Consider the following 57,292-nt stretch of genomic DNA (forward strand, 5'->3'; position numbering starts at 1 on the left):
ATTTTAGTGCCGATACCGGGTATCGATTGGATTAAATCATATTCAAGTAACTCTTCAGCCAGGGTCTCTATCGATTTATTAAGGTCTGCTAGATGATCCTGGTATTGAAGAAGCAATTTGATGAGCAACTGCATGGAGATCAAATGACTTGGAAAAGCCGTCTCTTTAAAGGGATTTCGCCTTGCTGCTTCTACTAAGATTTGAGCGTGCTCCGAACACCATAAGACAGATCTACCGCGTCCTGTAAGGCGCCCTATTGTTGCTGTAATCTCTTCCACAGTCATACCCAGGACTTCTTTAGACGTTGGATGTAAGGCTAGAAATCGAAGCGAAACTTTCGAATAGAGGTCACCGAACACGCCATGGTATTCAGGAAAAACCTGATCTAGAATAGCCTGGAACTGCAGCTTCGCTTGAACATACATACCCGTTAAAGATTCATGCTGACGAGTGAGATAGCGTAAATTCATGAGATGCTGACCTCGTTTTTTGATGGGTTCAAACTCTTCTTTATAGAACAGCGCCCCAAGTTGATAGGCATCAGCAGCATCCGTCTTGACCCGTCTCAAATTAGTTTTTTTTGCTTCATATGAGATTAACGGATTAATGACGATGTACAGATACTGGTGCTCATCAAGAAACTGAACAACAGGGCTATGATAATGTCCTGTTGCCTCCATTACAATGCAAGGGCTCATCCCTGCAGCAGATTCCACTGCTCTAACATAATTAAGAAAAGACGATAATCCTTCTAGATCATGATTAAATCTAAAGATCTTCCCGTGAGGTACTCCACGGTCTAAAAAAGCTTGTGCATGGCTCTCTCCCTTGGACACATCCAAACCAATGACTGGATTCATGACATCACTCCTGTAGTATTTTCACCGGTAACCCCTAACCTTCTTGTCTTCCACACTATCGCATGTGATACGGGATCAACGTCCCAACCAGCCTAACCATGGTTGAACAAGTAGGGGGGATGAACAGAATAGCTCTCGGGATCCAAGTCCCACGGGCAGAAACGTTCGATCCCCGGCTACCGCTATCTTACGACCACACAAAAATGAGGTCCACCAGAAAGATCTGGTGACCTCATAATACGAACGGGCAGAATAGTTCAACTATAAGGCTGCTATCATGGTAGCCTTATTTATATTTTTTTATTATTGAGGATTGACGAAGCATGATTACAAATGTAGTATTACATTAACGATTACACATGTAGTCTAATTGGGAAGGATGCATATTCATGAAGGAGATACCTAAAATATCCGATGCGGAATGGGAAGTAATGAAGGTTTTATGGGCTAACTCTCCGATTTCTGCAAACGATGTGATTCAAGTATTGGAAGTAAATAAAGATTGGAATCCCAAGACGGTAAGAACGTTGATCACAAGACTGGTTGAAAAGAATGCTCTCGGTTACACCCAGCAAGGCAGAATCTATCTATACTATCCTCTGGTCAATGAAGATGAATGCATGAGATACGAAACGCAGTCATTCATTAAGCGAATTTACGGTGGGGCATTGAAGCCGATGCTAGTGAACTTCCTCAACGATGAGAAATTGACCCAAGAGGATATAGACGAACTGAAAAGAATTCTGGAGAAGAGAAAGGATTCGGCCAAATGATGTCACTGCTTACCGACTTGTTTATATGGATCATCACGACTTCAGCGATGGCTTGTGTACTGGTTCTCTTCATTTTCATTGCAAAAATTCTTTTGAAAGACAAATTGAAACCGAGCTGGAGTTATTTGTTGTGGACTCTTCTGATTCTTCGATTAATGTTGCCGTGGACACCAGAAAGCTCGTTCAGTGTGTTCAACATTTTACCAATAGAAAAGCAGGAATCGACCAATGATAGAGGTCATACTTTTGAGCCAAACGAACCTGCAGTAGCAAATAGTTTAGTAACAGCTGTGCAACCAACCGACTCTGCTCTACATAACGATAACGAAAGCGACTCCCTAGTAAACAAGTCTGAAGAATTTCCGAAATCGATATCAACTTTGCAAATCCTGTCTCTAGTATGGTTGATCGGCGTCGTAACACTGCTAGGCTTTATTCTCGTGGCCAACATACGGTTGGCGGCTAAATTAAATAGAGAGCCGAGCATCGAAGATCAGACGATTAGAGCTGTCTTTGAACAATGCAAAAATGAATTGAAGCTCAAGCGATACATCGTTTTAGTCGAAACGAACCATGTTTCAAGCCCGACCTTGTTTGGTGCGATCAAACCAAAGATATTGCTCCCAAGATCCGTCATGAATGCCTTGAATGTAAGCCAGCTCCGGCACGTGTTCTTGCACGAAATGTCACACATCAAACGAAATGATATCGCCATGAATTGGCTGATGAATGTTCTCCTGACGTTGCACTGGTTCAACCCTTTGCTCTGGTACGCTTACCGTAAAATGCGGGATGACCAGGAAATCGCCTGTGATTCGTTAGCATTAACTCGCATCAACCCGGAGGAGACGAAGGACTATGCCTTAACGATAATTAGATTGTTGGAAAGCTTTTCGAACCCGATCAGGCTGGCAGGAGCGGCGAGTATTTCCAGCAACAAAAAAGAGCTCAAGAGGAGAGTTGTTATGATAGCTTCATTTAGTATGAACACCAAGAAATGGTCTCTGTTGGGCCTAATGGTTATGCTGTTGATTAGCGGTTGTGCGTTGACGGACGCCAAATCAAACGATAATCCAAGAGAAGTTAAGCCTTCAGTGGTTAATCCTGATTTTCCGGTTCCGAATGATGCTGAGCTAACTAAGGGAGAAGCGAAAAACCCAAATATAAAGAGCTATGCAAAATATATTTGGAACGAAGCTGATGAAATTAAGAGTATTCCCGACCATTTTCTTAGAGAAATAGAAGCCTCTGGATGGAATGAAAAGAAAACAGAGCAAATGGGCGCAATGCGTGTATTTGAGAAGAATGGGACCATTATATGGGTAACAACACACAATGGATTCATTACTTTGTCAGAACTTAAGAAAGTAACGAATGCCGAATCAAATGATAACCAGCAAGGGTCAGATACAAAACCGAATGAGATGTTATCAGCCAAAGAACAAGAGGTTTATAACAACTTTCAAAAAGACTTAAATGAGCAGCATTTAAATGGATTAGAACCCATTAGTATAGCCAAGTTATACGTTCAAGCAAAATTGGACAATAAATACGATGTCGAATATGCCTTATATACGGATAGAGAAGGGTTTGTGCAATGGACCAAAGAAGATGACGAAAAAATTCCGGATTCAGATCGAGGGACAGAAGAACAAGTCCTCAGTACATTTAAAAATATCGAATCAGGTGAATTTGTACAAACAAGCGACTTTGAAGGATATATTGAGTATCAGTCTAACTCGGGAAGCAAGTCTAACTTTCAAATGATTAAGGACGATGATGGAATATGGAATGTTTCATTTCAACCCATTCAATAAATTCATTAGGGAATATGGAAAATGATTCGTTACGCTAACGGGACACAATACCGCAATAACCTTTAAGAAAAGGCAGCCATCAATAATGACTAAGTATTACTGTTGTCCCAATTTTTTGTGTGGTGTAATATGGAAATATCCTTTTAGAAAGCGAGTGATTATCATGAGAACCATTAAATCCGTTGGAAAAACAGTTATTTTTGAGGCACGGAAGGGTTAATTGCTTTAACTAATCCCTTCCGTACAAATCCAAAAACGGAGGGAAAGTATACATGTCTTTTAGTGAATATGGTGAACTATGCACGGAGGTCTATGACCTAACCAAGAAAATTGGGCAATCATTTAGCGGAGATATTGAATACTATCAAGAAAGACTTAAACATTGCGAGGGACGAGTTTTAGAAGCAATGGTTGGTTCTGGACGTGTCATCATTCCACTTCTTAAATCGGGTCTTCTTGTCGATGGAGTAGACTACTCTTCTGAGATGTTAAATTCATGCAGACAACGTTGTGAAGTTCATGGTTTAAAAACCAATTTGTATCAAGCTGACTTAAAAGAACTTGCATTGCCTAGCAAATACGAAGCAATCATTATTCCTGGTGGTTCATTTTTATTAATAGAACAACGGTCTGAAGCGATAGAAGTCTTAAAACGGCTTTACGATCATCTAGAAATAGGTGGGCGACTTATGCTAGACCTACATTTACCTAGCAATAATTACAACAGTTCAGATAGTGGAATCTGGGGAGGTTCAGCAACATATCACTTACCAAATGGTGACATTATCACTATGGAAGGTAAGTGTGTCGAAGCTGATTTATTCTTTAACCAATACAGAGTTGACTATTTAAAGTATGAAAAGTGGCGTAATGGCAAACTAATTCAAACCGAATTACAACGTTTTGCAAAGCGGTGGTATGGAGTGGAAGAGTTTAAGTTCATTCTAGAAAGTATCGGTTTTACCGATGTGACAGTATCTGCGGATTTTGAGTTCGGGAAGTTACCCACCAATGGAAAACAACAATTCGTTTATGAAGCTACAAGATCATAATTAAATTACAAGCCAACAAAACCACTCCATTGTCGGGAGTGGCTTTGTCTTATATATTGATGTATATTTTGTGGTCAAATTTAACTTTGTGCTTATACATTGCGGAGAACCGTACCATAAGTAGGGCGAAATTATAGAGACGGCTAATTTATCCACTGGATAAGGGGTTATTACTCTTAATTGGTGGTTTTTTTCGTACGATAAATAAACGACTGGGGATTTCTAATAAGTTGGAAATTACTATTGACATTTGGTCTATAAGTTATAGACTGTAGATATATATGGTCTATAACTTATAGACCGAGGAGTGGTAAAATGAAAGGATACAAACTTACAGAGAGTGAAATAAAGTTTACCGATCTAATTTGGCAAAACGAACCGATTGGTTCTGGTGATCTTGTGAAACTATGTGAAAAAGAAATGAATTGGAAAAAGTCTACAACCTATACCGTGCTGAAAAAATTGTGTGAAAAAGGTTTTTTTCAAAATGAAAATTCAGTAATTTCATCTTTGATTACAAAGGATGAATATTACGCAAATCAAAGCGTACGGTTCGTTGAAGATACCTATGGAGGGTCATTGCCCAAATTTTTAACAGCGTTTATGGGAGGAAGAAAATTAAGTAACCGCCAAGCGGAGGAGCTGAAAAAACTGATTGATGAGCACAACGAGGTGTAATCATGAGCGAACTATTTGTGTCAGTTTTAAATATGAGCCTCACAGCAAGCTATGTCATTCTTGTTGTGATATTAATCAGGCTACTACTTAAAAAAGCCCCGAAGGTCATCTCTTATGCCTTATGGGGTGTGGTAGCTTTCCGACTTGTCGTTCCATTCACATTTGAGAGTGTATTTAGTCTGTTGCCAAGGAATAGGGATAGCAATCCGATCCCTCCAATCCCTCAAGGTAGTATACATCAACAAAGTCCACAGATTAATAGTGGGTTAGAGGTGGTCGATTCATTTGTAAGCGGGACACTACCGGCACCGACTGTTGGGAATAGTGTAGATCCTTTGCAGATTTATATACAGTTCGGTTCATATATTTGGGCTTTGGGTATGTTGGTATTGCTTATTTATAGCCTTGTATCTGTATTACTCTTGAAGAAACAGCTTAAAAACGCACAATTCATAGAGCAGAATATCTACGAAGCTGAGAATTTGAAAACACCGTTCGTGCTTGGCTTGATACGACCAAAGATTTATTTGCCTGTTGGACTTCATGCTAAGGAGCGCAGCTACATCCTGCTACACGAACAGACTCACATTAAACGATATGATCATATCATTAAGCTAGCAGCCTTCTTGGTATTGTCCGTGCACTGGTTTAATCCTCTTGTATGGGTAGCATTCATATTAATGAGTAGGGATATGGAATTTTCCTGTGATGAACGTGTACTGAACAAGATGAATTCTGATATTGATATAAAAAAATCTTACGCGTCTTCATTATTATCGCTTGCTACTGATAGACATATTTTGAATGGAAGTCCGCTTGCTTTTGGTGAGGGAAATGTAAAAGGGAGGATTAAAAACGTGTTAAATTATAGAAAGCCAAGGTTCTGGGTACTTGTTTTCTCAATTGTCATTATGATAGCAGTTGGGATTGGATTGATAGCAAATCCTAAAATTAAGGGGATAGATGAATTAGAACAAATTACTGGCTCAAAGAATATACCATCAGGTGAAGAAGTTTCTTTTGAACTACCGGAGAAATCAGCAGCAGAAATATTAAGTGACCTAGTAAATCAACAATTTTCAATTAAAGGAAATCAAATTAGCGATGATGATCAAGAAACCGTTGTAACATTTGGAAAAGCTTTTTTAAATTTATATACCGGAGCTATTGCAGAACAAAAAGCAGTATCATTTAAAAACTACATATCTAATGAGAATCTTCTTAAATTTACAAATAAAATGTTGGAATTAGAACAAAGAAGGGAATTAAACGGAGGATCTGGTGTGATTTTCGGTTTAGAAAATGAATTTAAGAAAGCAGAGCTCAAGAGACATGATGGAAATGTCTACTACGTAAGTTTACCTTTTTCGAACCAAGGGTCAGCAAGGACCCTCAAGATGTTAGTTCAGGCTGAAAACAAGGCATTAAAAATAGTTGATTTGTACTTTGGAAACAAAGATGGTGTAGATACGATTGTAACAGGACATCCCGCTGATAGAAAACTTCATGATCCAAAACTGTGGGATGACCAAGTATGGGTTGATGGTGTTTCTGAAAAGCTTGAAAAATTTGAATCTGAACTGAACTCTTGAGCATTCAGAAATATGAGGTTGACTTATTATTTAAGGGCGAAGTCCTCCTGCAAAACGGAAGACTTCGCCCTTTGAGTGTTACGGTGAACCGTATCATAGGTAGAAGTACGGATCATTAAACGGGACACGATAGCTGAATATCATACATTGTCGAGCAGGCTGCCTAAGCCTGCTTATTTTATTGAAATAAAGGGCAGTTTAACGCAACCATTACTTTGAATTTAAAGGAAATTGGGGTTTATTGGAGAAAAGTTTTTTAAAAAAAGCGGTCGATAAAGGATGGGAAATATATTATGGACACAGCAGTTATAGAGGCAGTTACTATTCATCCAATTCACAAGCATGCCTTCACTGTATCTGAACACCCAGAGGGACAATTACATCATATTGGAGATGCATTAGGTTGCGATTGTGTAATTGAGAAATTTGAAGACGGATGGATGAGAAAGCATAAAAATGACGGAAAGAATAATGAAGACTGGTACGGGTGGGACGCTGAAGTTCTTGCCCCATTTGATAGTATAGTTGAAGCAATATATATTAACCCAAACACTAATAACCCAGGGTGCTATATTCAATCTAGAGCAAGTAGTATAAGGTTTTTAAGGAATGATGGTGTGAGGGTAGTGTATGCCCATATTAAGGATACAAATGTGTCGGAAGGTGATTTTATAAAGGCAGGGGATGTAGTCGCTAGAGTGGGGAACAACGGCTATTCTAGACATCCTCACATTCATATAGGAGCCTGGAAAGGCAATACACCTCTTCAAATAAGATTTGATTTAAGGGAAATGGGGAATCACCTTAAACAACTAACTGATGAGGGGTATTATCTTTAGAATAGAAGCAGATTTGATTCAACTAACGGGACACGATAGATATCAAGCTGCCATCACGAACGGTAATCTGTTCAGCTAACGGGCAGGATAGTAAAATTATCTCCATAAATTGGAGAGCATGAGGCAGTAACTCAGTATGAGTATTTGCGTCTAATTCAACGTAGTATCGCATCACGATTTAACTCAAAGGGTGAACTGACGTGGCAAAACAAAACAGAATCATTATACGGTTTCTAATCGCACTTTCCGTCGCTGGGATTGGAATTGCAGTATGGGAAAACTATGAATTACGGATGGCGCATAATAGTGAAAAAAAACATGTTACTCAAATGGCACTTCGCGGAGCTTACTTTATATCCACGATTCAACAACAAATTGATACCTTTAATAAAGAAAACAGTTGGGATGACGTGAAGACTAGGGATTCATTCCTCATTTGGCTTGCCTACGCAAACGAGAGTCTGGTAGGTGCGAACTGGTCATTTAGTCATTTTCCTTCACAAGTTTCGTTTCAGGATAGTACGAATATGAATGATATCTCCCTATGGTATTCCGATTGGTGGGGTGACGCGGTGAATATTCTCGGAAAACCTGGACCATTAACAAGGGAAGATAAAGCACGCATATCCCAACTGAGCAACATCGTATCGAAAGTAGACAATTTTTATGTTTCGCTTAATAATAACGATTGGGATGGGATTTCGGCTCAATTTGCTGAATTGCATACAGAATGGGAAAAAGTGAAAGAAAAACAATAACAATAACTCCATTAAGCTAACTGGGAACGATAGCTCAATAAAGACATTTGAAGGCAGCTGGTATTTGAGCAGCTGCCTTTTCTTAACTAACGGGCAGATTACGTTAACAAAAGAAATAAAACCGGCACAAATGATGTGCCAGTTTACCAATATTGCCAATCGAAGATAGCGAAAATACATCCCTAAAAATTCCATATATACATAATGTTATATAAAAAAATTCAGTATAAGTCTATAACTTTTTTTTAATAAATTGTATGTTATTTAAGCGACCGCGGCGATTGCACTGTAAGTATGGCCAACAAGGAACGATAGTTCAAAATGCAAAGGAGTGACAATCTATGGATTATACTGAATGTTTTAAGGAAGTTGTACTGAAATATTCTTTTCTCGATCCTATCGTTGAATTTATCCGTCATAATGAAAACATTACTTACAAGGTAATGGAAAAGGGAACTGAAGATACTTACTTGTTACGAATGCATAAACCAATAACAAAAAACATGCAGGGTGTACAAAACAAACGTGAGGCGATTCAGTCGGAACTAGAATATTTGTTATCTTGGTCGTCTCATTCCGAATTACCTGTTCAAATCCCTGTTCCGAATCTAAACGGTGAACTCGTAACAAGCGTTGTCATTGAACGCGAAGAAGTGCATTGTTCAGTATTGAAATGGGTTTTCGGGGATACCATGTCCAAAAGAGATTTCACCAATAAGGAAATGGTTAGTACCTTGGGAAAGCGTATTGCAGATTTACATCAGTTTTCGCGGAATTTTAAGCAAGGTCCAAGTTTTATAAGACCCGAATATGGGCTCGTGTGGATAAATAACATGTTGACCAAATTGCAATCAGGCGAAGGAATGGGTGTGATCGCTACCGAGGAATTTCAAATTCTTCAAGAGGCTATTTTGCTAGTAAACGATCGGATGAAAGGATTGAGCAAAAGTTCCGAAACATGGGGATTCATCCATTCCGACATTCACTATAGCAACTTAATCCGTACATCAAAGGGAATTTCATTCATTGACTTCGGATTATCCGGGTTTGGATATTACGCAAAGGATGTCGCTTTGGCTGCCCTTTTTATAAAAAATGAATTACGGGATGATCTGCTTTCCGGCTACTCTAATATGATATCAGGAAAAATAGACATCGCACAGTTAGAGGACTTGATGTTTTTGAATATTTGCGAGTACTACGCATTTCTGATAAGCAGAGAAGAAAAGCATATGAGGATACGCGAACATGTACCAAGTCTGATTGAACTTTGTAAATCTTTACTTAAAGGTAGAATGGTTTTTTATCAAATCAATCAAGTAGGTTTATCAAATTAGAGAAGCCGACACCGTAGTTTAGTCAATTTCATATGTTGAAGGACTGATACGAAAAGGGGTGACAATTTTGAATAGAGCAGCGGCTAATAGTGGCGTTTCTATTATCACATGCACCAATCGCCCTCAATTTTTTGATAATATTTTAAAAAATTATAGAAATCAGCAATACAGAAATAAAGAACTAATCATCATTCTTAATAACGACAGCATGAATCTGGAACAATTTAGAGACAAAACTCGGACCTATGACAATGTCGCGGTATATAAGGTACCCGAAGAAATATCATTAGGGCAATGTTTAAACTGTGGAATCATCAAAACCAGATTCCCGTTAATCGCTAAGTTTGATGATGATGACTACTACTCGCCGTTTTACTTAAAGGAGCAGGTTAAAGCGCTCAGACGCACGAAAAGTGATGTTGTCGGAAAGCATGCTTGTCTTGTGTACCTAATGGTTACCAAGAAGCTGATTATCAGGTCGCCCGAGGAAAAAAATAAATATGTGGACTTTGTGCAGGGAGGTACGATTTTATTTAGAAGACGAGTGTTAAATAAGGTCCGCTTTTCGGATCGTTCCTTAGGAGAGGATGTTACCTTTTTGACGGATTGCAAGAACAAAGGTTACAAAACATACGCCACATCGCCTTTTAATTATGTATATATGCGCAGAAAAAACAAAAGAAGTCACACGTGGAGAGCTGGAGATGAATATTATTTGAACGGGAGTAAGGCAATAGCAGTAACTAGAAACTACCGTTTGATCGCAGATCGAGAGATGTAAAGTAATTGATCGCGGCGTTCCCAGGGTGATAAAAAAATCCAACACTTGAGGGTGGATTTTTTAAATTTAGGTCTTGATAACATTTACGCTCCTTTTCTTTTGGCCCAGATGCATTAAAGGCCGCCTCAGTTGTAGAAGCTGGGACGACCTTTGGTGTAATCACGGTATGATGAGTATTGCAGCTAAATTTTCAAGCTTACAACGAGTACGACGCCTAGAACAAGCACCATGAAGGCGGTCATCGTCGTTAAATATCCGGTTACTTTGACAGGCTGCCCATGGGCGGCCTTCAGTTTTTTCTTGACCTTGCTTCCGAGTATGCCGGTTATGATCAGGAACAGTAGCGCGATGGTGCCGCCGCCCATTTCCATAATACTCAGCCAAAGCGGCTTGCTGCCCGATCCCATGTTCAGTATAAGGTAGAGGCCGCTGCCGAGCACGAGTACAGCCCCGGGATGCGCCAGATAGCTGAAAACACTCACAGTCCTGCGTGCCAGCAAATTGGAATCCTGCGATAAACCAAGCTGCTTGCTGAGCATGCCGATCATCACGATGATGACAATCAGACCACCTACCCAGGCAAGCAATCCGGCAAAGTGTAAAAACAGCATAAATCCAAACATACGCTTTCCTCCTTATCGCCTTTTACTTTGGATAAACCGGAAGATTATTTTTATGGTCTGCGCTGCGCTTGCCGCCGCCGATGATCGTCAGAATGGCAGGAAGCATCATGCCCCGTACGAGGAACGTGTCGATCAGTATGCCCATAGCCATTAGGATACCGAACAGGAACAGCTCCTGCAGCGGCTGCGTAATTAATACACAGAAGGTGGCTGCCAGAATGATACCGGCTGAGGAGATGACGCCGCCTGTCAGCGATACGCCGCGTTTAACGGCTTCTTTCCATTCATATTTCTTCGCTTCTTCCCGGATGCGGGAAACCAGCATAATGTTGTAGTCCACGCCAAGTGCGATCAGGAAGACGAATGTATATACCGGAAGACGGTAGCTGACGGAATCATATCCCATAAACTCATGGAAGATGAGCCATCCAAGCCCCATGGTTCCCGCATAGGACAGGAGCATGGTCAGAATCATGGTTGCTGCCATTTTAATAGAACGTGCCTGGAATGTCAGCATGACGGAGATGAACAGCGTAATGAATATGAACAGAACAATCGTATCGCGCTGATTCATGATCCGAACGTCAAGCTGCTCGGCCGTTTGTCCGGCAAAATGCAGGGAGTACTGCTCCGGTGAGAATCCGCTATCCTTCAACAGGTTGCTGCTATCTCTGCGGAGCTGTGCAACTTTATCCAGAGCTACCGGATCATACGGGTTATCCTCGAGCGTGAGCTGAAGTTTGACGACCTGCCCCGATTCGGACAGCATCTTCTCAGGCAGTTGCACACCACCTGCTTGCTCCGGCGTTATAACCGGAGAGATGGAACTGATGCGCCCTTCGGATTTGAGCTTGTCGCTGAGGGAAGCCACCTGTTTGACGAATTTGTCATCGACATTGATAGGATGATCGGCCTTAAGCAGAACGGTTACCGGTGCAAGCTGACCAGGCGGAAATTGCTGCTCCAAAATTTCAAAGCCTTGTCTGGATGAAATATTTTCAGGGAACGACTTCATGAGGTTGAAGGAATACTTCATGCCAAACAGATTAACCGACGAAGCCAGCAGCAGTACCAGCAGAACTCCTGCGGTAAAGGCAGGCTTCCGGGTGACAAAGCTGCCGATTTTGTTCCAGGTACTTTCCTTCTTGGACTTGGCCTGATCTGGCCCCACTTTAGGAACAAACGGCCAGAAGGCTTTGCGGCCGAGGAGGGTGAACAACGCCGGAATGAGTGTGACCCCACCGATCAAGATGATGACCATTGCGATCGAAAAGACGGGCGCGAAATGGTTGTAAGGCTTGAAGATAGCGGTAAATAAGATGATCATCGCCATCAGGACGGTGCCGCCGCTGAACAGAATCGGCTCGGCTACATGAGTCAGAGCCTGCTTCATGGCCTCGTGCTTCTCCGTCTTACGCAGCTCCTCGCGGAAGCGGGCAATAATAAAGAGACAGTAATCGGTTAATACGGCGAAGAGTAGAATCATCATGATGGAAAGCGACTGCTTTTCCACGACAAACCAGCCGTATTTTCCGCCGAGTCCGATGATGTGGTCAACCACCATATACACCATGCCAGAGATGATAAGCGGCATGACGGCCAGCAGCGGCGAACGGTAAATCACGATGAGAATGACCAGGATCAGTACGATGGTAGCCAGCATCAGGACAAAGTCCGCATTTTTGAATAACGTCGTCGTGTCTGAAGCGATGCCGGCCGGACCCGTAATCTCCATCTGCAGGCTGCCGGTGTTCATATCTTTCACATGGTCACGGATCTGCTGCATCGTATCGTAGTTCTCGCTCGATTGCAGATCCTTTTGCAAGCTGACGTTCAGAATCATGGTTGTTTGATCCTCTGATAGCATTTTGTCCTGAACGTTTTTCGGAGGCTGGTGGAAAGGAAGAGCAGCGGATACATACTGCGGTTTATCTGCAGATGAGAGCCACTTGCTGATGTCGGAGATGACAGTCCGATCCGCATCCGAGATTTTGTTTGGGTCATGGAAAACGAGCAGGGCGGTCAGCCCGTCCTTGGTAGGGAAATGCTCATCCATGATTTGCTGCGCTACCGTTGATGGCGTGTCGTTATGTACGCTACCTTCGCCGCTGTTCACGGCGTATGGTTTGGAACTGGGGGCGGCCAGACTTAGTATAAGTATGATGACAATCCAGCTGATTAGTACGGTCCAAGCGCCTTTGCGACTGCTGACGAAATGAGTGAATGTATTCGCAAACTGTTTCAACATGGCTTTTAAGCCTCCTGTTTTTAGGTTCAAAGCCATTGTAGGAAAGTAATGTGAACGGAGGATGAACAAAAAATTACAAATATGGAGAAACGCCGTAAAACCTACACCATTCCAATAACATTTTCATAACAAAACACAATCCCATCTTTAAAAAAGACATGTCATTCCACATCCGTGCGAGTTAAAATGTGAGCGATTTCAATTTAAGAGAGGTGGGATTTTATTGATGGGTTCTATGAAAAGGCTTGGCCTCGGTTTTATGATCCTGCTGCTGATGCTTCCTGTGGTATCAAGCGGCAGGGAAAAAGCGTCTGCAGCCAGCGATCCAGCTGTCAACCTGGTACTTGGCAAAGCCACAAAGGCAAGCTCCGGCAAGGCCGATAACGCCGTGGACGGCGATGCCTCGACGGTATGGCAGCCGCTCGCTGCCGACCGTCAGGACGATATGAACGTCTGGATATCGGTGGATATGGGAGCGCAGGAAACCTTCAACAAGGTCATAATACATCTCAATCGCGCGGATAATCTGAAGGACTACCAAATTCTTTATTCGGATGACGGCAGCAGTTGGAATCAGGTATATAGCAAAAATAAGGATCTTACGGCAACGGAGGCAGCGATGTTCGAAAATGTGTCAGCAAGATACATCAAACTCAATCTGAATATGAGCAAGGACTTGAATGTGCAGCTCTCTGAGCTGGCGGTGTATAACAGTACGGAGAGCTCTGCTCCAGCCGGACTAAAGCGGATTTATTTTACGGATACAAGCGGGAAGGAATACTCGAATAACGCCGAAGTCAGGCTGAATAAAGGCAGTAAGGGAACGCTGGTGCTGAAGGGAGAGCTCGATTCGGGACAGGAAGTGGACCTGGCGCCCTATGCGAAAACCTTTATCGCCTCTACGCAGGATGTAAGCATCGACCCTTCGGGCACGTTTACCGCCAATCAAGTCGGTGCATCGCTTGTCCATGGTGTTGTACAGGCAGCCCAGGAGCTGAAGACTAATGATTTCTGGATCGTGGTCGATGATCCCGTTGCTTTTTTGGATGAAATCTATGTGATGAACTCCACACTGAGCCATTCGCATATGAAGGCGGAAATCGGCCAGTCGGCCATAATCGAACCGAAGGATGCCTATCCTTCCGTATCGACGGTCTCCAATGTGAACGGTACGCTCAGCGGTGAGCTGATTTACGACGGTTCCAAGGTGATTTGCAAGCTGGATCCCACAACGGTAAGCAAGGGAGAGGCTAAGCAGTGGACGCCCCAAGGCAAGGCCGATAAGGAAGGACGATATGAAATTCGCTTGAAAATGGAGCAGGAAGGCAAAACGCTGGTGTACGATTCGTTCTATTTTACCGTGTGGGCAAACAATAAAATTCCGAAGGACCAAAGTCAAATCGCATTTCTTGGCAAGGATGGCAAGCTGGTGTATGTGAGCGACTTCAGGGGGAATCAAATCCTGGATTTCTCGAACGTCGGCTATATGGGCGGCGGCGTGAAGCTGCCGGATGTTAAAGTAAAAGCGACAGTGAAGCCAGGAGATGGGGATGATACGGCCCGCATTCAGGTAGCCATCGATCAGGTCGCCGCAATGCCGGTTGGCGAGGATGGATTCCGGGGAGCGGTTCTGCTCAAAAAAGGAAAATACGAAGTTGGCGGTACGCTGAAAATTAATGCCAGCGGTATCGTTCTCCGGGGTGAGGGGCAGGACGAAAAAGGTACGCTGATCTATGGTACCGGGGCTAACCCGCGCAACTTGATCGAGATCGGGGAGAGCACGGGGCTCAGCATCGTCAACAGCTCGATGGAGACGATAACGGATCTGTACGTGCCGTCCGGTTCGCGCACTTTCCATGTAGATGATGCCAGCAGCTATCATGTGGGAGATACCATCGTCGTTCGCCGTATTGGCGATAAAAACTGGATTCATGAAATCGGTATGGATTACATTTATAACCGTCCGGGCGGCACTGTGACCCAGTGGGCGCCGTTTAACCTGGATTTTGACCGTGTCATTACGGCCATCGATGGCAACAGCATTACCGTTGATGCGCCGATTGCAAACGCGATTGAACGTAAATGGGGCGGAGGGCAAATTTTCAAATACACGGACAGTGCCCGAATCGAGCAGGTAGGCGTGGAAAATATGCGTGCCGACTCGGCCTTTGATCCAAGCGTCATGGACACGGTAATGGATAACGACAAGACTGACCCGTATTATGCAGATGAAAAGCATGCCGAGCGCTTAGTGGTTTTCAACAGCGTGAAGAACGGCTGGGTGCGTGATGTAACGGGTTATCATCTGTCCTATTCACTAGTGCAGATGAGCCGCAATTCCAAGTGGATTACGGTTCAGGACAGCAATATGTATGATATGGTCAGCATCATTACAGGCGGCCGTCGGTATGTCATACATCAAATGGGGCAGCTGAATTTCGTGCAGCGGATTTACACGGAGACCGCTCGGCATGCCTTTGTCGTGGACAGCCGCGTACAAGGGCCAAACGTCTTCTTGGATGGAAAGGCTGTCAAGAACTATAATACGAGCGAGCCGCATCACCGCTGGTCGGTCGGCGGATTATTCGATAACATCGACGCGCCGATCTCCATCCGCGACCGAGGCTGGCTGGGCAGCGGACACGGCTGGGCAGGGGCGAACTATGTATCCTGGAATACCGAGGATGAGATGACCTCGCAGCAGCCGCCAACCGCCCAGAATTATGCAATCGGGCATGCAGGACCGAAGGTGTCGGGACTTGTCCCGAGCGACTATGATCCACGACCACGAAATGACGGCTATTGGGAAAGTCTCGGCCAGCATGTGAAGGTGGAGAGTCTGTATAAGCAGCAGTTGCTGAATCGGCTGGGTCAAAAAGCACTCGACAATATCAAACGCTGAATCTGATTTCACCAAAAGCTATGGTCATGCCGCATGCCTTCATACGGCGGCCATAGCTTTTTAGATTGATAGGGGTCCCGAATCTGATTCAGGTCCGCGATAAAATACTACTTATTTGTTTTATATGGCAATTAGCATTCTTTACCCATGTAAATTCTACAATTCCATGTCAAAATCCGATAAAATATGCTATTCTGAAATAGCAGAAAGACACAACTTTCTTCCTATTAAAAAGCAGGTTCTTCTCAATCTCAGCTGCTTCCAATAGGAAGGATTGTGAAAATTATCATTTGTTTCGTCGGTAATATTCTAGTCTTATTCCGTGCGAATGCGATATTCCCGGAACGGGTATTTTAAGAGGAAAGGGGCATTGTGTCTAACATGCTCAAACAATTCAGAAAGGCATCACGGTTTGGCGTTGTGCCCGTTATGCTTATTCCGGTTGCGCTTGGCGCACTCGGGGCTTTTGTGTGGGACGGGGTATTCAACGTCTGGCTGTTCCTTATAACGTTGGTGGGGGCTGCAGCTGCCCATTTGTTCTCCAATATGATCAATGATCTGTGGGATTACAAAAGCGGGACAGATATAGCAGCCAAAGAAACCGTCGATGCGGTATCCACGAACTCCGGATTTTTGACTAATCAGATCTGGAGCGTCCGTAAATTTGCAGCCGTTACCTGGGGGCTTTTCGCTTTGGCAGCCGGTTGCGGCATCGTGCTTGCGATATTCTCCGGTATTTGGGCATTTGTATTTGGGGCTCTGGGTGGACTCATCGCTTACTTCTATGTGGCTCCTCCGCTGAAATTCGGCTACCGGGGAAAAGGGTACAGCGAAATAGCGATTTTGCTTTCCTTCGGCGTGCTTCCGGTGATGGGCGCGTATTATGTTCAAACCTCGCACCTGGATCTGAGAGCTCTGCTGCTGTCTCTGCCGATCGGCTTGCTGACCACACTGATATTGTTTAACCACCATTTCCTGCATTGGCAGGCTGACCGTCAAGCAGGTAAACGTACGCTGGTCGTCGTATGGGGCGAGCAAAGAGCGTTGACGTTCTCGAGATTTCTACTGCTGCTCGCTGCAGTAACGCTCATTATTAGCGCGATTGCCGGAGCGCTTCCGATATACGGATTAATTGCACTCCCTGCTATGTTTCCGTTGTATCAGGTATACGGTAAGCTGAAGTCGCACAACACTTCTCATGCTTATCTGCCTTTAATGGGCGCATCCGTTAAATCCACGCAGCTGAGCGGTATCATTATGATTGTTTGTTTATTCATTCAAGGACTGATCTGATATCATCCTTACATTCTATGGACCGGTACTGATCCATCAAAGAAAGGAAGTCTAAGGTAACATGGAACAACAAAAAGTCATCGGTGATTTTCATACCATCTTATCGGAAGGCGAAGTTTGGAAAGTAGGCGGATTTCCGCTTCCGGACGGCTCCTTCTGGGAATACCGCGAACCGAACGCGGTGGTGATTGTACGTAACGGCATTTTGTATGTACGGGCTCCGCTGAGCCGCCAAAATGATCAGATTCAAATTTTGGACAACGCCAAGCATATGTATTATTCCGTAGAAACGATCAAGGTGCCTGAGTCAGGTGAGGTCAGCTTTGAGCTGCAAATTCGTGCACGCACTCAAAATACGGTTCCGGGCGATCTGTATGACGGCTATGTTTCACTCAATTTGCTCGATTTTACAACCGGCGCGGCGCTCGACTTTTTTGCCGGAAACGATAAATACGCAAGCGTCTATGCCGTGCTTCCTTTCCCGGGTGTAGAAGTGCCGCCGTCCGATAAAACGCGTTACTTTTGCATCTTCAAAGAAGATACCAACTTCAAAGCCCGTGAATTCAATACGTACAAAATCACGTATGATCGCGGCAGCGACGAAGCGGTATTTTACCTGAACGGGGTGGAGATCCGCCGCGAAAAGAACGTCCCGATCAAATTCAATGAATTTACGATCGCGCTCGGCATCATGACTGAGAAGGATATTTCTCCGGAAGGCAGCGTGTCCATCCATGGCCAAACGGTGACCGCGGAATATTCGCCTGTAACAGTAACGATCAACGATCGTGCTGAAGGCAAGAAGAAGTCGAAGGACGAAGAGTAGAACCAAGTTTTAAAGAACTTGATTTAGAAATAACAAAGAACTCCAGGACCTTATGGTTCCTGGAGTTCTTTTGTTTCTGACTCATTGTATGTGAAAAGAGCGGGCTCTCGCACATATTTTATTTCTTCAAATCCTCGATCGAGCTGATGTCCACATAAGATGGAACGACCAGTCCGGTTTTCACGCCGGTCATGTTGGCTCCAAGATCATCGACCTTATCCTTGAATTTAGCCATATAATCGGCATGTGTCAGCGGCAGCCATGCGGCAGCGGTGGCATCCACGTCTCCATTGGCCACACCCGTCCACATCGGGCCTGCTTCGACCTGAAGAGCAGTCACCTTGTAACCGAGCTTATCCTGAAGCACATACTGAAGCAAGTTCGTGCTGGCGATCTCCGAATCCCAGGCTACGTAGCCGAGCTTCAGCGTTTTGCCGTCTACGGGCTTCAGATCCTTGGTCCATTCGTTCACGCGGTCCTCATGCTCGTCGGCCCATTTCTTGGCCGCTTCCTCAGGCTTGGCGCCTTCCTCGATCGCGGTCATGATCTCGCCCATTTCATCCGGTGTCCACTCGAAGCGGTCCAGGAAGGTATAAGCAGTTGGATCATCCTCTTTCAGGCCTTTGCGGGCAATGGTATGAATTTCCTCTGCATCGCCGTATACCTTTTTCGGATCATCGAGAAACTTAAGGTCATATTTGGAGAACATCCAGTGCGGTGTCCAGCCCGTGATGATAATCGGCTTTTTGTTCTTGATATCCTTGGCAAGCGTAGCCGTCATGGCGGCGCCGGAGCCTTCGATTAGCTTCCAGTCGGAGAGGCCGTATTCCTCGATGGCTTTGTTTGTCGCCTTCATGATGCCGGCACCAGGGTCGATCCCGATGATTTGGTATTTGACCTGCTTGCCGAAGGATTCCGTACTGGTGCCGTGATTCGTCTTATCATCCGCGCTGTTGTTTGTGTTGCAGGCAGAGAGCATCAATACACCGGCGAGTCCTAGCAGTGTCATCCATTTACCTTGTTTTTTCATCTTATCTTCTCCTTTGTTTACCGGATTTGAATAAGCATTGCGTAAAACGATCAAGTACAATGGCCAAAATAACCACAACCAGTCCGGCTTCGAAGCCTTTGCCGATCTGCAGTTGGGTCACTGCGCGGTATACCTCTGCGCCGATCCCCTGCGCGCCGATCATGGAAGCAATCACGACCATGGACAGCGACAGCATAATCGTCTGGTTCATGCCCGCCATCAGCGTCGGCAGAGCTAGCGGCAGCTGTACCTTGAAAAGCTTCTGGCCCGACGTGGAGCCGAAGGCATCCGCGGCTTCCGTCAGCTCGCTGGACACCTGCTGTATGCCGAGCAGCGTCAGGCGGATGGTTGGCGGTATCGCGAAGATCACCGAAGCAATGACACCCGGCACGACACCAAGGCTGAAGAAGGTTACGGCAGGCAGCAAATATACGAATGCCGGCATCGTCTGCATGAAATCAAGCAGCGGCGTAATGATCCGGGATGCACCCTTGCTGTACGCGCACCAGATACCAAGCGGAATGCCAAGCACAACGGAAATGAGGGCAGAGGTAATCACCAGGCTCAGCGTATCCATGGTCTGGGACCAGTAGCCCAGATTGTAGATCAACAGGAAGCCGATGACGGAGAACAGGGTCAGCGACAAGCGTCCGACCAGGAAGGCGAGAATGCCTAGAATTATAATGAAGAGAAAAGGATGAGGCAGCATGAGTAGCCAGGTAAAACCATTGACGATACCCTCAACAGCACCGGCGATCATATCGAAAAGATACGTTAAGTGATCCCCCATCCAGCTGACGAGCGTCTCAATCCATTCATCCAGTGGTATTTTCTGCATCCGGTATCACCTCCTTAGAGCTATTTTCTCCCGCAAGGGCTCCAAGTAGGGCTCCACGCACGATGACGCCAAGAAGGCGGTTCTGGTCGTCGACGACGGCCAGCGGAACTTTCGCAAGGCTGGTGATTTCGAACAATTCATTAATTACGACATCGGGAAGTACCCTCGGGCCGTCGACAATAAGAATGTCCTCGAGCGATCCTCCGCTGCGCATGGCTGCCGAAGCATCCTCCGCAGTGATGACACCGAGCAGGCGCTTGGTGCGGTCAACGACGAACAGGTTCGATATGCCGCGTTCACGCATCAATTCCAAGGCGACGCGTGGTCCGCGGTCCGCCATGATCGTTTCCGGACGGCGCATGACATGGGAAGCAGTCAGCACCTTTGAAAGGTCGACATCCTCCACGAAGCGTTCCACATAAGCGTTGGCGGGCTGCGTGAGAATTTCTTCAGGCGTTCCGACCTGCACAACAGTACCATCTTTCATCAGCGCGATGCGGTCGCCAATACGGAGCGCCTCATCGAGATCATGGGTGATGAAGATAATCGTCTTCTTCATCTTCTCCTGCAGATCTAGCAGCTCATCCTGCATATCCCGGCGGATCAGCGGATCCAGCGCGCTGAACGCTTCGTCCATGAGCAGGATTTCGGGATCGTTCGCGAGCGCCCGGGCCAGACCCACACGCTGCTGCATCCCGCCGCTCAGCTCATCGGGGCGTTTATCTTCCCAGCCCTTCAGACCAACCAGCTCGAGCGACTGCTTCGCCTTTTCGCGGCGCAACCGTTTTTCTTTCTTCTGTATTTCGAGGCCGTATTCCACATTTTCAAGAACGGTGCGATGCGGAAACAGCGCGAACTTCTGGAAAACCATGCTGATGGTCTTCCGGCGAACGTTCCGCAGCTGCTCTTTGTTCATTTTCATCAGATCTTTGCCGTGCACCAGGATTTCCCCGGAGGTAGGCTCGATCAGACGGTTCAGCATGCGTACGAGCGTCGACTTGCCGCTGCCGGACAATCCCATAATGACGAAAATTTCGCCCTCTTCAATATTAAGACTGACCCGATTCACACCGACCGTTACGGATTTTTCCTTTGCCACTTTTTCTTTGGTCCAACCTTGTTCCAGCAGCGGAACGCAGCTTTCCGCGTGCGGCCCGAACAATTTGCTTACCTTTTGAAGCTGTAAGATGGACAAATCAATTCCCCCTTAGAAGCCATTTCTAAATTAAATCTAATACGTATCTCTTATCTGTTATTGCTCTAAATGAATCATGTACCGGCGTATAAGCAACGTTTAACAGTAATAAACAAATAATATCGTACCAAACGTTTTAACAGTATGTAAAGAACGTACGGTAAAAACTGTATGAAATATTCATCCGGTTTCCTGCCCGATGCTCCCAAATCCGGCCTCTGAGGCTTCTTTACTTTTAAAAGTGGTTTTTCTACAATAGACCAAGAAGGTTGTTGCCTCTGGACTTTCGTCTGTAAACGATATGTGATCTGCGAAAGACTTGCGAGAGAATGGCCGAACATAAGGAGGCTGCAAGCATGGGCTTGGACCTGGGTAAAGTAGAACAGAACGCCGCGCTTCATAAAATGCGCAAGCGTGTCATAGAAACGATTGGACGAAATATGGACCTATACGGCATTTCCTTATCCACCGGACATCTTTACGGCCTGCTGTTTTTTGCGGACAAACCGATGACGCTTGATGAGATGGGTAGCGAAATGAAGATGAGCAAAACCAGCATGAGTACGGGCGTCCGAACGCTGCTGGACATGAAAATGGTGAACAAAGTCTGGGAGAAGGGTTCGCGTAAGGACCTGTATGAAGTGGAGTACGACTGGTACCAGACCTTCACCGACTTTTTCGACATCAAATGGAGGAAATCCGTGGAGAGCAATATCATGATTCTCCGTAAATCGATGGAAGAGATTGATAAGATGGAGAAAAAGTACGCGGATGACGCCGAGATGATGGACATGCTGCACCAGGATAAGGCCAAGATTCAGGATGCTTTTGCTTACTATCAGTGGCTGAATAGGCTGATCGACACGTTTGAAAATGGCGACATTTACAGGCTGGTGCCGAAGGAGCCGCCTGCCAAGGAATAACCGATAAGGACCGGGATGCGGTTGCATCTGCGGTCCTTTTTTTCAAGATATAAGAAAGTTTATAAATTTCAGCGAAGCTGAACCATTCTATAATCGCAAGAAAAACTACATCTAAAAGCGGTCTGAAACGTTTCCTGAAACCTTTATCCGCCGACTCGCGTCAGGAAGAGTAATAAAACCAGAGATAATGGGGGATATCCATGAAACCGTACCGATGGACAATCATGTTACTGTTGCTTGCCATGATTTTCGGCTGTTCGGATAGTCTGAAGCCTGGCAATGACGGGGCTCAGCCACCATCAACCGCCCAAACGGAGACGCCTGCGGGTACCGACTCTGCCGACCCCAAGGAGCCGTCTGCGATTGAGCCCGCCACCGAAGGCGCAGATGTCATTGACATGCACGGCATGGTGGAGAACCGCGAACTGCTGGATGCCTTTATCGGTCAATCGGAGGGTTCACAGCGTCTTATCCGGTATACGATTGAAGGCGATCCCATTTACCACGATTTGACGCATAAAGACGGACGGGTTGAACTTCGCTTGGATACAACCGAGGATAAATTCGGCCAAGGGCAAGTCAGAACGTATTCCTGCAGCAAACTGAATCGTGAAGAAACGGATACGTATATCAGCTATATACTGACAGGCTGCGACGGGGAGTCCAAGAACATGGAGCTGCTGCACATTTCTTTTGACGTAAGCAAGCAGGACCGTTTTGAATTTGTGCTAAAGTACGGGCCTTTTGGAACCCATGAGATCAATACTGTAGAGCAAAAGCTACTCAAAGATCTCGGAAACGGTCAGATGGTGGAGGTCAGCGATTATAGTCTGCCGGAACAGGACCGCCAAAAAATTTACAGGGAGCTCGTGCTTGCCGGCTATCTGAATGAGAAAAATCTCTCCTCCACCTGCAGCCTGCAGAATGGGAACAGCTACGATCTAAAGGTGTTTATTAATGGCGGAGAGCGCCATTTTCAGTGGAAATCATGCGATTCAGGTCCAGATGGCAAGCAGATGACTGCCGCAGCAAATGAAATGATTCGTATTGTGCAGGCGGGGACTGACCCTATAACGAATTAAGAAATTCGTAAGGAAGAAGAAAGAGAAACGATAGATTCATTTTATAAAATGTTGGCATGGATTTCTGGTTTTCTGCCGTCTAACGGAATAGAAGCCAAAATCCCCCAGGGGGCAGGGGGGAGGCTGGTTTACGAGAAGACCAAATATGGAATAGAAGGACGTGACCAACATTGAATATGTTAGCTTCCATTTCAAAAGCAAGTGCACAGTCGGTATGGATGGCCTGGGAATCGGTTTTTGATCAAATTACGAAACTGCGGAGCGCTTCCGTGAAGAAATATGGTATCTGTAAGCTTGTGATCCGGCGGCATCATGGAAAAAGCCTGGAGTGCCATGACGGACAATGGATTCATGCCAGAGATTGGGTAGGAGAGCTTCATCTGGATAACCGGCAGGTGCTGCAGCTCTCCAAGGAAGTAGGGGCAGACCGGGCCGCTCTGCTGACGGCCAGAATGCTGCGGAGATCGATGAAGCAGATCAGCGCTGCCATGGACACAGACCCTAAGCTTAGCCATGTCAAGGCACTAACCGGAATAACGCTGCTGCACCGCGGCATCATTCACGGACTTGGCTTTGAGCTGCATCCGCTGGAATCCAAAGGGTTTCGAATGTTCTCCACCTATTATTTACGGCTTTTGCTCCGGGTGCTGCATCCGGTAGGCCGGGAACGAACGAAGAAAAATGCTCCCAAACTGGTCCCTAAAATGCTGTTGATGAGCAGAGAGGCTCTGTTTGCACGCTATAGCAAGGATGAAGTGGCATGAGTATCTTGCTCAAGCTCATCGCAATGTCTGTTTTGATATATATGTTCATTCCCTTTGTCATCACGAGGATCTGGGGGGTCGGCGTCGCCGTTCAGGGCCGGACCAGCCGGCAGATCGCTTTGACCTTTGATGATGGACCCGATCCGCTGTACACGCCAAAACTGCTAGATTTGCTGAAGCAAAAAGGAATCAAGGCAACCTTCTTTGTGCTCGGCAGTAAGGCGGAGCGTTATCCGGAGCTCATCAAACGCATGTATCTGGAAGGGCATCAGATCGGTATACATAACCATACGCATCTTCCCAATTGGTTCATGAGTCCACGTCATATCCGGGATCGGCATGTTCACCGGACCGCAAGAATCATCGAAGCGATCACGGGGGAACGCCCGACGTTTTACCGCCCGCCCTGGGGGATCTTAAATATAGGCGATTTATTCACCCTGCGGAAAACTTACCGGATCGTGCTCTGGTCGGCGATGGGTCGGGATTGGGGGAAGGAACAAAAGAGCAAGCCGCTGAAGGAACGGATTATAAATCGGCTTGAGCCGGGAGCCATCATCGTGCTGCATGACAGCGGCGACACCTTCGGAGCTATGACTGACGCGCCGGGTCGGATGATCGCAAGCCTTGAAGAGGTGCTAGAGGATGCCCGAATCCAGGGATATGCATGCGTGCGGACGGATGAACTGCTGCAACAAGATGGTGCGCGCAGCGAGCTTTCGGATGGCCTTAAGGTGGGATGATACATATGTTTAACGAACCGTATCTACAGGAGTCGGTACGGCGGGCTCGTTGTCACGGCCCAGCCTGCGGCTTGCCGTTTCTTTGCGGCCGGTGGCAGGAACATGGTTTGTCGCTTTGGCGAGGCCGAATACCGGCATGTTGTTGTATACGGATTCGTAGTTTCCTTTCGGGATAATATAGGTTTCGTGAAAAATGCCCACCGTGCCGTCGGTACCAATTTTACGGTTAAAATCCCTCCAGGCCTTCAGATGCTTCTGACCTTTTCGCGCGTAATCCTCGAGCTGCTCAAAGGAATCCCAGTATTGAACGATGCAGACTCTACGGAATGAAAAGTACATATGACCTTCCTTAAAACCCAAATCGCGATTCATATACAGCTCCCGGATCATGCCAGGCATGGCCATGAATACAGGCAGCCACCGGTGTACCGCCCACAGGCGGTTGATCCGCATCCCGATCAGGAATACCACAAAGGAATCTTCTGTTTGCGCCGTGTAGCGGCCCGGAATTACTTTTGTCATAAAGAACAACTCCTTTTTACAGAAAGTTTATTTTTCGATCAGCTTCAGGTGGTTTTCGTAAAAAGACATGACATCCTTCGATCCGTATAACCGCGAGGTAAGGAAGCTGCCGTAAAATGTGCTGATCAGAAACGGTACTGCGGCCTCGGTTTGGATTTCCGGCTTTAATGTTCCGTCTCCTTGGGCTTCATTCATGATCCGGCTGAATAATGCGAACATATCGGGGCTTTCAGCGCCGATGTCCTCCTGGCCGGGAAATAAAAGCATCACCTCGGCTTCACTCAGCTTCGGCATGCAGCAGTGCATATTCATCTCAGACAGGAACGCGATCAGGCTGGGCATAATGCCTTCGTTTTCGGATGTGTCGTCAGCGATTTGCCTTAAAATCAGCCGCATGGCTTCGAATCCACGGAGCTGCCGTTCTTCAATCTCGATGATCCGGTGGGTCAGCCACACCCGCATGTAATATATGAGCAAATCCTCCTTTTTGCCGAAAAATTTAAAGAAGGTAACGCGGGAGATCCCAGCCATCCGGCAGATGTCATCCAGAAGTACGTCTTTGAACATTCGGTCCTGGGTAAATGATAAACCGGCTTCGTACAGCGCAATTTTGGTTTTGGCTTTTTTTAATTCCCGGAGAGGGATGTCGTTGATATTCATATGTACGCTCCAATCATTAACTTATGTTAATAAATTAACTTAAGTTAATTTATTTTGTCAAGATAAAGCAGCTTAAAAATTTATAGTGCAGAAAAAACCCGAAAAAAAGTTGTAAAAAAGTTCAATCTTATGCGATCAGGGAGTCAAAATTATACTTTATTTATGAAAGCGGATACAGCAACTAACACCGCATGTTAGACAAACTTGGAGCAAAGGATTTGATAAGCATGAGAATGATCTATCTGGACATTGACTCGCTGCGCCCGGATCATATGAGCTGCTATGGCTATCATCGCCGGACGACACCGAATCTGGACCGGATTGCGGCGGAAGGCATGCGGTTCGACAGCTGCTACACAGTTTCCTCCCCGTGCGTGCCTTCGCGTGCCAGCTTTATGTCCGGACGTTACGGCGTCAATCATGGAGCGCTGACCCACTGGGGACCGGGCTGCGAATTCCAATATCCGGAGGGAGACGGGCACAGCGAGCGCATTCCTTTCTTTACGCGCTATCTCCGCAAGGCAGGCATGAAGACGGTCACCTTCTCCACATTCGGAGACCGGCATCACGCCTGGTGGTATTTTGCCGGCTGGAACGAAGTGCATACCCATACGCTCAAGGAAGGCAATGAGAATGCGGACGAAGTGAACGCGGCCGTTATTCCTTGGCTCAGGTCCCATGGTAAGGAGGACAATTACTTCCTGCATATCCAGTACTGGGACCCGCACTGCTATTATACGTATCCGAAATCGTATATGGAGCAGTGGCAGGATTCGTCGGTCGCGGCTTTCCCGGATGAAGCGCAGATTGCGGCGCAGCAAAAGAACACCTTTCCGCGCTCGGCATCCTTCCTGCATTGGGGCGACAACTATCCGGATACGATGCCCGGAGCCATCCGGAGCCGCACCGATTTCAAGCATCTGATCGACGGTTACGACGGAGCGGTGTCATATATGGATTCGTTTGTAGGAGAGCTGCTGGAAACACTGCGAGAACTTGGCATTGAAGATGAGGTCTGCTTCGTTGTCAGCGCGGATCACGCCGAATCCATGGGCGAGCAGGGCATCTATGTTGAGCATCCATGCGCCACTGAGGCGGTGCATCACATTCCGCTGATCATCAAGGCGCCGGGAATCGCAAGGACAGGCGGCTCGTATGATGGTTTCCTCTATAATGTGGACGTCATCGCAACAATCACCGATATGGCCGGTTTACAGGTTCCGTCCGGCTGGGATGGAAAGTCGTATTTGCAGGCTCTGAAAGGCGAAGATATGGAGGGACGCGATTACCTGGTTATGGAGCATGCCTTGTATACTTGCCAGCGTTCGGTTCGGGACCGTAGATGGTTCTTTTTAAGGACGTACCACCAGGGACTTTACGACTTTGACGAAGTGATTTTGTACGACATGGAGCGGGATCCGCATCAGACGCGGAACGTGGCCGGGGAGCATCCGGAGATCGTGAACCTGATGGAGCACCGGATTGCGAAATGGCTGCAGGAGCAGATGAATAAACCGGGCTACAAGGCCGATCCAATGCAAAAGGTGATTGAGACCGGCCCTTATAAATACTTGACGGAAGATGATTGGGTGAACCGTCTGCGCAGCAAAGGATATGAGGAGGCTGCGGCGAAGCTTCTTGGCCGGCGGGCAGATGAAGGGATGAAACCAGCGTATGAATTTTGATACCGCAAGAACAAGAGGAGGAGGAACAGCATGAAGGCAAGCCGCATATCTGCACGGCTTATTACGCCGCTCTCGGTCATTTGCGGGATATTGATATGGTATGCTTTGTCTAAAATACCGAGCGTCGGCGCCATCATCACGGATCCGTTCAAGATCGCGAAGACGCTATTCATTGAAGCGAAAGCAGGCAGCCTCTGGACGAATATATCGGCTAGTATGCTGCGTGTGCTCGGAGGTTTTGCACTCGGACTGGTCGTAGCCATTCCCGTCGCATTTGTGATGGGCTGGTATGCGAATATCCGGGCGGTGATTGAGCCTTGGATCCAGTTTTTCCGCACGATCCCGCCAATTGCATTAATTCCACTGGTCATTGTCTCTCAAGGGATCGGAGAATCGGCGAAGATCGCCGTCATTTTTATTGCGACCTTCCTAGTGATGGTCATCTCGATTTTCCAGGGCGTCCGCAACGTGGATCCGACACTGATTAAAGCCGCGCGGGTGCTGGGCGCAACCGACCGCCATATTTTCTTTGAAGTGGTTGTGCCGGCATCATTCCCTTACATTCTGGTTGGTGTGCGTCTAGGTCTTGCCAGTGCATGGACGACGCTTGTCGCCGCGGAAATGACCGGAGCCAACAAGGGGCTTGGCAACATGGTCATGGAAGCCAGTCTGTATTTCCGGATGGACCTTGTCATCATGGGTATCTTTGTCATCGGTGTGATCGGCCTCGCGATGGATAAAGGTGTACTCTATCTCGAAAGGAGACTGACAGGATGGCAGGAACTGCGCAAGTCTTAATCCCGGCATCGCCCGTATTGGAGCAGCCTAAGATCAAAATTGAAAATCTCAGCAAGGCGTATCAGGTTCGAAATGGCAGGCTCATCGCCTTAAGCGATGCGAATCTCGACATTATGCCTAACGAATTCATCAGCGTAGTCGGTCCAAGCGGCTGCGGTAAAACAACGCTGCTGAACATCATTGCCGGCTTGGAGCAGGCCACCTCCGGCAATGTGGAAGTCGACGGGAAGAAGGTGACCGGACCGGGAAAAGAACGTGGCGTCGTGTTTCAGCAGTACGCCCTGTTCCCTTGGAAAACGGTCATCAAAAACATAGAGTTTGGCCTGAAGCTGCGCGGATACAGCAAAGCCGAGCGGCGCGAAAGGGCGGAGCAGTACCTGAAGTACGTCAATCTGAAGGATTTTGCCCATGCGTATCCCAAGGAACTGTCTGGCGGAATGAAGCAGCGTGTCGCGATTGCGCGGGCATATGCGGTTCAGCCGGAAGTGCTGCTGATGGACGAACCATTCGGAGCGCTGGATGCCCAAACGCGGGCTCAGCTGCAAGAGGATCTGCTGAAGACCTGGCAAACGGAGAAAAAGACCTGCTTCTTCATCACCCACGATGTGGAAGAGGCTGTCATTCTGGGGCAGCGCGTCGTCATCATGAGTGCAAGACCGGGCCGAATCAAGGAAATCATCGATGTGGATATTCCGTATCCTCGGGATCAAACGACAAAGATGGATCCAAGGTTTATTGAGATCAAAAACGAGATTTGGTCCAAGGTGTACAAGGAGTATTTGGAAGTACAAAAATAAGAAAGCGTCTTTTTACATTCTCTAAAGAAATATTAAGGGGGACATGGTTGTTTATGAAAACAAATACCAAAAAAGGCTTTCGTGCTTCACTTCTGTTATCCGTACTGATGTGCTTGACGCTGATAATGAGCGCCTGTGGCGGTTCCGGCAATACAAAGGCTGCGGAGGAGCCGGCAGGGGCTTCAACCTCTACCGGACAGGATGCTCCTAAGGAAACGAAAACGGATGCTCCCAAATCGCCCGTGAAAATCAACGTCGGCTACATTCCCGATCTGAACGGCGCAGCTCCGATTGTGATTGCGGATGAAAAGGGGTTCTTCAAAGACGCAGGGCTGAACGTCAATGCCGTCAAGTTCTTAAGCGGTCCGCCTGAATTCCAGGCCATGGCTTCCGGAGACCTGGACATCGCCTATATTGGACCTGGCGCGACCTTCCTGGCCGCTCAAGGACAGGGCAAAATTATCGCGCTGGCCAGCCTGGGTTTTGGCGATATGGTGTATGCGACGAAGAAATCCGGGATTCAGGAATGGAAGGATCTTAAAGGCAAAACAGTCGGCGTTCCTAAAGGGACCTCTGGTGAGATGATTCTGAACCTGGGGCTCGAAAAGGGCGGATTGAAGCCGTCCGATGTGAACATCGTTAATATCGACGTGGCCGGTGCGGTTTCGGCCTTCGTAGCAAACAAGGTGGATGCGGTGGCGATTTGGTCGCCATATACCAAGGAAATCGAGAAGCAGCTGGGTAAGGAGAATATCGTGAAGCTTGGGGATAACCGTACCTTCTACCCGGAATATGTATTCCCGGCCAGCTGGGTCGTGAATCCGAAGTTCCTGGAGGAAAAGCCTGAGGTGGTACAGCAATTCCTCGAGGCGTGGGTGAAAGCCAATGATTACAAAATCAAAAACGTGGATGAGACGATTTCTTTGACCTCCAAGTATACCCAGGTGCCAGAGGACTCGCTGAAAGAACAATTCGAAACGATGGAATGGATTGAATCCTCCAAAATCGCAGGCTATATGAAGGACGGCACAACGGTGAAATGGTTCGAGAACCTGGAGAAAATGTTCGTGACAAACGGTAAAATGACTGAAGTCGTACCCGGTGACAAGTTTATCGCCACCGAGCCGTTCGTGAAAGCGCAGGAGGCGGCCGGCAATTAATGGCCACTGCGCACTTTATGGATTAGATGCATGATATTAAGTTCGCGGAGCAGGGAGATGACCTCCTTGCTTCGTTTTTTATTGAACTTTTTCAGGATCACGTTGATCTGCGACTTGATAGTAGAAATCTCCACCTGCCGTTGCTTGGCGATCTCGGAAATCTTATAGTCACTGTAAAGCAAATGGATGATTTCGAGCTCGCTTGGCGTCAGCTGGGACAGGATCATGGTCGCCTGGAACAGACTTTCCTGGTTTTTGCGGATGCGGGTAAATTCACTTTTGATTTTATTCGTAATTTCCGGATGCATCTGTGATATGCCTTCATACGCGCTGCGTACCCGCTGGACGATTTCGTGATCCGGACGGGTCTTGAGCACATAATCCACTGCACCGGTCTCGAAAGCGCTGAAGATTGTTTCATCATCCTCATGTACTGTAAGGAATACAATCCGTGTCTGGGGGAATTCCTCCAAAATATGCTTCGCATGAATAATTCCGTCATGCTTGGCATCCATTTCGATATCCATCAGCACGACATCCGCGCGGGTGGTCCGCATCAGCTGCAGAGCCATTTTGCCGCTCGCAGCCGTTCCGGCGATTTGAATATCCTCATGCCCCCTCAGGATGGAGCAGAAATGTTCACGCAGTACGTCTAAATCCTCGGCAACAATGACCTGTATGGGCGCTTTGTTCATTGCGTTGTACCTCCCTTACGCTGTATGCTTCCGATAAATCGGCAGGACGATCTGAAAAGTGCTTCCAAAGCCAGGTTTACTCTCTACATGGATACGCCCGTCATGACCATGCACAATTTGTTTGGCGTAGGATAAACCGACACCCCAGTTGCGGGTTGTGTTTTTACTGGTGACAAACGGGTCAAAAATGGCTCGCAGCTGCTCTTTTTCCATGCCACAGCCGTTATCCGTAATACTGATAATATTGAAATTGCCTTCGGGATACGAAGTAATCTGAATGGTTCCACGCTGTTCTTCCGGAATGGCCTCCGCCGCATTGGTCAGGATGTTGTAAATGGCTTCGGACAGATGGGCTTGATCGGCCAAAACAGTAATACTCTCGGCCTCTTCGAATCGGGTGTGGACTTCAAGCGCTCTTGAACCGGTATTGAACCTGCTGAGCACTCCATCCATAAGCTCACAGATAGATACCGAGCGGAGCTGTAGATGGGTTGTTTTGATGGATCGGTACAGCTGGTCCAGCCGCTCAAGCGTTTCGTGTACGACCACATTGGCCTTGACCAGCGGCTCTTGGCTGACGCCGTGATCATCGCTGGAGGGATTCTGTCTGGCTTGGTTCAGGAGCACTTGAATGATGAGCAGCTGATTTTTGATCCCATGCGTGAATACCTTGATGCCCATATCGGCTGTCTTCAGCTTTCGCTCCAGCAGCAGCGTTTCTTCGCCCATTTTTTTCTCGATGTCGGTGTAACGCCAGATGGAGAAGAGGCTGATGCCAGATAGAATTCCCGTGATGCCAATGCCGAGATACCATTCAAACAGAGTCAGCGGTGGATTGAAGTTGGAAAAATCCGAATACAGAACATAGTAGGTGCGCACATCCGTCACTTGCATCGGGCCCATGAAGCCTAGGTAAAAATAAAACAGCACAAGCGCAAACACGCCGTAGAGAATATGCTTGATCTGCTTTTTCAGCCAGGGGATGGTGACATGAGAATAATAATAGACAATGAGCGATGTGGCGTAAAGCGCAGAGATGACAAGCCATCCGCGGGTGATATAGCTGATGATATAAGTGCTTCTTGGACTGAGTAGACTTAGCATGGGTTTGTAGATGACCGGATCGTAAAAAATGATATTGAGCAGAGGCAAAATAGCATGAAGGGCAAGCGCGAGTACACGGTGCTTCATCTGATTATTGTAGAAGAGAGATAGGGACAAGCCGATAAAGCCGAAGATGAACAGTGATCTGCCGATTGTGATCATGCGGCTGACGCCATCGATGCTGATCGGGGAATGGAGCAGCATATCGCGGATCGCATCATTGAAAAAAAGCACGATATTGACCCGGTAATAGAATCCACCGTATTTGGCGATGAACAGGACGAGTCCGGACATGCTGAGAAACCATCCGAGCAAAATAATAGACATCCAGTAAACGGACGGGTTGCGAGCCTTGGCGATAAACATGATAATCATGGCCGACATCAGGAGAATCAGTAGAATCGTCATCTCTGTAAAGCTCCTTTGATGGATCTATTCAGGCTTCGGCTTGTAGGTTAGCGCTGGGATGTATCCCTTTTCATTGTACATGAATTTGTTTGAATTGTAAGATATATCCTTATGGAAATTAAGAACATTCTACTTTAACAGAGCTTTAGATATTAGAAAAGAGTGCTCCCGAGTTTGTTCCTAAAATGCTGATGATGATAGACTATCTGTCATTCAACATTTTGCTATACTAATAGTTGGCTTACGGAAAGCTTGAGGAGGAATTGTATGTACCGGATTTTTATAGTGGAGGACGATCGTAAAATTAGTGCTGTCCTGAAAAGAAATATGGAGAAATACGGATATGATGCTTCGTGCGTAACGGAGTTTCGCGACATCATGCAGGAGCTTGAAGCGTATGCACCCCATTTGGTCATGCTTGATATTAACCTGCCATACTTCGACGGTTATTATTGGTGCAGACAAATACGTAAAAAGTCCAACTTACCGATCATCTTCATATCCGCCCGAGCGGGTGAGATGGATCAGGTGATGGCCATAGATAACGGCGGCGATGATTACATCACGAAGCCGATCCATTTAGACCTTTTAATAGCGAAGGTAAAAAGCGTACTAAGAAGAGTTTACGGGGATTATGCGGCATCCACCGGGCTTGCTCAGTCGCCTGAGAGCGAGTTAAACGTACAAGGCTTGCGACTGAATCTTAGCCGTAATGAACTGATATGGGAAAAGCGGAAAACCCAGCTTACGAAGAATGAACAGCTGTTAGCTGAATGCTTCATGCAGCAGTACGGAAGGACCGTCTCGCGGGATCAGCTGCTTGGGACGTTATGGGACAATGCGCAGTTTGTCGATGACAACACGTTGACCGTCAATGTGGCGAGATTGCGAAAGAAGCTCGAGGAGCTGGGGCTGCAAAGTGCGATCGCGACGGTACGAGGAATGGGATATAAACTGATTTTAAGCGCTGAGCAGGGGGAGACGAGCTCTTGAGATTGCTGACTTTAGCTTTATTCCTTCGTGATCGGCTCATTTATGTGGTATCAGGATTACTTATTATGGGTATCGGCGTCTGTTTAATGCTGCTGGAAAATGCGCGTTATCCAGGATTGATGGAAACGAGCACGATATATTATTTTGTGGCTGCTGCAGCATTCTTTTTGATTCTTGGACTTGCTGTTGACTACATTCGGCAGCGTGAGTATTACAAACAGCTTAGAAATGCGATTGAACGGTCTGATGAATTGCATGTTGAAGCCATCGTGCAATCTTCAGTAACTGCTGAGCAGCAACTCGTTGCGTGCTTGCTTAATCAGCAAATGAGCGCTTATCTAAATAAACTCGGTGCATACCGCCGTCAGCAGGAGCTCCATAATCATTTTGTGCTGCAATGGGTGCATCATATGAAGACGCCTTTATCGGTTATTGATTTGCTTTTGCAGGAGACCTCCCAGCAGATTCCATCTTCGGAGAAGGAGCAGAAAGAGCTCACCCTTAGTCTGCATGAAGAAGCAGATCGAATGTCGAGAGGTCTGGAAATGCTGCTCCATACGGCACGCTTAGACAAGTTCGAAATGGATCTTCATCTCAAAAAAACGCCGCTCCACAACGTGATTCGTGACGTTCTGATTGCTCACAAACGTCTTTGTATCCGTCATTCCGTTATACCGCAAATACATGGTGAGGCATGGATAGAAACGGATGAGAAGTGGATGACGGTCGTACTCAATCAAATCGTCAGCAACGCGATCAAATACAGCAAGGACAAGCAAGATGTGAAGCATCTTATGATCCACATGGAGCAGAATACAGACACTGGCTGCAAGCTTAGCATAACTGATGAGGGGAGCGGCATAGCACCTCACGATATACCACGAATATTTGATCCTTTCTTCACCGGTGAGAACGGACGGTCTGCGGGGGAATCGACGGGAATGGGACTGTATTTAGCGAAACAAGTGTGCAGCAGGCTCGGTCACGAACTGTCCGTATCGTCGGAGCTTGGTGTCGGTACGACGTTTACGATCACTTTTCAGCCCGCCGGCATTCATCTTCTTGGCAGCCAAGCAGACAAGGACAGGCACGCTTTGTGACAACTTTGTCATGTTCGAAGCGTGTTTTTTGTTATATAAATCGATGGGTTCGGTACTCATTGCCCGCTATACTAAACGTTGTTAAGGCAATCAAACTACAAACGGGGGGAGGGAGATCAAGCGATGAGTGTTCTTAAAGCGCAGGGGCTTGGTAAAATTTTCAGCTCCAAAGGGAATGTCATCTGTACAGCATTAAATGACATCGACCTGCAGGTAGAGGCCGGCGAATTTGTCGGCGTTATGGGTCCGTCGGGAAGCGGGAAGACGACGCTGCTTAATCTGCTCGCAGCAATGGATCGTCCAACATCCGGCCATATTGAAATTAACGGTATGAATCCGAACAAGCTCAGTGATAAAAAATTGGCGCTTTTCAGAAGGCGTGAGCTTGGCTTCGTCTTTCAGGATTTTAATTTACTAGATTCTCTGAGCATCAAGGAAAATATTATTTTGCCGCTTGTGCTCGATGGGACTGCTCCCAGGTTGATCGAGGAGAGGCTGAATCCGCTTGCTGAATGGCTGCAGATGACGAATCTGTTGAACAAGCGCACATATGAAGTGTCTGGCGGCCAAAAGCAACGTGCGGCTATTGCACGCGCGCTTATTAATGAACCATCGTTAGTGCTCGCTGATGAACTGACAGGTAGCCTGGATTCCAAGTCAGCGAAGGATGTGATGGAGTCGCTGCAGGAGATGAACGTAAGATTGAAGGCTACTGTTCTAATGGTGACTCACGATCCATTCTCAGCGAGCTATTGTCAGCGCATCGTGTTTATTAAAGACGGAAGAATCTTCTCGGAAATTCGGCGCGGTTCGAATCGGCAAGCATTTTTCCAACAAATATTAGACGCGCTGAGTGTACTGGGAGGGAATTTTAATGACGCTTCGTTCGCACGCGCTTAGAAACCTTCGCGGCAACTGGCGGTCATACAGCGCGTTTTTTATGAGCAGCGTCTTCTCCGTCATGATTTTCTATATGTATGCCGCATTTGTTGCTCATCCCGACCTGACGAGTAGTCATATCATTGGAACTTCGCAAGTAAGGCTGGGCATGGTGTTTTGCCAATACATTATCGTTATTTTTTCGTTTCTGTTCGTGCTTTACTCCAATGCCGCATTTCTAAAATCAAGAATGAAGGAATTCGGCCTTCTATATATGTTCGGAATGACTCGTATGCAGCTTCGCCGACTTATCGTATATGAAAGCACAGTTATTGCAGTTATGGCGATCGTTGCCGGTATCGGCTTAGGGGTACTATTCAGCAAGCCATTCTTTATGGCGCTCGGTGTGCTGCTGGGCATGAACGATCCCATTGCCACTCTTGTACCGCTTCATGCGCTATGGATAACGGCTGGCGGCTTCTTTATGCTGTTCACACTCATTTCGATTGAGTCGGCAATGCGTGTGGGGCGTACAGAAATTGCTCTATTACTTAATGTAGGAGACAGATCGGAGGAGCAGATTGTTTATACACCATGGCTTGCCTTGCTTGCAGCCGTATGTTTAGCATCCTCTTATGGTATGGCTTTGATGTTAAATGCATCGAACTTCAGCATGCTTGCGCCCCTTGTCCTGCTTACGGCTATCATTGGAACTTATCTGTTATTCACGCAGTGCAGCGGCTTGCTGCTGCGATTGGTTAAAAGTTGTAAAAGGGTCTACTACAATCGAACGAATCTGATCGTATTCGCTCAGCTTGGCCTTAAGCTGAAGGAAAATGCGCGAATGCTGTTTATTGTGTCGATTTTGAGCGCAGTTATTTTAACGGCATCCGGAACGGTTTATATGTTAGAGCTTGCGCTGCAACTGAACGATATAAAGACGCAGTATGATGATCCCCAAGGAGTCATTTCACTAACGATGTTTATTGGCGTGTTCATTAGTTTGCTGTTCTTTATCGCATCCGGTAGTATGATTTACTTCAAATTGTTCACGCAGCTGAAAGAGGATCAGATGCAGTATAAGGCACTGACCCGAATCGGTATGACGCAAGCCGAGCTTCGAAAAATCGTCTATATGCAGGTCGGTATTCTTTTCTTCGCGCCATGCCTTGTCGGCATCGTACATGCGTTGGTCGCACTTAAAGCATTAAACAACCTCCTTATGGTATCCAATTGGATCTATTCGTTCGTCATCATCGGCATTTATTTGGCCATGCAGACGATTTACTTCCTGGTGGCCTGCAACAGCTACATGAAAAGCATAAATTTGACCAAGGGGAATCGGTAATGAAAGTAATGAAACCATCAGTAAAAATAGGTATGTTCATGATTGCTATGATTTTGGCGGTTAGTGGTTTTACACCTAAAATAGCTAACGCTGACTCAAGTGAAAAAATTCAGAAGATTAATCAGTTTGTTGAACAGCAGCAAAGCATAAGTAAAATTCCGGGAATATCGGTAGTTATAGTAGAGAAGGGGCAAACGGTCTATCAAAATAGCTTCGGGTACGCTGATGTCAAGGCGAAAACACCTGTGACCGATAAAACGTTATTTGAACTCGGATCCACATCGAAAGCTTTCACAGGTTTAGCCATTTTGCAATTGGAAAAAGAGGGATTGTTGAAACGATCTGACGATGTCCGGAAGTATATCCCATGGTTAGAGTTAAAATATAATGGGGAGCCGCAAACGATTACTATAGATCAGCTGCTTCATCATACCAGCGGAATACCTTCGAATTCAATCACGCATATTCCAGAAAGTAATGCAGAAAACGCCCTTGAGCTAACCGTGAAAACATTACTGAACCAGCAGTTGGATCGTAAGCCAGGCAGCTCTTTTGAATACGCGACAATCAACTACGATATACTGGGACTCGTTATCGAGATGGTAACGAAGCAGCCCTATGATGTGTATATGAAACAGCACATTTTAGAGCCGATAGGTATGAAAGACTCGTTTGTTGGGCTGCATCAGGTTCAATCCGCTGAGATGGCATCCGGTTATAAAATTGGATTTATGAAAGAGCAGGCTTACACACCTCCCATTTATCGGGGAAATATACCAGCTGGATATATGATCAGCAATACAAATGATATCGCGAAGTGGATGAATCTACAGTTAGGAAACAATCTGAGCCATGCGATCGACAAACTGCTCATCCAAGAATCACACATCCCGGATCAGTCCGTAGAGCCTTTTGATAAAAATACTTACTATGCCAGCGGATGGGGAGTCCAGCAAAAAAACGATAAACCATATATATTTCATGCCGGAGAGAACCCGACATTTACCTCATATTTCATCATGCAGCCTGATGAGCAATTGGGAGTAGCCATTTTAGCCAATATGAATACAAGTTTTACGACAGCCATTGGTCAAGGCGTGATGGATCTGTGGGAAGGGAGCAACGTTACTAATAATCATTCCGACAGCTATCAAAAGTTAGATCAAATCGTGACAATACTATGTATATCCGCCTGTTGTTTCTGTGTACTGTTTATGATGTTAACGTTAAGAATCATGGGGAGGATCGCTCGAAAACAACGGATTTGGACATCGTTAAACGTAAAGAGGATCTTGCTATTATCGGTACATACGTTGATTGTAGCTGCAATTTTGACACTCACGATCATAATCCCGAAAATTTTAGGAATGCCTTGGACATTTATTAAAGTATGGGCTCCGACGACGATCTCGGTATTTCCATATTGTATCCTGGCCGCATGCATTATCTATTTTATTTTTGGGTTATCGCTCATTCTGACCAAGAAAATGAATTGCAGTAAAGAAAAAACAGCAGCTCGCGACATGGGAGCTGAAATGTAACATTTGAGAAGCGACAGCCTTTACAGAAACAGCGCAGTAATCGGTGCTTGTCAGGCTAGTCTGCATAATGTGAACAAGTCCCTCATAGACATGTATCAATCAAGTAAAACATGTGCTAAAGGGGATGATGTCATGCGCCGGATGTCATGGGTACTCGCCATGATCTTGTGCGTCACCGTCGTATTTGCCGGGTGCGGCAAAAAGGACGCTGCTTCCGTAGTCAAAGGATTGAATAATGTTGCCGACACACTGCAAAGCAAGGAGGGATCTTATAGAGGGACGGGGAAAATGACGCTTTATACGGGTGAAAAACCGCAAGAGTATAACATTGAAGTATGGTACCAGAACCCTTCCTATTACCGGATCAGCCTGACCAATGCCCAAAAGGATGTTACACAGATCGTGCTCCGCAATGATGAAGGAGTGTTCGTCCTTACACCAAGCCTGAACAAAAGCTTCCGCTTTAAGAGCGATTGGCCGGAGAACCAGGGGCAGGTGTATCTGTACCAGACGCTAGTGCAAGGCATCCTGAGCGATAATACCCGCCAGTTTGCTATGGACAAAGACAGCTATGTATTTGACGTTGCGGCCAATTATCACAGCCAGTCTCTCGTTCGCCAGAAAATTTGGTTGAGCAAGGACAATTACGCGCCTAAGCAGGTGCAGGTTTCCGATGCCGATGCGCATGTCATGGTAGAAGTGAAATTCAGTGAGTTCAAGTTTGACGCCAAATTTGAGAAGGATTCCTTTGATATGAAGCGCAACATGACAGCGTTGGATGATCCTACATTGGGTATGGTGACGCAGGTGGATGAGAACGGAAATCCGATTACGGATGACCAACAGGCAGACGGCAGCACCGCTACAGCTCCGAAAGAGCTCGGGGACTTTGGAATGATCATCCCGAACTATATGCCTGAAGGTGTTGAGAGCAAAGACACGAATAAAATGGAAAATAGTACAAATCATACGGTGATTCTCCGTTACGACGGAACCTATCAATATACCATCATGGAGTCCCGTTCGCAGGATATGGCCGTTTCCGCGCTTGCTTCGGGAACCGTGATCGATCTCGGATTTACGTCTGGCCTCCTCACCGGTGATGATCAAAAGATGCTGACCTGGATGAATGATGAAGGCATCGAATTCCGCATCACGAGTGCAGATCTTCCAGTGGATGAAATGATCAAAATCGCCGCGGATTTACAGACACAATCGGGTAAATAATACAAAATAGGCGGATTGCCGAGTTGTTAGAGCTGACTCCTCTACAATGACGGCATCCGCCTGTTTTTCTTCTGACGCCGTGTGGTACGGTAAACTTGCCTCAATCCGGCCAGCCGTGGTTCATTGACAGTGACCTTCTCGAACATTACGATTAATGAGCGAGCTAAGTGTAAAACGTAAGAGAAGGTGACTACAAAAATGCAAGTTCAATATAGAGCTACACAAGCTATAATCAATCTGGATCATTTGCGTGCCAATTATACGGCATTCCGCCGGGCACTTCCTAAAGAAATGATGCTTCTGGCCTGCGTCAAAGCGGATGCTTATGGACATGGCGCCGTAGAAGTGGCACGGGAGCTGGAGCAGGCGGGCGCGGACTACCTCAGCGTGGCTTTTCTGGATGAAGCGATTCAGCTTCGCCAGGCGGGCATTCAAGTGCCTGTGCTGGTACTTGGATATACGCCGCCCGAAGGTATACAGGCAGCTTGGGAGCATCAGGTAACCGTGACGGTATTCAGTCCGGAGGTACTTGAAGCCATTAAAGCTCTGCCCGCAGAGAGTCTGAAGCGTCCTTTGAAGGTGCATATCAAGATTGACAGCGGCATGGGCAGATTGGGACTTCTCCCTGGAGAAGCCGCCATTTCTTTTATCGAAAAAGCGATGGCACTGCCTCAGGCTGAGGTGGAAGGCATGTTTACCCATTTTTCCAAGGCGGATGAAGAAGATAAAAGCTATACACTCGAGCAATACCGGCGTTTTACAAGCGTAGTGGATGCACTGAAAGAAGAAGGCGTAAGCCTCCCGATTCTTCATACGGGAAACAGTGCCGCCGCGATTGACACTCCGGAGCTATCGTTCAACATGATCCGCATCGGAATCAGCATGTATGGGCTATACCCTTCGGATGAGGTCAACCGGCAAAAGGTAGAACTGATCCCGATATTGACGCTGAAGACTAAGGTTGCCTATGTCAAAACGCTTCCGCCTCATTGGGGCGTCAGTTACGGCGCAAGGTATGTAACGGCTACCGAGGAAATCATTGCCACGCTTCCGATCGGCTACGCAGACGGATATTCCCGGATGCTCAGCGGCAAAGCGAAGGTATTGATTCGCGGCCGCCGCGTTCCGGTGGTCGGAACGATTTGCATGGACCAATGTATGGTAACGCTGCAATCTTTTGCTGAAGAAGCAGAAGAAATTCAAATCGGTGAAGAGGTTGTGCTCATCGGTCAGCAGTCTGGGGAATGCATTTCCGCAGATGAGCTGGCATCCTGGCTGGGTACCATTCACTATGAAGTCATCTGTATGATTGCTAACCGGATTCCGCGTCTCTACACCAAAAACGGGGCTCCCTACACCCTGATCAATCCTTTGATCAGCTAAAGTGACAACACCATATATAACCTTTTACCCAGCAGAAGGAATAACTTGCATGCTTCTCGAATAAAGAATTGTGCCGAGATTGTCTGTACGGAAATGCCGACTGTAGTTTATAATGGAATGCAGCATACCTGATATATCTTCGGCATATATATTCCTTTGTATAAATTTCCTTGAAAAAAGTTATACTGGTGCACAAGGGTGTGAAGGTTGTGGGGGTGGAAGAAAAGGTGGCTAATATGCAGAATACCAAGAGAATTATGATCAGCTTGCCTGATCATCTTTTGCAGGAAGTGGATGGTATCGTTGCTATGGAGAATTCCAACCGCAGTGAGCTGATCAGGCAGGCCATGAAGCTGTATTTGCTTGAACGGAAGAAGCGGTATATCCGGGAATCCATGCAGCGCGGCTATATGGAAATGGCCAAAATCAATTTGACCATGGCCTCTGAAGCGTTTCATGCAGAGGAAGATGCAGACAGCACTCTAGGCCGCTTAGTGAGCGGGGTGTAAACATTGATCGTAAAACGCGGCGACGTTTTTTTTGCGGATCTATCACCCGTTGTCGGTTCTGAACAAGGTGGAGTAAGACCGGTGCTGATTATTCAGAATGATATCGGTAACCGATTCAGCCCTACGGTAATCGTGGCGGCTATTACAGCCCAAATTCAAAAAGCTAAACTGCCGACGCATGTGGAAATTGATGCGGCTTCGCATGGTTTTGACAGAGACTCTGTCATATTGCTGGAGCAAATCCGAACCATAGATAAGCAGAGATTGACGGACAAAATCACACACCTGGATGAGGAAACGATGAAAAAGGTGGATGATTCCCTGCAGATCAGTCTGAGCTTGATTGACTTTTAACCATACACGTGCAAAAGTGAAGACGTGCCCCCGGGCACGTCTTTTTTTCTATAGATATGCCGGTCTCTTCGTTGGAGAGAGACAAGGAGATCTCCACAGCGAGCTGATCCGTCAGCGCAAAGTGCAGCTATTTAAAATCCTTGATCGATCATGTAAAAAGATTGTAAAATACAAGCCTTGCTCCGTGTATTCCGGGGCAGGGCTTTTTTGTGCGATAATTCAAACGAGCCGGGCAAAATAAGGGGGAAATTACTCGTGGAAAGAAGCTTCTGCCATCATTGTTTGCCTCTTCCAAAGATGTCCGCTGGAAATGTAGCCAAAAGTTTGTGATAATATACAAGAACCAAGCTTCACTTTTTAGAATAACATCTAAATTTGATTTGGTCTTTAACCTGAACTCCGAATAAGCATAATCACAGCGGAGATAGAAATTTAACATGACGAAAATGAAATGTATGGACAACGCTAATAAACGAACGTTATATACCAGACTTTGCACTATTGACGCATAACAGGCGACTGATACGGGGAAAAGAGGGATTTTTTTATGGCAGATAAAGTAGTTATGGAAATGAATACGGAAGAACAGAAGGCGAAGGAGCAGGAGCGCATTATACAGCAAACCGCGAAAGAGCTGCAGCTGTCGCTCAAACAGATCCGCACGACGGTGGAGCTTCTGGATGAAGGGAACACGATTCCGTTCATCGCGCGTTACCGTAAGGAAATGACGGGCGAACTGGATGAGAACCAGCTGCGCGACATTGAGGAACGGGTGAATTATCTGCGCAACCTGGAGGAACGCAAACGCGAAGTCATCCGAATCGTCGATGAGCAGGGCAAGCTGACAGGAGAGCTGAAGACGTCTATCGAAAAAGCGGTTAAGCTGCAGGAAGTAGAGGACCTCTACCGTCCTTACCGGCAAAAGCGCAAGACTCGCGCCAGCGTAGCCAAGGAAAAAGGGCTGGAGCCTCTCGCGGCCTGGATTATGGAGCAGCCGAAGCAGGGAGATCTCCAGCAGGAGGCAGCCAAATACGTTGATGCCGAAAAAGGTGTGGAAAGCACGGATGATGCGATCGCCGGCGCGATGGATATTTTGGCTGAAAATATGGCGGATGACGCGACGATCCGTTCGTGGGTACGCCGCTATACGATGGATCACGCTATGCTGACTTCGGAAGCGAAGGATGCGGAGCAGGAATCTGTATATGAGAATTACTACAGCTACCGGGAGCTGGCCAAAAAAATGCCGCCACACCGGATTCTGGCCATCAACCGCGGCGAGCGCGAGAATATTTTGAAGGTAGGTCTCGAGGTATCGGCAGACTCGATTCACAACTTCATGGCACGCCAGATGATTAAAGGCCATTCCTCCGTGCAAACGGTTTTAACGGCTGTGATTGAAGATGCTTACAAGCGTCTAATCGCGCCTTCGATTGAACGGGAAATCCGCGCGGAATTAACGGAAAAAGGGGAAAACCAGGCCATTTCCATTTTCTCGGGCAATTTGCGCAGCCTGCTGCTGCAGCCGCCTGTCAAAGGAAGATGCGTGCTGGGCGTTGACCCGGCTTACCGTACCGGCTGTAAGCTGGCTGTAGTGGATGATACGGGCAAGCTGCTGGAGGTGGCTGTCACCTATCCAACCCCTCCGAATAACAAGCGGAGAGAGGCAGCAGAGAAGTTCCGCGAGCTGATTACCAAATACAGCATCGAGCTGATCGTAATCGGCAACGGAACGGCTTCCCGGGAAACCGAGCAGTTCGTAGCGGAAGTGATCGGTGAGATTAGCGACCCGGATCTGGCCTATCTGATCGTCAACGAAGCGGGGGCAAGCGTGTACTCGGCCTCCAAGCTGGCGCAGGAGGAGTTCCCTGATCTGGACGTTGCCGAGCGCAGTGCAGCTTCCATTGCCCGCCGGGTACAAGACCCGCTTGCGGAGCTGGTGAAGATCGAGCCGAAGGCGATTGGCGTCGGGCAATACCAGCATGACGTATCGCAAAAGCATCTGGACGAGAGTCTCAAGGCTGTCGTGGAGTCTGCCGTTAACCATGTCGGCGTGGATGTGAATACGGCTTCGCCATCCCTCTTGTCTTATGTAGCGGGTGTCAACGCGACGCTTGCCAAAAATATCGTAAAATACCGCGATTCGAACGGTAAATTTGGCAGCCGCAAGCAGCTGCAGAGCGTACCGCGCCTAGGCGCCAAAACCTATGAGCAGTGCATTGGCTTTCTGCGCATATCTGACGGGGATAACCCGCTCGACCGTACACCGATTCACCCGGAATCCTATGCCGTTGTTGGCCGTTTATTCAAGGAACTGGGCATCGGTATGGACAAGCTGGGAACGCAGGAGCTGTCCAATCTGCTGGCACAGCAGCATGTAGAGCAGCTGGCTGAGGCGCTGAACGTGGGCGTGCCGACGCTGCGTGATATTCTGGAAAGCCTCCAGCGTCCGGGCCGTGACCCGCGAGAGGAGCTTCCGCTGCCTATTTTCCGGACGGATGTGCTGAAGATCGAGGATCTGACGCCGGGCATGGAGCTGGAAGGAACGGTGCGTAACGTTATTGACTTTGGAGCGTTTGTGGATATCGGTATTAAAAGCGACGGTCTCGTGCATATTTCGCAGCTGAGCGAGGGTTATGTGAAGCATCCGATGGACGTTGTATCCGTCGGGGATAACGTGACCGTGTGGGTGCTGAACGTGGATCTGAAAAAAGGCCGCGTCGGTCTGACCATGCGTCAGCCGAAAGACCAGCAGTAATCTCATTCTGTTCATCAATATAAAAAGAACAAGCCCCTTCTAAAAAATCGAAAGATGGGGGCTTGTTCAAATATGTCCGGCTTCCGCAGTCTTATTCCTCCACAGCCGGCATAGAGTCGGTTGAAGGGGGCGTTGACAGCTTCTTTTTGGCCCGGAAACGGCGTACCTTCATCAGGTTGCCGCACATTTTATCATCGCAATAGCGCTTCGAGCGGTTGCGCGTGTCATCATAATATACCCAAAGGCAGTCCGGATTGTCGCAAATGCGAATTCTGGACAGTTCGCCATTCCCCAGCGTAGACGCAAAGGAGGCTGAAATTTCGGCCATCACTTGCGTCCAGTTGGCGTTGGCTGGGAAATAGGAGAGATTTACGGACTGTTCGGCGGCGGCTTGGGTCAGCTGGCGGTATACCGGCGCCTTTCCCATCCAGCGGTTCAAGGTTTCGATATGATTTGCCGCTAGATTTCCTCCGGAAGTGATGTGCCTAATTAGATCAAACAGGAAGGAGCGGAGTTCTTTGAGCTCGTTTAGTTCTTTTTTGCTTGGAAGACGGGTTGCGGTAATTTGATCCTGCTGCATAAACCATTGGAGCCATTTTTCCTGATCTAGACGGTCCTCGCAGCGTCCACTTCCTCGCCAATCATGCCACTCGCTGTTTACAAAATCATCCCAGAGCATTGCAGGTCATCCTTTCTATAAGAGCATTGTAGCAATCCCGGTTGGCATTTGCCATGGTTTTGCTGTGCCCTGCAAGGGGAGAGGAGCATGGTATAGGTATTTTTCTGCTTGTGCCAGGTAAATGGATGTGATATTTTCTATGTAACTATTATAACCATTTTAAGGTGGTTACACACGAATGGAGGGCGATGGAATGAGCATCCGGAATCTGCTGCTGCAAAACTGGGATTATTGCATGGGAAAAGAGGACTGGTATCCGCCGTTGCAGGATGCGCTTAAGGACGTTACGCCTGAACAGGCTGTTTGGAAGCCTGAGGAGGGCGCTGCCAACAGCATCTGGGAAAATGTACAGCATCTGCTGTACTATAAAGAACGTTTACTGGGGCGACTGCAAGGCTTGCCTGCGGATTCGAATGGTGTCAGCAACGATGACACATTCCGGATCTCCGATGACAGCGGCGAAGGTTGGGAGCAGGCCAAGAGCCGACTTATCCAGGCGCATGTGTCCTTGCGGAGCGAACTGGAGCGTCTGCCAGAGGAAGAGCTTGAAAGCAATCCCCAGCGCTTCATGAGCCTGATCACGCATGATGCCTATCATACGGGTCAAATCATTTTTCTCCGCAAGCTGCAGGGCTGCTGGCCTGCGACACGCAGCTTTGATTAACAAACTTTTCGGCTTAACCCATGAGACAGAGGATGGAATGGAATAGCAGATCCGAGCCGAGATATGCTGAGCAGGCGTGATCGCTCGGATGCTTTTTCGTAAAAAAGAAGCCGGACAATACGTCCGGCTTGCTTTTCGAAACGATCCTATTATCGATTTAACAGCGCCTTATAAGTGATCCGAGCCTTCGCTCACTGAATTCCGGTAAAAAAACCAGCAATCATTCAGCAGCTTGATCTGACGTGTGTCCTTTTTACGAAAGGCGCGTGTCAGCTGATTGCAGAGCCATTGCGGCAAGGGTATCTCCTCCTCTTGCTGAACCTTCTGTATGGTTAGCATATGGGGAAGAAGCCCAAAGAGTGCAGGTCTACATAACTTAAGATATCAGAAGCATAACCTCTTAGGAAATACATCATGATATCGCAAGGGAAACTACCGCTAAATGCGGTCTATCTTCCATGAAAGTACGTCGATAAAGTTTTTCTTTTGATATCAGAAGTAACTTGATGAACGTTTAAATGGCTTCCTCTTCGTACCATTGCTCAAGCTGAGCCTGCAGGGCACGGATTTCCGTGAGCAGCGAGATCAGCGGATAATTGGTTTCATTGAGGGAAGCGAAGGAACGCTCCAGTTCGTTAATGTAGTCGAGACCGCCGATGATGGAGTCTGTTTCCTGGAGCAGCTCAAGATGGTCACATTCAGCTACTGCGAGCGGCAATTCCGGTGTTCCCTGGGCGGTGAGCTTGCTGACCTCTTTATTTAGTCTTAAATTGAGCGCGCTGAGCTGATAGGCGTAATCAGCCGGCATCTCCACGTACTGGAGCTTGTCTCCCAGCTGCAAAATGACATAACGCATGTTTGGCATCATATTAAGTTTCCCCCTCCATACTTGCTGCTTGCTTTTCGATGCGATGTAATCCTTTACTTGACAGTGTAGCTTAGTGAGAAGTTAAAATTCAAGTAACATTCCTGAGCGTGAAGAGTATGCAGGAAAAAGCAACACGGAAAGGAAGTAGGCAAGCGTTATGCCAAGCATGAGTAATGACGAGCTGCAGGGCTGGGTGGAAAAAGTGTCGCTGGACAGCTTTGGCGTGCCCTTCCGGCACCGGGCGACCTTTAATAAGAGACTGTCCTCCACAGGCGGGCGTTATTTCACCAAAAGCCATGATATCGAGATCAATCCTCATCAACTGGAGGAAAACGGCAGGGAAGAAGTAGAGAAAATCATCAAACATGAGCTCTGCCATTATCATCTTCACCTAGCCGGGAGAGGGTACAAGCATCGCGATCAGGACTTTAAGCAGCTTCTCCAGCATGTGGGAGGGAGCCGATTCTGCAGCTCACTGCCAAACCGTGGGGGAAGAAAGGTGCTGCCGTACCGTTATGTACTGATATGCCGGGATTGCGGCATGAAATATATGCGGAAACGGAAGGTGGATACCCGTCGTTTCCGGTGCGGAAAGTGCCGGGGGAAACTCGAGCAGCAGACACTTGACTCCCCCAACAAATCATGATAAATTATTGATTGTTACCACTTGTAAACGTTCCCTGATAGCTCAGTTGGTAGAGCACTCGACTGTTAATCGAGTTGTCACAGGTTCGAGTCCTGTTCGGGGAGCCATTTTCTTGGAGAGATACCCAAGTGGCTATAAGGGGACCCTCTGCTAAGGGGTTAGACTGCGTAAGCGGTGCGAGGGTTCGAATCCCTCTCTCTCCGTTCTGAGATACAACACAAAGCTCCCACCGCAATAGCGGTTGGGAGCTTTTTCTGTAAAGGGATGAGAAGCCTCGCAGAGGGGTCGTCGGAGCATAAGCATCGATAGGAATCGCATCGCAGTCCCGACCGAAGGGAGGGTATCCCTCTCTCTCCGTATTGAATAACAACACAAAGCTCCCACCGCAATAGCGGTTGGGAGCTTTTTTTGCAAAGGGATGAGAAGCCTCATCCCTTGTATTACTTTTCGTCCTGGTACTCTTCTTCAAAGCCTTCAATAGCTCTTTTGCGCTTGGTATTTTTATGCTCGAGATTGTGGCGTTCTTCTCCCGAGATTTCATCAGCGTGCTCATCCAGGTAATCATTCGTTTGTTGAATATTCTCACGGGTGTTGTTGATGGCGTTTTGGATTTTCTCCGCATTGTCGGAACGGTCATCAGGTTTAGCCATAGTCATTAGTCTCCTTTATGTGTTGTTAAGTCAGGATTTTGTTGCATCCTAATATGTGAAATGCCAATCATTAAGATGCCAAAATAGCGCCAAATTTATTCATTCAAACATGAAAAACCCGCGATACGAAGGGGTGAATAAAAAAATATAAAAAAACACTTGTCATGTCCCAAAAATTCTGGTAAGATAATTTTTGTTGTCACGCTTTGTTGATACGGCCCGTTGGTCAAGGGGTTAAGACACCTCCCTTTCACGGAGGTAACAGGGGTTCGAATCCCCTACGGGTCACCATTATTACTGCTTCGATGGGGATGAGAACCCAATAGGGTTCGTCGGAGCATAAGCTTCGTTAGCACTGCATCGCAGTCTCGAACGAAGTGAGAGTATCCCCTACGGGTCACTTTCTTTTTGGCACACATCCTTGTGAGTCATCGAGAGCCATTAGCTCAGTTGGTAGAGCACCTGACTTTTAATCAGGGTGTCGAAGGTTCGAGTCCTTCATGGCTCACCAGTTATTTTTAAGCAAGTTCCCTTATACATGCGGTAGTGGTGGAATGGCAGACACGCTATCTTGAGGGGGTAGTGGGCGTACGCCCGTGGAGGTTCGAGTCCTCTCTACCGCATAACTGATAAAGAAGCATTCGCGAAAGCGAGTGCTTCTTTTTGCTTATATTACGAACAAAATCCTTCGTCCACACATCACCAGTTATTCACAGCATGCTCCATAAAGGCCATCATGTCCTTTACTTCCAGCACCGTACCGTCGTCCAGAACGGCTTTGCCTGTGAACCGGCCGAAAATTTGATGGCATTCATTGTCCACAAACAGCATCTTCGTCTCTGTATAACGGTCGTACACCGGCTCAAAATCCATTTCAAAGCGGCCATCGTCGCTGGTGAATTTTTTTGGAGACATGTATCCGCCTTCGGCAAGATCCACGTATACATGGTTCAGTTTATGGGAGGTTCCATTATAAAAAAGCATGTTTTCAGTGGCCGCCTCCGTATTACCGAAGCCAAAGCCGATGTTGAAGCCAAAACGTTTGCCGTCAATCCAGGTGCTGCCGTTGCCCCAGAACCATTCATGACTGAATGGCCATACGCCGCGTCCCCAGTCCAGGAGGCCAAAAGCGGTATCAGGCTCGAACGTGATAGTACGATCTCCCATTCTCACTGTGCCGCTGGTAGGCATGCAGTTCATTTTATGATTGTAATAAAAATAATGCGGGTTATCATCAAACGGCGTTGCGATGACCAGCGACTCCAGATCGGGCTGAGAAAGCTCAATATCGATCTCCATATTATGCTGCACTTTGGGGCTATGGGTTTTGCAGCGGAGACGACGCCCGCCTCTGTACGCCTCAAACTGCATATCGATGTTTTTGCAATGAACGGTAAGATCTCCATGCTCGGCGGATTCCGGCATTTTCAGCCTGTTGAAAGGAAGCACAAGCATATCACTAACGGTATAGGTTTTTTCATTTTTAAAATCAATCAGCATAGCTGAGACATTCCCGGCATAGGAGACATGGCCAATCGTCAGCTGAAGGCAGAAATCGCTATTAGAAACCTGGTAAAAGTCCCATTCTTTGATACGCCATGGCGCGGCTTTAATTGCTTTTCGATTGTAGTGCATGACCGCTTTGGTCGAATATCCTTTCTGCATCAAGGTTCCATTGGGATACAGCAAATCCGAGAACGTTGTAATCCGATGATTGGTCATAGTTTCAGATCCTCCTTATGTAGTGGTAGTATGGGAAAAATGTTGTTGTAAGCGTTTGCAAAACTAGCAACATAGCCGACGCCAGCTCCGAATATACCAAGCAGCAAAGCAGTGTAGGTGGTGAAGTAAGACTTGTCTGCAACCAGCTCCTTAGTGAACATTATATGGGATAACTGCATCAAGAATCACCACAAATTTCAAATCATAGTTGATAGAGGCATACTGATATTAAAAAACCTTCTGCCTTAGGCAGAAGGGGGAATCAAGTCCTAGCTTTCGATGGAGCGTTTATCTGCGTACATGCTGTTTCCTTCTTTGGAGCTCATCAGCAAATACAGGGCGTATACGACGATGAAAGCGCCAAGGAAGAGGGAAGAATAGCGGTACATCGCTCCATAGCTGCTGAAGGATGCGATTTGCCCGAGAATCAAGGCGCCTACTGCGATCCCCAGGTCCAGCGAGTTGAAATACATGCTGTTGGCCATACCTTGCTGCTGGGGAGGAACCAATTGGATCATCCAGGATTGCAGCGTAGGCTGTACTGTACCGAAACCAAGACCATAGCATAAAGCAGCCATTGCCAGGAAACCGGTAGTGGTCGAATAAGACAGGAGCCAAAGCCCTCCGATCAGGAATATTGCGGAAGGAATCAGCAGGGCTTTATGTCCCTTCATGTCATATATTTTGCCGGAAATCGGCCGGATGATAATGACAGCGACCGCATTAAACAGGAAGAACAGCGAGGCGTTTGTCAGGTTGGCCTCTTTACCGAACAGGTTGATAAAGCTTAGTAGACCTCCATAAGTAACAGACATGAGCAAATTAAGCAGGCTCGGGAGGAGCAGCGCTTTGGGAAAGCCCTTTTTACGCGGTACGGCTGTGAATTCTTTCGGAAGCGGGACAGGGGCATGCGGCTTCACCTTCTTCGCCAGCGGATAGACCAGCGGGAAAATGAATGCGATGACGATCAATATGGCGTACACGAGCGATGGAAAACCTTGCTTTTCGAGCAGCATGCTGCCGATCACCGGACCCAAGGACAACGCGATGCTGGTGGAAAGACCAAAGTAGCCCATACCTTCACCCATACGGTGAAGAGGAATAACACCAGATGCCATCGTTGGCAGTGTGGTACTGCCCATTCCGAAGCCGACGCCATACACGATGCGCATTAACAGCAGCATTGCCAGCGTGCCGCTCCACAGATAACCCAAGGTAGCAAGAAACGTGAGGATGAGTCCAAGAAACAATATGGTGTTACGCTTGCCCTTCTCCAGCGCTTTGGCTGAGAAAAGCCGTGAGATGATAGCGGACAACGCAAATGCGGTTGTAAACAAGCTGACCATAAATGCATCCGCATGAAAATGATCTTTAACATATACGGACAGCGGGGAAACAATCATCTGCAGGTTCAAGAACAGCAGAAGATTGCATACAGTGAGCATGACGAATTCCCGTGTCCATAGCTTATCTTTGATGTCTTCCATTGATGTAACCTCTAATCTACGAAAATTCGGTTAATATTCTCATTAATCTGTTTCATGATTTGATTCAGCGCTTGCAGCTGTTCATCCGAAATCCCGGCCACTAGCTCGTCGTTCAGACTAAGCTCTAGCGGAACGGTTTCATTCATCAGCCGCTGGACAGCTTCAGTGGCATAAATCAGATAAGCTCTACGGTCCCCCGGATCGGGTTTACGCTGGATATAGCCTTTTTTATCGAGCACATCCAGAATGCGGGTAATGGAGGGCTGGTCTTTGCCGGATCTCAGAGCAAGCTCCTTTTGATTAATGCCTTCCTGAAGATAAACCTGGTAAAGAACGGACCATTGTTCGGGCGTAATACTGTACGGCTTAAGTTTGCCTGCAAACAGCGCGGACATTTTACGGTGCATATTGCCAAAGCGGAATCCGATCGATTGATGGGTTGCTGTGAATCTGCTCAGAGAGATACACTCCTTAAGTATAATTGTCAAAACAATTATATTCATACAAATCAAAATCGTCAATCCAATTTTCCAATGGGAGGAAAAAAAGAAAAGCGATGTTATGATTACAAAATTGAAGGATTAAGACAGGATTAGATAAGGTTTTATTCAAATACGGGAGGGGTCGTCCAGAACGGAAGAATATTTCGGATATAGACGACGGATACATTCCGGGCAAATATCGTGGGTAAACTCGGCAGGGGTATGCTTTTCAAGAAAGCTTTCTACCGAGTTCCAGATGTCATGCTCATCCCGAATTCGTTTGCATACTGCACAAATGGGTAGGAGTCCGCGAAGGGTACGGATTTGGGTAAGAGCCTCCATCAGATCATGCTCCAGCGTCTTGTTTTTCGTAATGTCCGTGAAGTAAACAATCATTCCTTTAACGGTATGGCTATCCTGATGAAAAATGGTCGAGGCTTCAAATGAGAACCACTTCGGGCTGCGCTCAAAAGGGGATTGAAACTCGGTACGGAAATGAGGCAGTGTTCCATTAAGTACGGCATCGAGATCAAATGGGGTAGGTCCGTCTGCTTCGAAAATAGCGGCGAATATTTGTAAAAAATTCACTCCAGTCCAGTTGAAGGATTCAGGAACGCCTGTAAGCGAATTTTGTATCCAGCCCTGATTAACAGAAAGGATATAGCCTTTGGAATCGAGAACCGCAATGGCTTGCTTTAGTGAATGTATAATTTCAAGAGAAGAAATGTTCGAAATAAGCAAATAAAGTCGCTCCCTCGATAGGAAATGGAAGTGCTTATTGAATGACATGGCATGCTTGTTCAGTCTGACAGAGGAGTTGAAATGGAGCCGCTCATGAGGAGTAAATGGGTAAAAGAATATGTTATAATGAATATAGCATAAGGAAAAGTATATACGTTTTTACGTAATATTGCAAGAATGCAATTACTTATATACGTCGTTGAATGACGATTTGGAAGGCGGTCTTATATGCAATCCATTTACGATCGAATTGAATCGTTAATTAAAATGCGAGGGATGACGAAGAAATTATTCTGCGAGGAGTTGGGAATCAGCACAGGCAATCTGGGGGACTGGAAAAGAGGAAAGTCAACGCCAAGCACCAATAAGCTCGTTGAAATTGCGTCCTATTTTGACGTCAGCCTGGACTGGCTCATTCTAGGCAAGGAGCAGGAACCGTTTCTTATAAAAGAAAACGGCTGTACATACGATTGGAAAGAATGCGAACAAACCAAGGTATCACTATCAGAGAGCGAAATAGAGTTCATTAAGGAGTATATTCATTTTATCCGGTATAAAAAGAAGCAGTCTTGCGATCGTTAACATATGCTTTTCCAATGCAAATCAAGAGGGTGGGACCTGCTATTCCTGATGGAGGGGCGGGACCTGCCGTGATCAGATTGAACTTACGACTTAGCTGTTTACATTTTCGGATTTTAGGTGTATAATACAAGAGTTGCTGAAAAAGTTAATGATGTGCGGTAGTGGTGGAATGGCAGACACGCTATCTTGAGGGGGTAGTGGGCGTACGCTCGTGGAGGTTCGAGTCCTCTCTACCGCATTATAGTAAGAACAGAAGAAGATCCTTGCTCCGGCAAGGGTCTTTTTTTGTTTTTCGAGCTGTTTTTTGACGCGTAAAATTTAAAACGAACATGGAAAAAGAGGCCGTCGGGCCTCTTTTTAAGATATAGAAAAGTATAAACTTCGAGAAGTCCACATCCTTATATCGCAAGGAAAACTACTGCTAAACAGGGTCTGTCTTACTCGGGATATCTCAGCTCGAAGAAGAATCTTCAAGAAGCTTGATAATATCTTTCTCAATTTTATCCGGCTTCGTTTGCGGCGCATAGCGTTTGACTACACGGCCTTGTTTGTCGATCAAAAACTTGGTGAAGTTCCATTTGATCGTCTTTGAGCCAAGCACGCCGGGAGCTTTTTCCGTAAGGTGCCTGAACAGCGGATGGGCATTGCCTCCCTTGACGTCGGTTTTCTCAAACATCGGAAAGCTGACGCCGAAGTTGACCTGGCAAAACTCCTCAATTTCCTCACTTTCTCCCGGCTCCTGATGTGCAAACTGATTGCTCGGGAATCCGAGAATTTCAAAATGGCGGTCATGGAATTTTTCGTACAGCTCCTGAAGTCCCCGGTACTGAGGGGTAAATCCGCATTTGCTCGCCGTATTTACGATGAGAAGCACATGGTCCCGATAGTCGGATAAAGGAATTTCCTTGCCCTGCAGCGTGCGGGCGTGATAATCGTGTACCGACATGTTCCCGCCTCCCTTCACTTTGTTCATATCATTCGCCAGACCGATGGTTTTGTCTCTTATATCATATACAGCTTAATTTTAAACAATGAATCACTTCGTTTCAATCTACGGTTCGTTCAAAGTGAAGGACAAAGGCCTGATTTGCGAAAACGAGTGAAATAGAGAGAATAGACGACTTTGGAGGAGATATAAAGTTTTGTAAGCGATAACTCAGGTTGAAATGCTGACTTTTTAAGCGATAAGCGATTTCGCGTTACCTTTACACTAACTTCTGGCGGGTGTATGATTCAATCTGAATTCAAGACGTTTCCATTTTTTGAATCGCTGAGTTTCCATTCATAGGGGTGGAAATCGGGGGAACCAATCGCGTGTATTCCAGTTATTCGGTGTGAGAGTCGGAGACTGGGGATGCCGCAGGGGTGAATCCTGTGAACGGGTACCATGGACCCGGACACGGGTAGAGCGACTCTCACCGCTCGAATCCGTCAGCTAACCTCGTAAGCGTTGTTTGAGAGAGGAATGATGAAACTTGTGATCGATGTCCATCGGCCACAGGGGATCAATTGACCTCTGTGGTTTTTTATTGCCAAAAATGCTGTGAAACAGCGAAAATTAAACATTTGAACGTCTTTAACGCTGAGTTCCGGCCTTGGGCCGGAAGCGGGGGACCCAAGTCGCACCATCATGCCATAGGCATCGTGGCGCCGGGGTGAATCCCTCTGTCCTGTAAAGGGACAGTAGGGATGGGCGACTCTCACGCCCTAATCCGTCAGCTAACCTCGTAAGCGTATAGGGAGAGGCAGCATTTGTCGTGAGCATATTTTCATGGCTTTCTTTCGTCATGAATTTTTGAGGCCGCGGGAAAGGTTATCTTTCCTGCGGCCTATTTATGTTGCAGGGCAATCTGCCAGAAGGAGGAACACGTAGCCGTGGATGAGGAACTCATCATCGTCACAGCGCCAAACGAGGCCGGACGTAAATTTATCAAGTTATTAATATACCTGAAACGGCCTTTCGCCGTCCTTACCAATAATGCAAAGGAAGAACGTGAGCTGAAGAAGCTCGGGGCCACTCAAATGATTCGCATCGATACCAATGACACGGGTGATTGGGTCGTGCCGGAGCATCGAATCGGGCGGATTTATATTTTTGAGAACAGTCTGAATTTGACCTGCCGGTACTTGCAAATATGCCGGTCCTGGACATCGCGTCCGATCTACGTGATCACCCGGGCGGACAATTCTCCGGGAATTTACCGGGGACTCGGAGCGAATCACATCATTCATACGTTGAACGGCGAGGTCGGATTTTTGCTGAAGTAGATCTTATTCGGGAATGCAAAAGGGGAGATATGAAGCCATGATGGACTTTCTGATGATATTGACACTGGCCGGGGTATTCGGAGTATTTCTGCTGTTCCTGAATTGGTGCAGCCATGTCGTGGATGGGGGAGGGGGAGACCAATGACCATCGTTTTAGTTCTGGCGCTGCTCGTATTTATTTATTTGGTCTATGCCCTAATCCATCCGGAACGATTTTAGAGATGTAAAGAGGAGGAAGCGACTTTGGATATCCTGCAGATTTGTATTGTGATCGCCGTGCTGATCCTGCTGGTTAAACCGGTAGGCAGCTATATATACCATGTGTTTTCCAATGAGGCGAACCGTACGGACAAGATTTTTGGACCTGTTGAAAAGCTTTTGTATAAGATTATTGGTCTGAAAAACCGCTCCAGCATGAGCTGGAAAAAGTATGCGCTCAGCATGATCGTAACCAACATTATTTTGGTGGCTGTCAGCTATGTGATTCTCAGGCTGATGGGAGGACTGCCGGTCAATCCGAATCAAACGGGAAGTATGGAGCCCAGTCTTTCCTTTAACACAGTCATCAGCTTTATGACCAACACGAACCTTCAGCATTACAGCGGCGAAAGCGGCATGTCGTATTTTGGCCAGATGATCGTCATCACGATGATGATGTTCACGTCGGCGGCTTCCGGCTTGACGGTTGCCATTGCTTTTATCCGCGGCATTACCCGTGGAGGCGGCGGACTAGGGAACTTTTTTGAGGACTTCGTTAAAGCTCATACCCGCCTTTATCTGCCGCTTGCCTTTATCGTAACCTTGGTGCTGGTAGGACTGCAGGTGCCGCAAACGCTGGAGCCTACAGTGACGGTGAACACGCTGAGCGGCGCTGTACAGCATATTGCCATAGGTCCTGTGGCTTCGCTGGAGTCGATCAAGCATTTGGGGACGAACGGCGGCGGATTTTTCGGAGCGAACTCCTCGCATCCATTTGAGAATCCGCGTCCGCTGACGAACGTGATTGAAATTTTGAGCATGTGGACGATCTCGGCATCACTGCCGTACACATTCGGACGGTTTGCCAAAAACCGCAAGCAGGGCTGGATTATTTTCTCGGCCATGATGGTGCTGTTCGCAGCGTTCCTGTGCCTGACGTATTTCTCGGAAAAAAGCGGCAATCCGCTTATTAACCAGCTTGGCATCGGCAGCTCGCAGGGCAGTATGGAGGGCAAAGAAGTCCGTTTCGGCGTGGCGCAATCCGCACTCTTTACGACCGTCACGACGGCTGCGACGACTGGGTCGGTCAACAATATGCACGATACACTGACACCGCTCGGCGGACTCGCTGCCCTTTCGGAAATGATGCTTAACGTCGTCTTCGGAGGTAAGGGCGTAGGACTTGTCAATATGCTGATGTACGCCATCCTGGGCGTGTTTATATGCGGTCTTATGGTAGGACGGACACCGGAATTTCTGGGCCGTAAAATCGAGAGCCGGGAGATGAAGCTGATCGCCATCACGATTCTTATCCACCCGCTCATTATTTTAGCACCAACGGCCATTTCATTTATGACCCATCTGGGTACGGATGCCTTGTCCAATCCGGGGTATCACGGGCTGAGCCAGTCTTTGTACGAATATACCTC

At 47.1% G+C, this 57,292-nt stretch carries 55 protein-coding genes, 6 tRNA genes and 2 riboswitches (1 of these 63 cut by a window edge); of the genes, 42 read left to right on the forward strand and 19 right to left on the reverse strand.

The annotated features are described in order from the left end of the window. On the reverse strand, positions 1–860 hold an 860-nt coding region (locus MUG84_RS15190), incomplete at its 3' end, for an IS110 family transposase (protein WP_244726111.1). 389 nt (positions 861–1,249) lie between these two features. On the opposite strand from MUG84_RS15190, the gene MUG84_RS15195 reads away from it, so the two are divergent. The 9 genes from MUG84_RS15195 to MUG84_RS15235 all read left to right on the forward strand — a co-directional run bounded on the left by MUG84_RS15195 (position 1,250) and on the right by MUG84_RS15235 (position 10,487). Continuing rightward, positions 1,250–1,633: a BlaI/MecI/CopY family transcriptional regulator gene (locus MUG84_RS15195; RefSeq protein ID WP_244726113.1), complete on the forward strand. Its 384-nt coding sequence runs from the start codon at positions 1,250–1,252 to the stop codon at positions 1,631–1,633. Beyond that, a complete protein-coding gene (locus tag MUG84_RS15200) occupies positions 1,630–3,450 on the forward strand; it encodes a M56 family metallopeptidase (RefSeq protein WP_244726115.1) in 1,821 nt (606 codons plus the stop codon). The genes MUG84_RS15195 and MUG84_RS15200 overlap by 4 nt, the downstream gene beginning before the upstream one ends. Before the next feature lie 272 nt (positions 3,451–3,722). After that, on the forward strand, positions 3,723–4,502 hold the full coding sequence (locus MUG84_RS15205) for a class I SAM-dependent methyltransferase (protein WP_244726117.1): 780 nt from the start codon (positions 3,723–3,725) through the stop codon (positions 4,500–4,502). A 315-nt stretch (positions 4,503–4,817) separates the two neighbouring features. Next, entirely contained in the window at positions 4,818–5,180 is a 363-nt protein-coding gene (locus MUG84_RS15210; protein ID WP_244726119.1) for a BlaI/MecI/CopY family transcriptional regulator, read from the forward strand. A gap of 2 nt (positions 5,181–5,182) precedes the next feature. Beyond that, positions 5,183–6,772, forward strand: a complete 1,590-nt coding sequence (locus tag MUG84_RS15215; protein WP_244726120.1) for a M56 family metallopeptidase — start codon at positions 5,183–5,185, stop codon at positions 6,770–6,772. Positions 6,773–7,065: 293 nt separating this feature from the next. Next, on the forward strand, positions 7,066–7,611 hold the full coding sequence (locus tag MUG84_RS15220) for a M23 family metallopeptidase (protein ID WP_244726122.1): 546 nt from the start codon (positions 7,066–7,068) through the stop codon (positions 7,609–7,611). A gap of 200 nt (positions 7,612–7,811) precedes the next feature. After that, positions 7,812–8,369 carry a hypothetical protein gene (locus tag MUG84_RS15225; RefSeq protein ID WP_244726123.1) on the forward strand — a complete coding sequence of 186 codons (558 nt, stop codon included), beginning with the start codon at positions 7,812–7,814 and terminating at the stop codon, positions 8,367–8,369. A gap of 341 nt (positions 8,370–8,710) precedes the next feature. Continuing rightward, entirely contained in the window at positions 8,711–9,706 is a 996-nt protein-coding gene (locus MUG84_RS15230; protein ID WP_244726125.1) for a phosphotransferase enzyme family protein, read from the forward strand. A 67-nt stretch (positions 9,707–9,773) separates the two neighbouring features. Further along, on the forward strand, positions 9,774–10,487 hold the full coding sequence (locus MUG84_RS15235; protein ID WP_244726127.1) for a glycosyltransferase family 2 protein: 714 nt from the start codon (positions 9,774–9,776) through the stop codon (positions 10,485–10,487). Positions 10,488–10,669: 182 nt separating this feature from the next. Here the strand turns inward: MUG84_RS15235 and MUG84_RS15240 are convergent, their stop codons facing one another. Then, positions 10,670–11,110 carry a hypothetical protein gene (locus tag MUG84_RS15240; protein WP_244726129.1) on the reverse strand — a complete coding sequence of 147 codons (441 nt, stop codon included), beginning with the start codon at positions 11,108–11,110 and terminating at the stop codon, positions 10,670–10,672. 22 nt (positions 11,111–11,132) lie between these two features. Then, complete coding sequence (locus tag MUG84_RS15245; RefSeq protein ID WP_244726131.1) at positions 11,133–13,358, reverse strand: MMPL family transporter; 2,226 nt, start codon at positions 13,356–13,358, stop codon at positions 11,133–11,135. A 226-nt stretch (positions 13,359–13,584) separates the two neighbouring features. On the opposite strand from MUG84_RS15245, the gene MUG84_RS15250 reads away from it, so the two are divergent. The 3 genes from MUG84_RS15250 (at position 13,585) to MUG84_RS15260 (ending at position 18,379) form a co-directional block, all read left to right on the forward strand. Next, a complete protein-coding gene (locus MUG84_RS15250) occupies positions 13,585–16,260 on the forward strand; it encodes a discoidin domain-containing protein (RefSeq protein ID WP_244726133.1) in 2,676 nt (891 codons plus the stop codon). A 381-nt stretch (positions 16,261–16,641) separates the two neighbouring features. Further along, entirely contained in the window at positions 16,642–17,553 is a 912-nt protein-coding gene (locus MUG84_RS15255) for a prenyltransferase (RefSeq protein WP_244726839.1), read from the forward strand. A 61-nt stretch (positions 17,554–17,614) separates the two neighbouring features. Further along, positions 17,615–18,379 (forward strand): DUF6081 family protein, encoded by a 765-nt coding sequence (locus MUG84_RS15260; RefSeq protein ID WP_244726134.1) that lies wholly within the window; start codon positions 17,615–17,617, stop codon positions 18,377–18,379. A 118-nt stretch (positions 18,380–18,497) separates the two neighbouring features. Here MUG84_RS15260 and MUG84_RS15265 read toward each other — a convergent pair whose 3' ends face one another. The 3 genes from MUG84_RS15265 to MUG84_RS15275 are packed head-to-tail and all read right to left on the reverse strand — an operon-like array spanning position 18,498 to position 21,442. Further along, on the reverse strand, positions 18,498–19,409 hold the full coding sequence (locus MUG84_RS15265; protein WP_244726136.1) for a glycine betaine ABC transporter substrate-binding protein: 912 nt from the start codon (positions 19,407–19,409) through the stop codon (positions 18,498–18,500). Position 19,410: 1 nt separating this feature from the next. After that, complete coding sequence (locus tag MUG84_RS15270; protein ID WP_244726138.1) at positions 19,411–20,247, reverse strand: ABC transporter permease; 837 nt, start codon at positions 20,245–20,247, stop codon at positions 19,411–19,413. After that, the gene (locus MUG84_RS15275; protein WP_244726140.1) at positions 20,225–21,442 is read right to left on the reverse strand and encodes a quaternary amine ABC transporter ATP-binding protein; all 1,218 of its coding nucleotides are present in this window, start codon (positions 21,440–21,442) and stop codon (positions 20,225–20,227) included. The genes MUG84_RS15270 and MUG84_RS15275 overlap by 23 nt, the downstream gene beginning before the upstream one ends. Before the next feature lie 356 nt (positions 21,443–21,798). Between MUG84_RS15275 and MUG84_RS15280 the strand changes: the two genes are divergently transcribed. The 4 genes from MUG84_RS15280 (at position 21,799) to MUG84_RS15295 (ending at position 24,954) form a co-directional block, all read left to right on the forward strand. Next, positions 21,799–22,365 (forward strand): GbsR/MarR family transcriptional regulator, encoded by a 567-nt coding sequence (locus MUG84_RS15280; RefSeq protein WP_244726142.1) that lies wholly within the window; start codon positions 21,799–21,801, stop codon positions 22,363–22,365. 200 nt (positions 22,366–22,565) lie between these two features. Continuing rightward, positions 22,566–23,447 carry a DUF4362 domain-containing protein gene (locus tag MUG84_RS15285; protein WP_244726144.1) on the forward strand — a complete coding sequence of 294 codons (882 nt, stop codon included), beginning with the start codon at positions 22,566–22,568 and terminating at the stop codon, positions 23,445–23,447. A 176-nt stretch (positions 23,448–23,623) separates the two neighbouring features. Continuing rightward, positions 23,624–24,211 (forward strand): YkoP family protein, encoded by a 588-nt coding sequence (locus MUG84_RS15290; protein ID WP_244726855.1) that lies wholly within the window; start codon positions 23,624–23,626, stop codon positions 24,209–24,211. Beyond that, positions 24,208–24,954, forward strand: a complete 747-nt coding sequence (locus MUG84_RS15295; RefSeq protein WP_244726146.1) for a polysaccharide deacetylase family protein — start codon at positions 24,208–24,210, stop codon at positions 24,952–24,954. Before MUG84_RS15290 ends, MUG84_RS15295 begins: the two co-directional genes overlap by 4 nt. A 9-nt stretch (positions 24,955–24,963) precedes the next feature. Here MUG84_RS15295 and MUG84_RS15300 read toward each other — a convergent pair whose 3' ends face one another. Beyond that, positions 24,964–25,476 carry a DUF4188 domain-containing protein gene (locus MUG84_RS15300; protein ID WP_244726148.1) on the reverse strand — a complete coding sequence of 171 codons (513 nt, stop codon included), beginning with the start codon at positions 25,474–25,476 and terminating at the stop codon, positions 24,964–24,966. Between the two features lie 27 nt (positions 25,477–25,503). Next, positions 25,504–26,136: a TetR/AcrR family transcriptional regulator gene (locus MUG84_RS15305; protein WP_244726150.1), complete on the reverse strand. Its 633-nt coding sequence runs from the start codon at positions 26,134–26,136 to the stop codon at positions 25,504–25,506. A 227-nt stretch (positions 26,137–26,363) separates the two neighbouring features. Between MUG84_RS15305 and MUG84_RS15310 the strand changes: the two genes are divergently transcribed. From MUG84_RS15310 to MUG84_RS15325, 4 genes are read left to right on the forward strand one after another with little or no spacing between them, the layout of a single operon-like run. Then, positions 26,364–27,821 carry a sulfatase family protein gene (locus tag MUG84_RS15310; RefSeq protein WP_244726152.1) on the forward strand — a complete coding sequence of 486 codons (1,458 nt, stop codon included), beginning with the start codon at positions 26,364–26,366 and terminating at the stop codon, positions 27,819–27,821. Positions 27,822–27,851: 30 nt separating this feature from the next. Then, positions 27,852–28,619: an ABC transporter permease gene (locus MUG84_RS15315; protein ID WP_244726154.1), complete on the forward strand. Its 768-nt coding sequence runs from the start codon at positions 27,852–27,854 to the stop codon at positions 28,617–28,619. Beyond that, complete coding sequence (locus tag MUG84_RS15320) at positions 28,595–29,416, forward strand: ABC transporter ATP-binding protein (RefSeq protein ID WP_244726156.1); 822 nt, start codon at positions 28,595–28,597, stop codon at positions 29,414–29,416. The genes MUG84_RS15315 and MUG84_RS15320 overlap by 25 nt, the downstream gene beginning before the upstream one ends. 53 nt (positions 29,417–29,469) lie before the next feature. Next, positions 29,470–30,576, forward strand: coding sequence for an aliphatic sulfonate ABC transporter substrate-binding protein (locus MUG84_RS15325; RefSeq protein ID WP_244726158.1), 1,107 nt, complete (start codon positions 29,470–29,472; stop codon positions 30,574–30,576). Here the strand turns inward: MUG84_RS15325 and MUG84_RS15330 are convergent. Then, positions 30,573–31,271 (reverse strand): response regulator transcription factor, encoded by a 699-nt coding sequence (locus tag MUG84_RS15330; protein ID WP_244726160.1) that lies wholly within the window; start codon positions 31,269–31,271, stop codon positions 30,573–30,575. The genes MUG84_RS15325 and MUG84_RS15330 overlap by 4 nt on opposite strands. Before the next feature lie 15 nt (positions 31,272–31,286). Then, positions 31,287–32,783 (reverse strand): sensor histidine kinase, encoded by a 1,497-nt coding sequence (locus tag MUG84_RS15335; protein WP_244726163.1) that lies wholly within the window; start codon positions 32,781–32,783, stop codon positions 31,287–31,289. Between the two features lie 267 nt (positions 32,784–33,050). Here MUG84_RS15335 and MUG84_RS15340 point away from each other — a divergent pair, with 267 nt between their 5' ends. The 10 genes from MUG84_RS15340 (at position 33,051) to MUG84_RS15385 (ending at position 44,875) form a co-directional block, all read left to right on the forward strand. Then, on the forward strand, positions 33,051–33,776 hold the full coding sequence (locus MUG84_RS15340; RefSeq protein WP_244726165.1) for a response regulator transcription factor: 726 nt from the start codon (positions 33,051–33,053) through the stop codon (positions 33,774–33,776). Then, a complete protein-coding gene (locus MUG84_RS15345) occupies positions 33,773–34,876 on the forward strand; it encodes a sensor histidine kinase (RefSeq protein ID WP_244726167.1) in 1,104 nt (367 codons plus the stop codon). Before MUG84_RS15340 ends, MUG84_RS15345 begins: the two co-directional genes overlap by 4 nt. A gap of 123 nt (positions 34,877–34,999) precedes the next feature. After that, positions 35,000–35,776: an ABC transporter ATP-binding protein gene (locus MUG84_RS15350; protein ID WP_244726169.1), complete on the forward strand. Its 777-nt coding sequence runs from the start codon at positions 35,000–35,002 to the stop codon at positions 35,774–35,776. After that, positions 35,751–37,103 carry an FtsX-like permease family protein gene (locus MUG84_RS15355; protein ID WP_244726172.1) on the forward strand — a complete coding sequence of 451 codons (1,353 nt, stop codon included), beginning with the start codon at positions 35,751–35,753 and terminating at the stop codon, positions 37,101–37,103. The genes MUG84_RS15350 and MUG84_RS15355 overlap by 26 nt, the downstream gene beginning before the upstream one ends. Continuing rightward, positions 37,103–38,644: a serine hydrolase domain-containing protein gene (locus MUG84_RS15360; protein ID WP_244726174.1), complete on the forward strand. Its 1,542-nt coding sequence runs from the start codon at positions 37,103–37,105 to the stop codon at positions 38,642–38,644. Before MUG84_RS15355 ends, MUG84_RS15360 begins: the two co-directional genes overlap by 1 nt. 132 nt (positions 38,645–38,776) lie before the next feature. Beyond that, positions 38,777–39,871: a DUF4367 domain-containing protein gene (locus tag MUG84_RS15365; protein WP_244726176.1), complete on the forward strand. Its 1,095-nt coding sequence runs from the start codon at positions 38,777–38,779 to the stop codon at positions 39,869–39,871. A gap of 198 nt (positions 39,872–40,069) precedes the next feature. Continuing rightward, positions 40,070–41,254, forward strand: a complete 1,185-nt coding sequence (gene alr, locus MUG84_RS15370; protein WP_244726178.1) for an alanine racemase — start codon at positions 40,070–40,072, stop codon at positions 41,252–41,254. 227 nt (positions 41,255–41,481) lie between these two features. Next, on the forward strand, positions 41,482–41,763 hold the full coding sequence (locus tag MUG84_RS15375; RefSeq protein WP_127606059.1) for a CopG family ribbon-helix-helix protein: 282 nt from the start codon (positions 41,482–41,484) through the stop codon (positions 41,761–41,763). Between the two features lie 3 nt (positions 41,764–41,766). Next, on the forward strand, positions 41,767–42,117 hold the full coding sequence (locus tag MUG84_RS15380) for a type II toxin-antitoxin system PemK/MazF family toxin (RefSeq protein WP_127606057.1): 351 nt from the start codon (positions 41,767–41,769) through the stop codon (positions 42,115–42,117). 547 nt (positions 42,118–42,664) lie between these two features. Continuing rightward, positions 42,665–44,875 (forward strand): Tex family protein, encoded by a 2,211-nt coding sequence (locus tag MUG84_RS15385; protein ID WP_280521347.1) that lies wholly within the window; start codon positions 42,665–42,667, stop codon positions 44,873–44,875. 91 nt (positions 44,876–44,966) lie between these two features. On the opposite strand, the gene MUG84_RS15390 is transcribed toward MUG84_RS15385, so the two are convergent. Next, complete coding sequence (locus MUG84_RS15390) at positions 44,967–45,554, reverse strand: CGNR zinc finger domain-containing protein (RefSeq protein WP_244726180.1); 588 nt, start codon at positions 45,552–45,554, stop codon at positions 44,967–44,969. Positions 45,555–45,747: 193 nt separating this feature from the next. On the opposite strand from MUG84_RS15390, the gene MUG84_RS15395 reads away from it, so the two are divergent. Further along, positions 45,748–46,218 carry a DinB family protein gene (locus tag MUG84_RS15395; RefSeq protein ID WP_244726182.1) on the forward strand — a complete coding sequence of 157 codons (471 nt, stop codon included), beginning with the start codon at positions 45,748–45,750 and terminating at the stop codon, positions 46,216–46,218. Positions 46,219–46,386: 168 nt separating this feature from the next. On the opposite strand, the gene cmpA is transcribed toward MUG84_RS15395, so the two are convergent. Together cmpA and MUG84_RS15405 are read right to left on the reverse strand one after the other, a co-directional pair. Then, entirely contained in the window at positions 46,387–46,515 is a 129-nt protein-coding gene (gene cmpA, locus MUG84_RS15400; RefSeq protein WP_244726184.1) for a cortex morphogenetic protein CmpA, read from the reverse strand. Positions 46,516–46,732: 217 nt separating this feature from the next. Beyond that, on the reverse strand, positions 46,733–47,083 hold the full coding sequence (locus tag MUG84_RS15405; RefSeq protein ID WP_244726859.1) for a hydrolase/acyltransferase: 351 nt from the start codon (positions 47,081–47,083) through the stop codon (positions 46,733–46,735). Positions 47,084–47,252: 169 nt separating this feature from the next. Between MUG84_RS15405 and MUG84_RS15410 the strand changes: the two genes are divergently transcribed. The 3 genes from MUG84_RS15410 (at position 47,253) to MUG84_RS15420 (ending at position 47,935) form a co-directional block, all read left to right on the forward strand. Beyond that, entirely contained in the window at positions 47,253–47,732 is a 480-nt protein-coding gene (locus tag MUG84_RS15410; protein ID WP_244726861.1) for a SprT family protein, read from the forward strand. 31 nt (positions 47,733–47,763) lie between these two features. Beyond that, positions 47,764–47,839, forward strand: a tRNA-Asn gene (locus MUG84_RS15415). A gap of 7 nt (positions 47,840–47,846) precedes the next feature. Next, positions 47,847–47,935, forward strand: a tRNA-Ser gene (locus tag MUG84_RS15420). A gap of 237 nt (positions 47,936–48,172) precedes the next feature. Here the strand turns inward: MUG84_RS15420 and tlp are convergent. Beyond that, a complete protein-coding gene (gene tlp / locus MUG84_RS15425; RefSeq protein ID WP_244726185.1) occupies positions 48,173–48,388 on the reverse strand; it encodes a small acid-soluble spore protein Tlp in 216 nt (71 codons plus the stop codon). A gap of 210 nt (positions 48,389–48,598) precedes the next feature. On the opposite strand from tlp, the gene MUG84_RS15430 reads away from it, so the two are divergent. The 3 genes from MUG84_RS15430 to MUG84_RS15440 all read left to right on the forward strand — a co-directional run bounded on the left by MUG84_RS15430 (position 48,599) and on the right by MUG84_RS15440 (position 49,005). Continuing rightward, positions 48,599–48,673, forward strand: a tRNA-Glu gene (locus tag MUG84_RS15430). A gap of 144 nt (positions 48,674–48,817) precedes the next feature. After that, positions 48,818–48,893, forward strand: a tRNA-Lys gene (locus MUG84_RS15435). Between the two features lie 29 nt (positions 48,894–48,922). After that, a tRNA-Leu gene (locus MUG84_RS15440) sits at positions 48,923–49,005 on the forward strand. Positions 49,006–49,081: 76 nt separating this feature from the next. Here MUG84_RS15440 and MUG84_RS15445 read toward each other — a convergent pair. From MUG84_RS15445 to MUG84_RS15460, 4 genes are all read right to left on the reverse strand, one after another. Continuing rightward, positions 49,082–50,104, reverse strand: coding sequence for a DUF2804 domain-containing protein (locus MUG84_RS15445; RefSeq protein ID WP_244726187.1), 1,023 nt, complete (start codon positions 50,102–50,104; stop codon positions 49,082–49,084). Positions 50,105–50,373: 269 nt separating this feature from the next. Next, positions 50,374–51,591 carry an MFS transporter gene (locus tag MUG84_RS15450; RefSeq protein ID WP_244726189.1) on the reverse strand — a complete coding sequence of 406 codons (1,218 nt, stop codon included), beginning with the start codon at positions 51,589–51,591 and terminating at the stop codon, positions 50,374–50,376. 11 nt (positions 51,592–51,602) lie between these two features. Next, positions 51,603–52,079 carry a MarR family winged helix-turn-helix transcriptional regulator gene (locus MUG84_RS15455; protein ID WP_244726191.1) on the reverse strand — a complete coding sequence of 159 codons (477 nt, stop codon included), beginning with the start codon at positions 52,077–52,079 and terminating at the stop codon, positions 51,603–51,605. A gap of 120 nt (positions 52,080–52,199) precedes the next feature. Continuing rightward, a complete protein-coding gene (locus MUG84_RS15460) occupies positions 52,200–52,814 on the reverse strand; it encodes a PAS domain-containing protein (protein ID WP_244726193.1) in 615 nt (204 codons plus the stop codon). A 228-nt stretch (positions 52,815–53,042) separates the two neighbouring features. On the opposite strand from MUG84_RS15460, the gene MUG84_RS15465 reads away from it, so the two are divergent. Together MUG84_RS15465 and MUG84_RS15470 are read left to right on the forward strand one after the other, a co-directional pair. Continuing rightward, positions 53,043–53,396: a helix-turn-helix domain-containing protein gene (locus MUG84_RS15465; protein ID WP_244726195.1), complete on the forward strand. Its 354-nt coding sequence runs from the start codon at positions 53,043–53,045 to the stop codon at positions 53,394–53,396. 155 nt (positions 53,397–53,551) lie between these two features. Beyond that, positions 53,552–53,634: transfer RNA gene (locus tag MUG84_RS15470), tRNA-Leu, on the forward strand. Between the two features lie 213 nt (positions 53,635–53,847). Here MUG84_RS15470 and MUG84_RS15475 read toward each other — a convergent pair. Beyond that, positions 53,848–54,342 (reverse strand): glutathione peroxidase, encoded by a 495-nt coding sequence (locus tag MUG84_RS15475; RefSeq protein WP_244726197.1) that lies wholly within the window; start codon positions 54,340–54,342, stop codon positions 53,848–53,850. 312 nt (positions 54,343–54,654) lie between these two features. Continuing rightward, positions 54,655–54,862: riboswitch (cyclic di-AMP (ydaO/yuaA leader) on the forward strand. A gap of 104 nt (positions 54,863–54,966) precedes the next feature. Beyond that, positions 54,967–55,146: riboswitch (cyclic di-AMP (ydaO/yuaA leader) on the forward strand. A gap of 125 nt (positions 55,147–55,271) precedes the next feature. Here MUG84_RS15475 and MUG84_RS15480 point away from each other — a divergent pair. The 3 genes from MUG84_RS15480 to kdpA form a co-directional block, all read left to right on the forward strand. Next, positions 55,272–55,664, forward strand: coding sequence for a hypothetical protein (locus tag MUG84_RS15480; protein ID WP_244726200.1), 393 nt, complete (start codon positions 55,272–55,274; stop codon positions 55,662–55,664). A 141-nt stretch (positions 55,665–55,805) separates the two neighbouring features. Then, the gene (gene kdpF / locus MUG84_RS27660; RefSeq protein ID WP_425313232.1) at positions 55,806–55,883 is read left to right on the forward strand and encodes a K(+)-transporting ATPase subunit F; all 78 of its coding nucleotides are present in this window, start codon (positions 55,806–55,808) and stop codon (positions 55,881–55,883) included. A 24-nt stretch (positions 55,884–55,907) separates the two neighbouring features. Next, positions 55,908–57,292: the 5' portion of a potassium-transporting ATPase subunit KdpA gene (gene kdpA, locus MUG84_RS15485; RefSeq protein ID WP_280521348.1), read on the forward strand. The gene runs 292 nt beyond the window's last position; 1,385 of the gene's 1,677 nt are visible here — the first part of the coding sequence; it begins with the start codon at positions 55,908–55,910; its stop codon lies off the right edge, out of view.

Source organism: Paenibacillus mangrovi (genome assembly GCF_022898935.1).
GTDB classification, from domain to species: domain Bacteria; phylum Bacillota; class Bacilli; order Paenibacillales; family Paenibacillaceae; genus Paenibacillus_AQ; species Paenibacillus_AQ mangrovi.

What these genes read in the sequence shown, in the direction of transcription:
- MUG84_RS15290 (WP_244726855.1), top strand. Translation starts at nt 23,624, where the DNA reads ATGTTAGCTTCCATTTCAAAAGCAAGTGCACAGTCGGTATGGATGGCC.
- MUG84_RS15295 (WP_244726146.1), top strand. Translation starts at nt 24,208, where the DNA reads ATGAGTATCTTGCTCAAGCTCATCGCAATGTCTGTTTTGATATATATG.
- MUG84_RS15360 (WP_244726174.1), top strand. Translation starts at nt 37,103, where the DNA reads ATGAAAGTAATGAAACCATCAGTAAAAATAGGTATGTTCATGATTGCT.
- MUG84_RS15330 (WP_244726160.1), bottom strand. Translation starts at nt 31,271, where the DNA reads ATGAACAAAGCGCCCATACAGGTCATTGTTGCCGAGGATTTAGACGTA.
- MUG84_RS15240 (WP_244726129.1), bottom strand. Translation starts at nt 11,110, where the DNA reads ATGTTTGGATTTATGCTGTTTTTACACTTTGCCGGATTGCTTGCCTGG.
- MUG84_RS15445 (WP_244726187.1), bottom strand. Translation starts at nt 50,104, where the DNA reads ATGACCAATCATCGGATTACAACGTTCTCGGATTTGCTGTATCCCAAT.
- MUG84_RS15260 (WP_244726134.1), top strand. Translation starts at nt 17,615, where the DNA reads ATGGAACAACAAAAAGTCATCGGTGATTTTCATACCATCTTATCGGAA.
- MUG84_RS15220 (WP_244726122.1), top strand. Translation starts at nt 7,066, where the DNA reads ATGGACACAGCAGTTATAGAGGCAGTTACTATTCATCCAATTCACAAG.
- MUG84_RS15255 (WP_244726839.1), top strand. Translation starts at nt 16,642, where the DNA reads ATGCTCAAACAATTCAGAAAGGCATCACGGTTTGGCGTTGTGCCCGTT.
- MUG84_RS15365 (WP_244726176.1), top strand. Translation starts at nt 38,777, where the DNA reads ATGCGCCGGATGTCATGGGTACTCGCCATGATCTTGTGCGTCACCGTC.
- MUG84_RS15215 (WP_244726120.1), top strand. Translation starts at nt 5,183, where the DNA reads ATGAGCGAACTATTTGTGTCAGTTTTAAATATGAGCCTCACAGCAAGC.
- MUG84_RS15390 (WP_244726180.1), bottom strand. Translation starts at nt 45,554, where the DNA reads ATGCTCTGGGATGATTTTGTAAACAGCGAGTGGCATGATTGGCGAGGA.
- tlp (WP_244726185.1), bottom strand. Translation starts at nt 48,388, where the DNA reads ATGACTATGGCTAAACCTGATGACCGTTCCGACAATGCGGAGAAAATC.
- MUG84_RS15310 (WP_244726152.1), top strand. Translation starts at nt 26,364, where the DNA reads ATGAGAATGATCTATCTGGACATTGACTCGCTGCGCCCGGATCATATG.
- MUG84_RS15395 (WP_244726182.1), top strand. Translation starts at nt 45,748, where the DNA reads ATGAGCATCCGGAATCTGCTGCTGCAAAACTGGGATTATTGCATGGGA.
- MUG84_RS15315 (WP_244726154.1), top strand. Translation starts at nt 27,852, where the DNA reads ATGAAGGCAAGCCGCATATCTGCACGGCTTATTACGCCGCTCTCGGTC.
- MUG84_RS15340 (WP_244726165.1), top strand. Translation starts at nt 33,051, where the DNA reads ATGTACCGGATTTTTATAGTGGAGGACGATCGTAAAATTAGTGCTGTC.
- MUG84_RS15325 (WP_244726158.1), top strand. Translation starts at nt 29,470, where the DNA reads ATGAAAACAAATACCAAAAAAGGCTTTCGTGCTTCACTTCTGTTATCC.
- MUG84_RS15270 (WP_244726138.1), bottom strand. Translation starts at nt 20,247, where the DNA reads ATGCAGAAAATACCACTGGATGAATGGATTGAGACGCTCGTCAGCTGG.
- MUG84_RS15200 (WP_244726115.1), top strand. Translation starts at nt 1,630, where the DNA reads ATGATGTCACTGCTTACCGACTTGTTTATATGGATCATCACGACTTCA.
- MUG84_RS15265 (WP_244726136.1), bottom strand. Translation starts at nt 19,409, where the DNA reads ATGAAAAAACAAGGTAAATGGATGACACTGCTAGGACTCGCCGGTGTA.
- MUG84_RS15245 (WP_244726131.1), bottom strand. Translation starts at nt 13,358, where the DNA reads ATGTTGAAACAGTTTGCGAATACATTCACTCATTTCGTCAGCAGTCGC.
- MUG84_RS15475 (WP_244726197.1), bottom strand. Translation starts at nt 54,342, where the DNA reads ATGTCGGTACACGATTATCACGCCCGCACGCTGCAGGGCAAGGAAATT.
- MUG84_RS15205 (WP_244726117.1), top strand. Translation starts at nt 3,723, where the DNA reads ATGTCTTTTAGTGAATATGGTGAACTATGCACGGAGGTCTATGACCTA.
- MUG84_RS15230 (WP_244726125.1), top strand. Translation starts at nt 8,711, where the DNA reads ATGGATTATACTGAATGTTTTAAGGAAGTTGTACTGAAATATTCTTTT.
- MUG84_RS15450 (WP_244726189.1), bottom strand. Translation starts at nt 51,591, where the DNA reads ATGGAAGACATCAAAGATAAGCTATGGACACGGGAATTCGTCATGCTC.
- MUG84_RS15465 (WP_244726195.1), top strand. Translation starts at nt 53,043, where the DNA reads ATGCAATCCATTTACGATCGAATTGAATCGTTAATTAAAATGCGAGGG.
- MUG84_RS15335 (WP_244726163.1), bottom strand. Translation starts at nt 32,783, where the DNA reads ATGACGATTCTACTGATTCTCCTGATGTCGGCCATGATTATCATGTTT.
- MUG84_RS15405 (WP_244726859.1), bottom strand. Translation starts at nt 47,083, where the DNA reads ATGCCAAACATGCGTTATGTCATTTTGCAGCTGGGAGACAAGCTCCAG.
- MUG84_RS15250 (WP_244726133.1), top strand. Translation starts at nt 13,585, where the DNA reads ATGGGTTCTATGAAAAGGCTTGGCCTCGGTTTTATGATCCTGCTGCTG.
- MUG84_RS15195 (WP_244726113.1), top strand. Translation starts at nt 1,250, where the DNA reads ATGAAGGAGATACCTAAAATATCCGATGCGGAATGGGAAGTAATGAAG.
- MUG84_RS15300 (WP_244726148.1), bottom strand. Translation starts at nt 25,476, where the DNA reads ATGACAAAAGTAATTCCGGGCCGCTACACGGCGCAAACAGAAGATTCC.
- MUG84_RS15305 (WP_244726150.1), bottom strand. Translation starts at nt 26,136, where the DNA reads ATGAATATCAACGACATCCCTCTCCGGGAATTAAAAAAAGCCAAAACC.
- alr (WP_244726178.1), top strand. Translation starts at nt 40,070, where the DNA reads ATGCAAGTTCAATATAGAGCTACACAAGCTATAATCAATCTGGATCAT.
- MUG84_RS15410 (WP_244726861.1), top strand. Translation starts at nt 47,253, where the DNA reads ATGAGTAATGACGAGCTGCAGGGCTGGGTGGAAAAAGTGTCGCTGGAC.
- MUG84_RS15285 (WP_244726144.1), top strand. Translation starts at nt 22,566, where the DNA reads ATGAAACCGTACCGATGGACAATCATGTTACTGTTGCTTGCCATGATT.
- MUG84_RS15355 (WP_244726172.1), top strand. Translation starts at nt 35,751, where the DNA reads ATGACGCTTCGTTCGCACGCGCTTAGAAACCTTCGCGGCAACTGGCGG.
- MUG84_RS15320 (WP_244726156.1), top strand. Translation starts at nt 28,595, where the DNA reads ATGGCAGGAACTGCGCAAGTCTTAATCCCGGCATCGCCCGTATTGGAG.
- MUG84_RS15280 (WP_244726142.1), top strand. Translation starts at nt 21,799, where the DNA reads ATGGGCTTGGACCTGGGTAAAGTAGAACAGAACGCCGCGCTTCATAAA.
- MUG84_RS15210 (WP_244726119.1), top strand. Translation starts at nt 4,818, where the DNA reads ATGAAAGGATACAAACTTACAGAGAGTGAAATAAAGTTTACCGATCTA.
- kdpF (WP_425313232.1), top strand. Translation starts at nt 55,806, where the DNA reads ATGACCATCGTTTTAGTTCTGGCGCTGCTCGTATTTATTTATTTGGTC.
- MUG84_RS15385 (WP_280521347.1), top strand. Translation starts at nt 42,665, where the DNA reads ATGGCAGATAAAGTAGTTATGGAAATGAATACGGAAGAACAGAAGGCG.
- MUG84_RS15350 (WP_244726169.1), top strand. Translation starts at nt 35,000, where the DNA reads ATGAGTGTTCTTAAAGCGCAGGGGCTTGGTAAAATTTTCAGCTCCAAA.